This window comes from Corynebacterium sp. HMSC074C04 (assembly GCF_001838295.1).
In the GTDB taxonomy this organism is placed as follows: Bacteria; Actinomycetota; Actinomycetes; order Mycobacteriales; family Mycobacteriaceae; genus Corynebacterium; species Corynebacterium amycolatum.
In genome coordinates, this window is the sequence record NZ_KV836272.1 from 787,818 (window position 1) to 845,488 (window position 57,671).

General features: G+C 57.6%; 50 protein-coding genes and 2 tRNA genes (1 of these 52 only partly in view). 17 read left to right on the plus strand and 35 right to left on the minus strand.

Annotation, left to right across the window (positions count from 1 at the left end; genetic code table 11):
• The 5 genes from nrdE to HMPREF3011_RS07860 all read right to left on the minus strand — a co-directional run.
• On the minus strand, window positions 1-1,843 hold a 1,843-nt coding region (nrdE, locus tag HMPREF3011_RS07840; protein ID WP_070841361.1), incomplete at its 3' end, for a class 1b ribonucleoside-diphosphate reductase subunit alpha.
• A gap of 174 nt (window positions 1,844-2,017) precedes the next feature.
• A complete protein-coding gene (gene nrdI, locus HMPREF3011_RS07845) occupies window positions 2,018-2,440 on the minus strand; it encodes a class Ib ribonucleoside-diphosphate reductase assembly flavoprotein NrdI (RefSeq protein ID WP_038627981.1) in 423 nt (140 codons plus the stop codon).
• An 85-nt stretch (window positions 2,441-2,525) separates the two neighbouring features.
• Window positions 2,526-2,750, minus strand: coding sequence for a glutaredoxin-like protein NrdH (gene nrdH / locus HMPREF3011_RS07850; RefSeq protein WP_005511161.1), 225 nt, complete (start codon window positions 2,748-2,750; stop codon window positions 2,526-2,528).
• Between the two features lie 739 nt (window positions 2,751-3,489).
• A complete protein-coding gene (ykgO, locus tag HMPREF3011_RS07855) occupies window positions 3,490-3,612 on the minus strand; it encodes a type B 50S ribosomal protein L36 (protein ID WP_005511141.1) in 123 nt (40 codons plus the stop codon).
• A 251-nt stretch (window positions 3,613-3,863) separates the two neighbouring features.
• Window positions 3,864-5,345 carry a sugar porter family MFS transporter gene (locus tag HMPREF3011_RS07860; RefSeq protein WP_141737475.1) on the minus strand — a complete coding sequence of 494 codons (1,482 nt, stop codon included), beginning with the start codon at window positions 5,343-5,345 and terminating at the stop codon, window positions 3,864-3,866.
• Window positions 5,346-5,383: 38 nt separating this feature from the next.
• Between HMPREF3011_RS07860 and nadE the strand changes: the two genes are divergently transcribed.
• A complete protein-coding gene (gene nadE / locus HMPREF3011_RS07865) occupies window positions 5,384-6,235 on the plus strand; it encodes an ammonia-dependent NAD(+) synthetase (protein WP_049181988.1) in 852 nt (283 codons plus the stop codon).
• A 40-nt stretch (window positions 6,236-6,275) separates the two neighbouring features.
• Here nadE and HMPREF3011_RS07870 read toward each other — a convergent pair whose 3' ends face one another.
• From HMPREF3011_RS07870 to pgm, 6 genes are all read right to left on the minus strand, one after another.
• Window positions 6,276-6,872, minus strand: coding sequence for a TetR/AcrR family transcriptional regulator (locus HMPREF3011_RS07870; RefSeq protein ID WP_246821471.1), 597 nt, complete (start codon window positions 6,870-6,872; stop codon window positions 6,276-6,278).
• Between the two features lie 178 nt (window positions 6,873-7,050).
• Window positions 7,051-7,485 carry a pyridoxamine 5'-phosphate oxidase family protein gene (locus HMPREF3011_RS07875; RefSeq protein ID WP_070439561.1) on the minus strand — a complete coding sequence of 145 codons (435 nt, stop codon included), beginning with the start codon at window positions 7,483-7,485 and terminating at the stop codon, window positions 7,051-7,053.
• A gap of 134 nt (window positions 7,486-7,619) precedes the next feature.
• A tRNA-Ala gene (locus tag HMPREF3011_RS07880) sits at window positions 7,620-7,695 on the minus strand.
• A gap of 175 nt (window positions 7,696-7,870) precedes the next feature.
• Window positions 7,871-8,602 carry a DsbA family protein gene (locus HMPREF3011_RS07885; RefSeq protein WP_070841363.1) on the minus strand — a complete coding sequence of 244 codons (732 nt, stop codon included), beginning with the start codon at window positions 8,600-8,602 and terminating at the stop codon, window positions 7,871-7,873.
• A gap of 150 nt (window positions 8,603-8,752) precedes the next feature.
• Window positions 8,753-9,193 carry a MauE/DoxX family redox-associated membrane protein gene (locus tag HMPREF3011_RS07890; protein WP_070841364.1) on the minus strand — a complete coding sequence of 147 codons (441 nt, stop codon included), beginning with the start codon at window positions 9,191-9,193 and terminating at the stop codon, window positions 8,753-8,755.
• A gap of 54 nt (window positions 9,194-9,247) precedes the next feature.
• The gene (gene pgm, locus HMPREF3011_RS07895) at window positions 9,248-10,903 is read right to left on the minus strand and encodes a phosphoglucomutase (alpha-D-glucose-1,6-bisphosphate-dependent) (RefSeq protein ID WP_070841365.1); all 1,656 of its coding nucleotides are present in this window, start codon (window positions 10,901-10,903) and stop codon (window positions 9,248-9,250) included.
• Between the two features lie 291 nt (window positions 10,904-11,194).
• On the opposite strand from pgm, the gene HMPREF3011_RS07900 reads away from it, so the two are divergent.
• From HMPREF3011_RS07900 to HMPREF3011_RS07910, 3 genes are all read left to right on the plus strand, one after another.
• The gene (locus HMPREF3011_RS07900) at window positions 11,195-11,614 is read left to right on the plus strand and encodes a fluoride efflux transporter FluC (RefSeq protein ID WP_224792265.1); all 420 of its coding nucleotides are present in this window, start codon (window positions 11,195-11,197) and stop codon (window positions 11,612-11,614) included.
• A complete protein-coding gene (locus HMPREF3011_RS07905; RefSeq protein WP_038627971.1) occupies window positions 11,611-12,036 on the plus strand; it encodes a fluoride efflux transporter FluC in 426 nt (141 codons plus the stop codon). Before HMPREF3011_RS07900 ends, HMPREF3011_RS07905 begins: the two co-directional genes overlap by 4 nt.
• Before the next feature lie 69 nt (window positions 12,037-12,105).
• Entirely contained in the window at window positions 12,106-13,533 is a 1,428-nt protein-coding gene (locus HMPREF3011_RS07910; protein ID WP_038627968.1) for an alanine/glycine:cation symporter family protein, read from the plus strand.
• Window positions 13,534-13,570: 37 nt separating this feature from the next.
• Here the strand turns inward: HMPREF3011_RS07910 and HMPREF3011_RS07915 are convergent, their stop codons facing one another.
• A complete protein-coding gene (locus tag HMPREF3011_RS07915; RefSeq protein ID WP_038627965.1) occupies window positions 13,571-14,644 on the minus strand; it encodes a YlbL family protein in 1,074 nt (357 codons plus the stop codon).
• A gap of 139 nt (window positions 14,645-14,783) precedes the next feature.
• On the opposite strand from HMPREF3011_RS07915, the gene HMPREF3011_RS07920 reads away from it, so the two are divergent.
• Window positions 14,784-16,286, plus strand: a complete 1,503-nt coding sequence (locus HMPREF3011_RS07920) for a zinc-dependent metalloprotease (protein WP_038627963.1) — start codon at window positions 14,784-14,786, stop codon at window positions 16,284-16,286.
• 4 nt (window positions 16,287-16,290) lie between these two features.
• Here the strand turns inward: HMPREF3011_RS07920 and HMPREF3011_RS07925 are convergent, their stop codons facing one another.
• The gene (locus HMPREF3011_RS07925) at window positions 16,291-16,821 is read right to left on the minus strand and encodes a YgjP-like metallopeptidase domain-containing protein (protein WP_016422236.1); all 531 of its coding nucleotides are present in this window, start codon (window positions 16,819-16,821) and stop codon (window positions 16,291-16,293) included.
• Between the two features lie 248 nt (window positions 16,822-17,069).
• Here HMPREF3011_RS07925 and HMPREF3011_RS07930 point away from each other — a divergent pair, with 248 nt between their 5' ends.
• Window positions 17,070-17,825 carry a TOMM precursor leader peptide-binding protein gene (locus HMPREF3011_RS07930; RefSeq protein ID WP_246821473.1) on the plus strand — a complete coding sequence of 252 codons (756 nt, stop codon included), beginning with the start codon at window positions 17,070-17,072 and terminating at the stop codon, window positions 17,823-17,825.
• 26 nt (window positions 17,826-17,851) lie between these two features.
• Here HMPREF3011_RS07930 and HMPREF3011_RS07935 read toward each other — a convergent pair whose 3' ends face one another.
• The 7 genes from HMPREF3011_RS07935 to HMPREF3011_RS07965 all read right to left on the minus strand — a co-directional run bounded on the left by HMPREF3011_RS07935 (window position 17,852) and on the right by HMPREF3011_RS07965 (window position 30,168).
• Window positions 17,852-19,921: an ATP-dependent DNA helicase UvrD2 gene (locus tag HMPREF3011_RS07935; RefSeq protein WP_070841541.1), complete on the minus strand. Its 2,070-nt coding sequence runs from the start codon at window positions 19,919-19,921 to the stop codon at window positions 17,852-17,854.
• A 119-nt stretch (window positions 19,922-20,040) separates the two neighbouring features.
• On the minus strand, window positions 20,041-21,108 hold the full coding sequence (locus tag HMPREF3011_RS07940) for a potassium channel family protein (RefSeq protein ID WP_049182182.1): 1,068 nt from the start codon (window positions 21,106-21,108) through the stop codon (window positions 20,041-20,043).
• A gap of 115 nt (window positions 21,109-21,223) precedes the next feature.
• Window positions 21,224-24,718, minus strand: coding sequence for an ATP-dependent helicase (locus HMPREF3011_RS07945; protein WP_070841366.1), 3,495 nt, complete (start codon window positions 24,716-24,718; stop codon window positions 21,224-21,226).
• Window positions 24,719-24,720: 2 nt separating this feature from the next.
• A complete protein-coding gene (locus HMPREF3011_RS07950) occupies window positions 24,721-28,071 on the minus strand; it encodes an ATP-dependent helicase (RefSeq protein ID WP_246821475.1) in 3,351 nt (1,116 codons plus the stop codon).
• A gap of 103 nt (window positions 28,072-28,174) precedes the next feature.
• Entirely contained in the window at window positions 28,175-29,026 is an 852-nt protein-coding gene (locus HMPREF3011_RS07955; protein ID WP_049182185.1) for a TIGR02569 family protein, read from the minus strand.
• Between the two features lie 9 nt (window positions 29,027-29,035).
• Window positions 29,036-29,944 (minus strand): DUF3152 domain-containing protein, encoded by a 909-nt coding sequence (locus tag HMPREF3011_RS07960; RefSeq protein ID WP_070841368.1) that lies wholly within the window; start codon window positions 29,942-29,944, stop codon window positions 29,036-29,038.
• Window positions 29,944-30,168, minus strand: coding sequence for a DUF3107 domain-containing protein (locus HMPREF3011_RS07965; protein WP_065423001.1), 225 nt, complete (start codon window positions 30,166-30,168; stop codon window positions 29,944-29,946). The genes HMPREF3011_RS07960 and HMPREF3011_RS07965 overlap by 1 nt, the downstream gene beginning before the upstream one ends.
• 94 nt (window positions 30,169-30,262) lie before the next feature.
• Between HMPREF3011_RS07965 and HMPREF3011_RS07970 the strand changes: the two genes are divergently transcribed.
• Window positions 30,263-31,627 (plus strand): DEAD/DEAH box helicase, encoded by a 1,365-nt coding sequence (locus HMPREF3011_RS07970; RefSeq protein WP_049182189.1) that lies wholly within the window; start codon window positions 30,263-30,265, stop codon window positions 31,625-31,627.
• Window positions 31,628-31,696: 69 nt separating this feature from the next.
• Window positions 31,697-33,028 (plus strand): Rv3212 family protein, encoded by a 1,332-nt coding sequence (locus HMPREF3011_RS07975; RefSeq protein ID WP_070841369.1) that lies wholly within the window; start codon window positions 31,697-31,699, stop codon window positions 33,026-33,028.
• On the opposite strand, the gene HMPREF3011_RS07980 is transcribed toward HMPREF3011_RS07975, so the two are convergent.
• On the minus strand, window positions 33,025-33,483 hold the full coding sequence (locus tag HMPREF3011_RS07980) for a hypothetical protein (RefSeq protein ID WP_224786648.1): 459 nt from the start codon (window positions 33,481-33,483) through the stop codon (window positions 33,025-33,027). The two genes, HMPREF3011_RS07975 and HMPREF3011_RS07980, sit on opposite strands and share 4 nt — an antisense overlap.
• A gap of 100 nt (window positions 33,484-33,583) precedes the next feature.
• On the opposite strand from HMPREF3011_RS07980, the gene HMPREF3011_RS07985 reads away from it, so the two are divergent.
• The 4 genes from HMPREF3011_RS07985 to HMPREF3011_RS07995 all read left to right on the plus strand — a co-directional run bounded on the left by HMPREF3011_RS07985 (window position 33,584) and on the right by HMPREF3011_RS07995 (window position 36,034).
• The gene (locus HMPREF3011_RS07985) at window positions 33,584-34,690 is read left to right on the plus strand and encodes a diacylglycerol/lipid kinase family protein (RefSeq protein ID WP_246821476.1); all 1,107 of its coding nucleotides are present in this window, start codon (window positions 33,584-33,586) and stop codon (window positions 34,688-34,690) included.
• Between the two features lie 485 nt (window positions 34,691-35,175).
• On the plus strand, window positions 35,176-35,445 hold the full coding sequence (locus tag HMPREF3011_RS07990) for a WhiB family transcriptional regulator (protein WP_005511107.1): 270 nt from the start codon (window positions 35,176-35,178) through the stop codon (window positions 35,443-35,445).
• A gap of 75 nt (window positions 35,446-35,520) precedes the next feature.
• Window positions 35,521-35,595 carry a 50S ribosomal protein bL37 gene (locus HMPREF3011_RS11655; protein ID WP_014300525.1) on the plus strand — a complete coding sequence of 25 codons (75 nt, stop codon included), beginning with the start codon at window positions 35,521-35,523 and terminating at the stop codon, window positions 35,593-35,595.
• A 366-nt stretch (window positions 35,596-35,961) separates the two neighbouring features.
• A tRNA-Ala gene (locus tag HMPREF3011_RS07995) sits at window positions 35,962-36,034 on the plus strand.
• A gap of 130 nt (window positions 36,035-36,164) precedes the next feature.
• Here HMPREF3011_RS07995 and rsrA read toward each other — a convergent pair.
• Window positions 36,165-36,473 carry a mycothiol system anti-sigma-R factor gene (gene rsrA, locus HMPREF3011_RS11660; protein WP_016422222.1) on the minus strand — a complete coding sequence of 103 codons (309 nt, stop codon included), beginning with the start codon at window positions 36,471-36,473 and terminating at the stop codon, window positions 36,165-36,167.
• Entirely contained in the window at window positions 36,470-37,099 is a 630-nt protein-coding gene (locus HMPREF3011_RS08005) for a sigma-70 family RNA polymerase sigma factor (protein WP_016422221.1), read from the minus strand. The genes rsrA and HMPREF3011_RS08005 overlap by 4 nt, the downstream gene beginning before the upstream one ends.
• A gap of 97 nt (window positions 37,100-37,196) precedes the next feature.
• Here HMPREF3011_RS08005 and ybaK point away from each other — a divergent pair, with 97 nt between their 5' ends.
• Window positions 37,197-37,709 carry a Cys-tRNA(Pro) deacylase gene (gene ybaK / locus HMPREF3011_RS08010; protein ID WP_038627936.1) on the plus strand — a complete coding sequence of 171 codons (513 nt, stop codon included), beginning with the start codon at window positions 37,197-37,199 and terminating at the stop codon, window positions 37,707-37,709.
• A 39-nt stretch (window positions 37,710-37,748) separates the two neighbouring features.
• Here ybaK and HMPREF3011_RS08015 read toward each other — a convergent pair whose 3' ends face one another.
• Window positions 37,749-38,444, minus strand: coding sequence for an SOS response-associated peptidase (locus tag HMPREF3011_RS08015; RefSeq protein WP_038627934.1), 696 nt, complete (start codon window positions 38,442-38,444; stop codon window positions 37,749-37,751).
• A gap of 70 nt (window positions 38,445-38,514) precedes the next feature.
• Here HMPREF3011_RS08015 and aroA point away from each other — a divergent pair, with 70 nt between their 5' ends.
• The 3 genes from aroA to HMPREF3011_RS08030 are packed head-to-tail and all read left to right on the plus strand — an operon-like array spanning window position 38,515 to window position 42,414.
• Window positions 38,515-39,993, plus strand: a complete 1,479-nt coding sequence (gene aroA, locus HMPREF3011_RS08020; RefSeq protein WP_080972919.1) for a 3-phosphoshikimate 1-carboxyvinyltransferase — start codon at window positions 38,515-38,517, stop codon at window positions 39,991-39,993.
• A 2-nt stretch (window positions 39,994-39,995) separates the two neighbouring features.
• Window positions 39,996-41,042 carry a ribosome small subunit-dependent GTPase A gene (rsgA, locus tag HMPREF3011_RS08025; protein ID WP_038627929.1) on the plus strand — a complete coding sequence of 349 codons (1,047 nt, stop codon included), beginning with the start codon at window positions 39,996-39,998 and terminating at the stop codon, window positions 41,040-41,042.
• Window positions 41,029-42,414: a chloride channel protein gene (locus HMPREF3011_RS08030; protein WP_038627927.1), complete on the plus strand. Its 1,386-nt coding sequence runs from the start codon at window positions 41,029-41,031 to the stop codon at window positions 42,412-42,414. Before rsgA ends, HMPREF3011_RS08030 begins: the two co-directional genes overlap by 14 nt.
• Here HMPREF3011_RS08030 and HMPREF3011_RS08035 read toward each other — a convergent pair.
• From HMPREF3011_RS08035 to HMPREF3011_RS08050, 4 genes are all read right to left on the minus strand, one after another.
• A complete protein-coding gene (locus tag HMPREF3011_RS08035) occupies window positions 42,411-43,751 on the minus strand; it encodes a fatty acid desaturase family protein (protein ID WP_038627925.1) in 1,341 nt (446 codons plus the stop codon). The two genes, HMPREF3011_RS08030 and HMPREF3011_RS08035, sit on opposite strands and share 4 nt — an antisense overlap.
• 69 nt (window positions 43,752-43,820) lie before the next feature.
• Window positions 43,821-44,885, minus strand: coding sequence for a flavin reductase family protein (locus HMPREF3011_RS08040; protein ID WP_038627922.1), 1,065 nt, complete (start codon window positions 44,883-44,885; stop codon window positions 43,821-43,823).
• Between the two features lie 327 nt (window positions 44,886-45,212).
• Window positions 45,213-45,704, minus strand: coding sequence for a DUF6912 family protein (locus HMPREF3011_RS08045; protein ID WP_038627920.1), 492 nt, complete (start codon window positions 45,702-45,704; stop codon window positions 45,213-45,215).
• Complete coding sequence (locus HMPREF3011_RS08050) at window positions 45,704-46,114, minus strand: HAD-IA family hydrolase (RefSeq protein WP_038627918.1); 411 nt, start codon at window positions 46,112-46,114, stop codon at window positions 45,704-45,706. Before HMPREF3011_RS08050 ends, HMPREF3011_RS08045 begins: the two co-directional genes overlap by 1 nt.
• Window positions 46,115-46,399: 285 nt before the next feature.
• On the opposite strand from HMPREF3011_RS08050, the gene HMPREF3011_RS08055 reads away from it, so the two are divergent.
• Window positions 46,400-47,023, plus strand: coding sequence for a hypothetical protein (locus tag HMPREF3011_RS08055; RefSeq protein ID WP_052155585.1), 624 nt, complete (start codon window positions 46,400-46,402; stop codon window positions 47,021-47,023).
• A 3-nt stretch (window positions 47,024-47,026) separates the two neighbouring features.
• Here HMPREF3011_RS08055 and secA read toward each other — a convergent pair whose 3' ends face one another.
• The 7 genes from secA to ahcY form a co-directional block, all read right to left on the minus strand.
• Window positions 47,027-49,729 (minus strand): preprotein translocase subunit SecA, encoded by a 2,703-nt coding sequence (gene secA / locus HMPREF3011_RS08060; RefSeq protein WP_038627913.1) that lies wholly within the window; start codon window positions 49,727-49,729, stop codon window positions 47,027-47,029.
• 161 nt (window positions 49,730-49,890) lie between these two features.
• Window positions 49,891-50,550, minus strand: a complete 660-nt coding sequence (hpf, locus tag HMPREF3011_RS08065) for a ribosome hibernation-promoting factor, HPF/YfiA family (RefSeq protein WP_038627911.1) — start codon at window positions 50,548-50,550, stop codon at window positions 49,891-49,893.
• A gap of 912 nt (window positions 50,551-51,462) precedes the next feature.
• The gene (locus HMPREF3011_RS08075) at window positions 51,463-53,304 is read right to left on the minus strand and encodes an LpqB family beta-propeller domain-containing protein (RefSeq protein ID WP_070431947.1); all 1,842 of its coding nucleotides are present in this window, start codon (window positions 53,302-53,304) and stop codon (window positions 51,463-51,465) included.
• Entirely contained in the window at window positions 53,305-54,978 is a 1,674-nt protein-coding gene (gene mtrB, locus HMPREF3011_RS08080; RefSeq protein ID WP_038627906.1) for an MtrAB system histidine kinase MtrB, read from the minus strand.
• Between the two features lie 78 nt (window positions 54,979-55,056).
• Complete coding sequence (mtrA, locus tag HMPREF3011_RS08085; protein ID WP_070431948.1) at window positions 55,057-55,731, minus strand: MtrAB system response regulator MtrA; 675 nt, start codon at window positions 55,729-55,731, stop codon at window positions 55,057-55,059.
• Window positions 55,732-55,785: 54 nt separating this feature from the next.
• Window positions 55,786-56,415: a dTMP kinase gene (locus HMPREF3011_RS08090; RefSeq protein ID WP_038629425.1), complete on the minus strand. Its 630-nt coding sequence runs from the start codon at window positions 56,413-56,415 to the stop codon at window positions 55,786-55,788.
• Window positions 56,416-56,460: 45 nt separating this feature from the next.
• Window positions 56,461-57,671, minus strand: partial view of an adenosylhomocysteinase gene (ahcY, locus tag HMPREF3011_RS08095; protein WP_070841371.1) — the 3' portion only. The gene runs 244 nt beyond the window's last position; 1,211 of the gene's 1,455 nt are visible here — the last part of the coding sequence; its start codon lies off the right edge, out of view — the gene reads right to left on this strand; it ends in the stop codon at window positions 56,461-56,463.

The following is a 57,671-nucleotide window of genomic DNA, read 5'->3' on the forward strand; positions in this document are numbered from 1 at the left end:
CCTCCTTGCGGATCTCAATCTGAGACGCAATCGGGTGAATCGACGAAGTCGAGTTGTTGATGTAGGAAATCGAACCGGTCGGCGGCACTGCCTGCAGGTTGCGGTTGAACAGGCCGTACTCCATGACGTCGGCCTTCAGCTGCGCCCAGTCCTCAGCGTCCGGAATGTGTGCGGTGGAGTTCGCGAAGATCTCCTTTACGTGCTGAGTCTTCGGCTGAAACTCTGCCGGATCGAATTTATCGAAGTACTTGCCGCTGGCGTAGTCGGAGTTCTCAAAGTTGACGAACCTCTGACCGCGCTCACGAGCAATCTTGTTAGAAGCGCGCAGGACAGCGTAGAGCACTGCTGCGAAGTAGGCATTGGTGAAGTCCAGGCCCTCTTCCGAGCCGTACACAATCTTCTCGCGACCAAGGTAACCGTGCAGGTTCATCTGCCCCAGGCCGATCGCGTGAGATCCGTCGTTGCCCTTGCGAATCGATGGCACCGAGTCAATAGAAGTCTGCTCACTGACCGCAGTCAGGCCACGGATGGCAGTCTCGACAGTGCGACCGAAGTCCGGCGAGTCCATGGTCATCGCAATGTTCAGCGAGCCAAGGTTGCAGGAAATGTCCTCACCCACATGCTCGTAGGACAGGTCCGCATTGTAGGTCGATGGGGTGTTGACCTGCAGGATCTCCGAGCAGAGGTTCGACATGTTAATGCGACCCTCAATCGGGTTCGCGCGGTTAACCGTATCCTCGAACATGATGTACGGGTAGCCGGACTCAAACTGAATCTCAGCGATGGTCTGGAAGAACTGACGCGCGTTGATTTTCTGCTTACGAATACGCGGGTCCTCAACCATATCCGCATAGTTCTCGGTGATGTTAATGTCCGCGAACGGCTTACCGTAGACACGCTCGACATCGTACGGGCTGAAGAGGTACATGTCGTCGTTACGCTTGGCCAGCTCAAACGTGATGTCCGGAATGACAACGCCGAGCGACAGCGACTTGATGCGAATCTTCTCGTCCGCGTTCTCACGCTTGGTATCCAAGAAGCGCATGATGTCCGGGTGGTGCGCGTGCAGGTAGACAGCGCCAGCACCCTGACGAGCACCCAGCTGGTTAGCGTAGGAGAAGGAGTCCTCCAGCAGCTTCATAACCGGGATGACACCAGAAGACTGATTCTCGATGTGCTTAATCGGAGCACCCTGTTCACGCAGGTTGCTCAGCAGCAGTGCCACACCACCGCCGCGCTTGGACAGCTGCAACGAGGAGTTGATGGCGCGGCCAATGGACTCCATATTGTCCTCGATACGCAGCAGGAAGCAGCTCACCGGTTCGCCGCGCTGGGCCTTACCGGAGTTGAGGAATGTAGGAGTAGCAGGCTGGAAGCGTCCGGTGATGATCTCATCAACCAGGTGCTGCGCGAGCCCCAAGTCGCCGTCGGCAAGCGTGAGAGCAACCATGCAGACACGGTCTTCGTAGCGCTCCAAGTAACGCTTGCCGTCGAAGGTCTTCAGTGTGTACGAGGTGTAGTATTTGTAAGCACCCAGGAAAGTCTGAAAACGGAACTTGTGGGCATAGGCCTGCTTGAACAGTGCCTTGACGTCCTCAAATTCGTAATTCTCCAGAACTTCGGCCTCGTAGTATTGATTTTCTACCAGGTAATCGAGCTTCTCCCGCAAGTTGTGGAAGAACACAGTGTTCTGATTGACATGCTGCAAGAAGAACTGGCGCGCAGCCATGCGGTCTTTATCGAACTGAATCTTGCCGTCTTCACCGTACAGATTCAGCAGCGCATTGAGCGCGTGGTAATCCAGCTTGTCCTCACCCACCGGCTCCGCGACCTGCTTGCCCATTTCCGACACGTTGACTCCTTTAATATTCATTTGCCTGCACAGGGTCTGTTCAAACACTGCCCAGAGCAATCCAATCTAGCTATTTTCCTCGCACACCGCTTTACGACGGCTTCCGCGAGCGTATCCATTCGGTTGTCCTCAGTGCCCCTTCCCTCGACACTGAGGCTTGCCAACTTAGGCGCTGACTCTACCGTGGAAGAACTCCTCTAGCCCTTCTCGGACTCGCCGCACATCGTGGTCGGTTCCCATCAGCTCGAAGCGATATAGATATGGAACCTTGCACTTGTAGGAGATGACATCCCCTGCTTTACAGAAGTCCTCACCGAAGTTGAGATTGCCGGCAGCAATCACACCTCGGATGAAAGAGCGGTTGTGCTCATTATTAAGAAATTTGATGACCTGCGGAGGAACTGGCCTTGAGTTACCACCGCTGATGGAAACGCCACCACCATAAGTCGGACAAATGAGGACATAGGGCTCATCGACGATAAGCTCCGGCTCATTACGACGGATGGGAATGCGGGCATTTTTGATACCTAGCTTTTCAACAAACTTGTGTGTATTCCCCGTCGCCGAGGAGAAATACACCACCAGCATGAGAGCTTCACCCTTTACATCGCAAAACCCCCGCAATCTCCGTTTCCTGTGCGGTTAACGAAATCTGCGGGGAGGTGTGTGATTCTTAAGCTGCCTGGAGAGCCTTGATGCGGTCCGGGCGGAAACCCGACCAGGTCTCAGTGCCAGTGTCAACGACCGGCGCCTGGAGGTGACCGAGAGCCATGACGTAGTCCCGAGCCTCATCGTCCATGGTGATGTCGACGATATCGTAGGCAATTCCAGCCTTATCGAGGGCACGAGTGGTAGCGCGGCACTGGACACATGCAGGCTTGCTGTAAACGGTAACCATGACTCTCACAAACTTTCTGGCTTTGGGTAAGACCAATGAATCGGATCGACTTCGTACAAACAACGGAAGCGGCCGAGGAATCAGCGGATTGGTTGAATGACCGAAAGCTCCCAGGGTTCATGAGAAACCGAGTACGGGTGGCAGACAGGTCCTTTTAGCTCTCCTTGGCTCGACATCGAAAACACTACACTTGGCGCCTAGAAAACTCTAGTCATACTAGATGTAGTACTCACAACCATGGTATTCCCTGTTCGGAGATCTCTGGCGCACAAGATGTTGTACACAGACGCACCACAACCTTGTAATTTCACGCTAAAAATTCTAGAAAATCGTAGAAAAACAACTATCGGTCCATTTTGGTTAAACCAATTACTGCAAGACGGCTCGAGGCCAATCACACCAATACCAGGTGCCGCAGTGTCCCTGCTCTGCCCTATCCCTCCCCTACCCAACTTCGGATTCCGCAGCGATTTCAAAAATTACAGGCTGCACATGTGAAACTGTCCGAGTTTATGACACTTTCAGGCCATTTTTCGGGCCAATTTTGACATAAACGCAGTCAGTAACTTCCATCGCCCCATCGCTCCACCGCCCCCAGCCATAAACGCTGTCACCGCCTGAACCTGTCCCTCCAAAACCCAAAAACCGCAACCTTCAGCCACAGTAAAACTGCGACTTCAGATTGCGGTTTTGGCAATAAATGAGGAAGCTATTTGCTTCGCGCTAGCCTAAATAAGGCTTAGCCCTGGCGGGCCTTGAAGCGCGGCTCCTTCTTGTTGATCACGTAGACCTTGCCACGACGGCGCACGACCTGAGCGCCCGGCTTGTTCTTCAGCGACCGAAGGGACTTGCGGACCTTCATTCGGGCGCTCCTTTCTACTCGGCTCCGAAACGGGGATGTGCACACTGCACTCTCCCCGGACAATCACCCCAGTGACTGCCTGGCAACGCACCTTTCCTGATAATCCGAAGAAATATCAAAGAGTATGCGTTACGACACGAGTTGCCATACTACCTAATAAGCGGAATAACTCCAAAAATCCGGGGGAAACATGTTCTTTCACAGTCAACCCCAAGATCGTGACTCCCCACGTTGCAACTGCTTCCACTTCTCTACTTGGCAGCGGCAATCATGTACTCGCGGACCTCGGCAAGCGTCTTACCTGAGGTCTCCGGCACCGCCTTGATGGTGAATACCAGCGCAATTGCGCCCGTAATGGCAAAGAAGAAGAACGACCACGCACCACCGACAGCATCCACCATCGGAAGAAAAGCCTGTGCCACAAACCAGTTCGCAACCCATAGCGCGAGCCCTGCCAGCCCCATACCCAGGCCACGGGCCTCTGTCGGGATGATCTCGGAAATCAGGAGCCAGGTCGCCACCGACACAGCCGCCTGCTGGAACACGATAAATACGGTCATCAGCAGAAGCGACATCATGGCACCCGTCGAAGAGTTACTCGACAAACCATAGACGGGCGCCAGCACGAGCAGCGAGCTTGCACAGCCCACCAGACCGATAATCAGCATTCGCCGACGACCAACGCGGTCAATGATGCTCATACCAATTGCACACGAAATCACCGAAGCGATACCGATGATGATGGAGGTATAGACAGAGCTTTCCGTCGACAAGCCAACCTTGTTCATCATCGTCGGCGCGAAATACATAATCGCGTTCGCGCCCGTGACCTGTTGCGTCACGCCAATCAGCATCGCGATGATGACGGTGCGTCGCACCCACGGGGTTTTCACGGCCAGGCGCTCGGCTGCACGCTGATCGGCGCTTGACGACGCCTCACCAACGGCAACCTCAGCCAGGGTCGCCTCATCTCCCTGTATCTGACGCAGCACGGCCAGCGCCTTGCCCTCCTGTCCTCGACGGACGAGGTAGGCCGGAGTGTCCGGCAGAACCAGCATGCCGATGAGCAGCACGATGCCGGGGACAGCGCCTAATCCAAGCATGAGTCGCCAGTTACCGGAGGAGGCTAGGGCGGAGTTGGTGAGGAACGCCACCAGCTGACCAATCACGATCATCAGCGAGTTCAGGCTGACCAGGCGTCCACGCACATGCGGTGGTGCCATTTCGGAGATGTACATCGGTACGACGATGGAAACACCACCGATACAGACGCCGAGCAAAGTACGCGCAGTACCCAGCGAAAACGCACTAGTAGCGAAAGCACACCAGATACTGCCGATGATGAAGCCGACCGCTCCGAGCAGGATGGTGCCACGGCGCCCCAGAGAGTCCGCTACGCGACCACCCAGGAACGCACCGATAGCCGCACCGACCAAGAGCATGGCGGTGACAGTGGACTCCTGTCCTGGAGTCAGCTCAAAAGAGCGCTGGATATACAGCAGCGCGCCTGAGATGACACCGGTGTCGTAACCAAAGAGGAGGCCGCCCAGAGCGGCGATGATAGCCACGGCTATCGACCGAGTTGTGGTGGTTTCCCGGTTCGGTCCAGTCTTATTCTGTTCGGTTGTACTCACGCTGGAAATCTTGCCACCCTCCGGCCAAAGACCCCCTATCCGAACAGCACTTACTCGATAAAGATGAGAGCTTTGGCACTCTTCTGGCAGGAAAATCATCCCTTTTCCCGTCCTGAACTAGCGGTAGAGTGAGGCTCATGACACCAGTAGGCACACAGGATTTCCCACATCCCCTCCAGTCGGAGATTATTAACGACCTCCACGTCCAGCCCACCATCAATGCCGCCGAGGAAATCAGCCGCCGAGTCGATTTTCTCTGCGATTATTTCCGCGCCGCGCACGCCAAGGGATTCGTGCTCGGAATTTCCGGCGGTCAAGATTCCACGCTGGCCGGACGTCTAGCGCAGTTGGCCGTCGAAAAGCTTCGCAACGGCGGCGAGGACGCCACCTTCATTGCCATTCGCCTCCCCCACGGCGTGCAGGCCGATGAGGACGACGCACAGGTGGCACTGCAATTCATTCAACCTGACCAAAGGCTAACTATCGATATCGAACCGGCCACCGCCGCGATGACCGCCCAGGTCACCGATGCCCTGGCCGGCAGCGCTATCAGCGACTTCAACAAGGGAAATATTAAGGCCCGCATGCGCATGATTGCCCAGTACGCAGTGGCGGGTGTTGACGGCGCTTTGGTCATCGGAACAGATCACGCCGCGGAGGCTGTCACCGGCTTCTACACCAAGCACGGCGACGGCGCCTGCGACCTCGTCCCGCTGCAGGGGCTGAGCAAGCGCCAGGGCGCGGCCTTACTCCGTCACCTCGGCGCACCATCCAGTACGTGGGAGAAGGTGCCGACGGCCGACCTGGAAGAAGATCGCCCTGCGCTTCCCGACGAAGTTGCGCTCGGGGTGACCTATACCGCCATCGACGACTACCTCGAAGGCAAGGCCGTCTCAGATGAGGATGCCGCGCGAATCGAGCACCTCTACTCCATTTCCCGGCACAAGCGAGCCGTCCCTCCTGGACCGGCCGATTCCTGGTGGCGCTAAGCTACTGCCCCGGGTCGGCCCAGCAGTGAGCCCCCCCCCCTTAAGAGAAGGCCTCCGCGCCAGCGTCCCAAATAGCTCCAACTGCGGCCAAGCTGTCTGCCGCACCGGCTTCGGCACTTGGTTCCAGCGCAGGTGAACCATCCTGGACGAGTTCGGCGGTCACCAAACCGTGCGCGAACGCCCACATGGCCAATCCCTTAGGCTCATCGCCGGCAACCTTAATGAATGCATCGCGAATCCAGGCATCCAATGACGAAGGCGAGACGACATTCACGAAATTAGTGCGACTCATCAGCCGGTAGCCATGCGGATCGTCGAGAACTGCCTGGCGGGACGCCTGCAGCAGAGACGCCGAAGGGCATTCCTCATCAATGGCAGCATGAATACGCTTGCCCAGATTCTCGAGACTCTCGGTCAGCAGCAGCTGGAGGAGCTCTTCTTTGCCGCTGATGTGCTTATACAGCGATGGCGCCTTCGCATCGAGTCGCGCCGCTAGACGGCGCATACTGATTGCGCTCCAACCCGATTCGCGCAGCATCGCGCGCGCTTCATCTACGATCTTCTGCATACGTGGGGACTGCCTGCGCACATCGGGCTGCGCTGGCACCCCATCGGTCGATTCTATGGTGCACGTCACATTTGTGACTGTAACGCGTTGAATCTCACTTAGGGCGCTTTTGGGTAATTTAACCCAACAATTTTTAAAAAACAGCTAACGGCGGTGCTCAGTCACTAAATGCTGCCTTTGCACGCTGCTAGCTTTGCTTTACGACGGAGCCTCCACCGTCGTAAAGCAAAAGCACCGTATGCCGCCGCTACACTTCGTAGCGATTCGGCTCCTCACCGAGGTGGAAATGGCGACCGGAAACATTGTTCGGGGTAATGCGCACGTAGTTGTACTTCAACGTCGGCAGCCAGGGCTTCAGTGACAGCTCGTCTGCAGCGTTAATATCAGCGCGGGAGGTGAGAACCTCTGCGTCACCCTTTACGATGACCGACCATGCCTTCTGGGCATCCTTGTCAACAAAGTCGGCCTCAAAAAGAACATCGTGGTTCAGAGAAACAGTAAAAAGCTTCGACCCCTCGGCAGTGCGGAAGTAAATGCTCCCCTCATGAACGACGTAGTTCAGCGGGAAAAGATCCATATCATCTTTACGACGAACAACCAGGCGCCCAAAAGTCTGCGTAGCCAGCAGCTCGAGGGATTCTTCGGTGGACAGTTTCTGGATAACGGAGTCGTTGTGTGCCATACCCCCAGTATTCCACCGTTTAGACAAAGTTGCTACAGCCATACGGATTACCAATCACTGAGGTAAACGGCGAGCACACTACCCAGGGCAGATACAAGAAATCCCTCGGTCATTTCGACCGAGGGATTTCATACTGGTGGAGCTAACGGGACTCGAACCCGTGACCCCCACACTGCCAGTGTGATGCGCTACCAGCTGCGCCATAGCCCCAGAATCAACATCGAAGTGGCTTTCACCCTCCGCTGTGGACTCCTCAAAGGCTACATGGCACTGTCATGTATCACCAAATCCGCATGTAGAACACTCTTTTACGCATTCGCCGAGTACCCCAAAGCGGATCTGCCGAACATGAACTGAAGATGAATCGTGTGAGCGTGCACGGATCCTAGCGCAGGGCCACCTTGACCCACTGCCCCAGTCCGCCATTACCGGAAATGTTCTCCAGAATATCCTTGCCATCGACAAAGACATGCGGCGAGGAAACCTTGCCCAAGCGCTTCTCAAGGTCATCGAAGTTAGCGTCTGCGCTTGCCTTGGCCTCGGTGGTGTCGATGCCGGAGCGGACTTTGCTGACAACTTCGTCAGCGACACCGAGCTGCTCCAGACGGTCAGCCAGCTCGTCATTGCTCCACGTGACGGAGTTCTGCTGGTCAGCCATCATCATTGTGTGGAAGTTCCAATATGCGCGAGCATCACCGGTCTCAGCAATCTTGCGGGCAATCGCGTAGACGCGAGTGGAGTGACCGTCACGCTGCTCCTTCTCCTGACCATCCAGGAAGTTCAGCGTGCGGTATTCCGCGACAAGCTTGCCGTCGTTTAGCGCCTTGAGCTCATCATCGTGGCCCTCTTCGCTCATCTGAGCGCAGTAGTGGCACGAGAAGTCCTCAAAAATTGTGGCCGTCTTAGCCCCTTCGGCGCCATCCTTGCTTAGCCGGATGACATCACCGTCGAGTGCGACGGAGAAGTCGACGTCCTCATCTGGAAGTCCCTCAATCGGCTGCGACCGGCCGATGTAGATAACTCCGCCGATAACAACAACAACGACAGCAAGAAGGGCAATCAGGCCAACGACGAAGCCACTGCCCTTTTCATTTGGGTTCTTAATCTTCTGACTCACACCGCTTACGATAGCGGTGTTTTCTTGCCAATGACACAATTCCGCCTGAGAAAACGGAAATGGTTACTAGGCCCATCACTAGGCCCACCGCCTTGACCCCAGCCCCCCCCCCTTGTCCTTTCCCTCAGACTTCAACCTCTAGCCAGCGGGCTAGGCGTAAATGGCAAACTTCTTCCACGGCCATACGTACACAAATACAGCCAACGCCAAAAAACCTATGTCTCGGGCAATTGACTTGAGATATGAAACTGCGTCAGCGTTCTCGTCGTAGCCACCGCCACCAAAGCAACCGCAGTCAATCTGCAGTCCGCGCGCCCACGCCGAGATAATGCCTCCGACGAACACCAGCAAGAGCGCTCCTGACAATACTGCTACCGGACGCAGGAAAAGCCCCAATACCAGTAAGAGTCCAAGGATGACTTCGAAGGCGGGCAGCGCAACCGCTACCATCGGCACCAAGTCGCTCGGCAGCAGTTCATAAGCTTGCACTGCCTGACGCGATTCCAGCGGGTTCAGCAGTTTGATAAAACCCGAGTACAACCAAACTGCAGCTAGGCCGAATCGGGCCACCACGCCTACGAAATTCTTCATGCATAGAAATATTAGTACAGGCTAACTGTTTACAGCTAGCCCAACGGATACCGTTTACCCGTTCAGAACTGCCGAGACCACGTCCTGCGCCTCAGCCTGAACCTGTGCCAGGTGATCCGCGCCCTTGAAAGACTCCGCGTAGATCTTGTACTTATCTTCAGTGCCCGACGGACGCGCCGCGAACCATGCGTTTTCCGTAACCACCTTGAGGCCACCAATCGCAGCGCCGTTACCCGGCGCTTCGGTCAGTTTGGCTGTGATGGTCTCCCCAGCCAGGGTGTCGGCCTTGACCTGCTCCGGCGAGAGCTTCTTCAGGATTGCCTTCTGCTCACGGGTTGCGTCCGCATCGGTGCGGGCGTAAGCCGGGGCACCGTACTTATTGGCGAGCTCTGCGTAGAGCTGCGATGGAGTCTTCTCGGTCACGGCCTTGATCTCGCTGGCCAGGAGGTCCAGGATGATGCCGTCCTTATCGGTAGACCACACAGTGCCGTCGTGACGCAGGAACGATGCGCCGGCGGATTCTTCACCACCGAAACCGATGGTGCCGCCGAGCAAACCCGGGACGAACCACTTAAAGCCGACTGGAACTTCCACTAGCTTGCGACCCAAATTGGCGACGACGCGGTCAATCATCGACGAAGACACCAGCGTCTTACCGACCGCGGTGTCCTGCGACCAGCCCGGGCGGTGTGCGAAGAGGTAATCAATGGCAACGGCCAGGTAGTGGTTCGGGTTCATCAAGCCTGCGTCCGGTGTCACAATTCCGTGACGGTCCGAGTCCGCGTCATTGCCGGTGGAGATGTCGAACTTATCGCGGTTACCAATCAACGACGCCATCGCATTCGGTGAGGAGCAGTCCATACGAATCTTGCCGTCTGTATCCAGCGTCATAAAACGCCAGGTCGCATCAACCAGCGGATTGACCACAGTCAGATTTAGGTTATGCGCATCGCCAATTGCACCCCAGTAATCCACCGACGCACCACCCATTGGGTCAGCGCCGATACGCACGCCGGCATCACGGATGGCGTCGAGGTTGACAACATTCGGCAGGTCCGACACGTATGCGTTGAGGTAGTCGTGCTTTACGACGAGGTCAACGGCCTTATCCACCAGCTGGCGCTTAACCCCATCCAGGCCCTTAGCCAGGTATTCATTGGCACGAGCTGCAATCCAGTCCGTCGCATCCGCGTCCGCCGGACCACCGGTCGGCGGGTTGTACTTAAAACCACCATCTCGTGGCGGATTGTGGGAAGGGGTAATCACGATGCCGTCGGCACGCGCGGAGCTACTACCCGTCGGACCGCCCTCCACGTCGCGGTTATACGTCAGAATCGCGTGACTGACGGCCGGGGTCGGCGTGTAGCGATCCTGAGCGTCAACCATCACGGTAATGCCGTTGGCCGTGAGCACCTCGAGGGCGGAAATCATTGCCGGCTCGGACAGGCCGTGGGTATCGCGGCCAACGTACAGTGGGCCTTCAATGCCCTGGCCCTTGCGGTAATCCACGATGGCCTGAGTAGTGGCGTGAATGTGGTCTTCGTTGAAAGCGCCGTCGAGGGAGGAACCGCGGTGACCGGAAGTACCGAAGACGACCTTCTGGTCGGGGTTATTCGGGTCCGGGTGCTTTGTGTAGTAGGCAGTGACCAGTTCCGCGACATCGATAAGGTCGGATGGCTGGGCCAATTGCCCGGCGCGCTCATGAGCCATTGTGGGTATCCTCCTGCTAAATCGGCGAACTGCGCAACCGCCGATTTCATTGCCGACCAACCGGCCGAGACAAAGAAACCGAACTTAGATGCGCTTCCTCCTCTCCAGTGTCCCCGTTTTAGGGACAGCGCGCATGGCAAGAACCACTCGGTAAGGCAAACTCGCCCCTGCAATAGGGTGCATCAGATAGATTGCCGCGTGCCGACGGGAGCACCTTCTCGAAAGGATTCCGGGCTGCCGGCACCTGTCTCCTGTCCCCCCCCCTTTAGCCGCTGTGCTAGCGTTTTCACCGTGAATGAGGAATCTGTTGCTCCGAAGCTGCCATCAGCAGGACGAGCGCAGGGTCTGACAGCTCTGGCCGTGGCCGGCGGCGCCGCTGTTGGCGCAGTAGGTCGCTTTCTGTTCGGAGCGGCGATCGATGCAATCGTTGGCTCGGGAATTAGCGCAATCTCGACGACTGTCATCAACTTACTGGGCTGCCTTCTCTTCGGCCTGGTCAGCAGTATCGCGTTTGCTAATCCTCGGCTTTCCGCTTTCTGCGGTACTGGCTTTTGTGGCGGCTTCACCACTTTCTCCGCCTTTGTCATTCTCCTATTGGCACAGGCGGACACGTCAGTCGTGCTGATTGTGAGCGTTGGGCTTATTCACCTGCTGTGTTGTCCCCTCGCCTACTGGTTGGGAACCAAGTGTGCGCGGGAGGTTGCGGAATGACCGGCGATCTCCTCAGTTCTTTTCCCTCGGCGCTCTCTGCCATTCTCGCTATCGCAGTTGGCGCCGCAGTAGGGGGAGCGCTGCGCTATACGCTGGCCGAACTTGCGGTGAAGTGGGCTGATTCCAAACTGCCCGGAACGTGGACCGCGAATATGATTGCCTGCTTCGTCGCCGGTGCCGCTGCTGTGGTGTGGTCGCGGGGAACGTCGACAAGCGACGGCATGACCCCTGCCCTGGCCTATGCGACGGTGATGATTGGCTTCGCCGGCGGCCTGTCGACGTGGTCCACACTCGCCGGAGAGATCACACGCCTTAAAAACCAACACTTTTGGAGGGCATGTGGGTACGTTGCTCTCACACTGATTGGCGGAATGATCTTTGTTTTCGCCGGAATGCGTTTACCCCCACTTGTGGCGAATTAGTAGCGCAATAATCATTTTCTGAGAATTTAATGATTGGGTTTAGGCTTTCTACCAGTAAAGTTCCACAGCATGGAAAGCTTCAGCGATTTTGTCTCAGCGGCGGATAGTTTTATTTGGAGTCCGTACCTCCTCATCCCCGCGCTGATCGGCACCGGAATCATCTTGACCATTCGCCTGGGCGCAATTCACCTGGTCAAACTCGGCTCGGCACTGCGCCTCGGACTCATCGACCGTAACGACGACGACGCCGAGGGAGATATCACCAACTACCAGGCGCTGGCGACGGCTCTCGCGGCAACTGTCGGTGTCGGCAACATTGTCGGTGTCGCTACCGCAATCGGCTTAGGTGGACCCGGTGCGCTGTTCTGGATGTGGGTAACCGGCCTGCTAGGTATGGCATCGAAGTACTCCGAGGCATTCCTGGGCGTGAAGTACCGCCAGACCGATGCAGCTGGCGAACAGTCCGGTGGTCCGCAGTACTACCTGCGCAAGGCCATCCCGAATGGTTTTGGTAAGACGCTGGGCATTCTCTTCGCCGTCTTCGCTGCGCTGGCGGCGTTTGGTATCGGCAACCTAACCCAGGGCAATGCCGTGGCCTCGAACCTGGAAAACAGCTTCGACATCGATCCGACGCTCTCCGGCATGATTATGTTCATCCTGGTAGGTGCAGCTCTGATGGGTGGCATTAAGTCGATTGGCCGCATCACCGCCAGCTTTGTGCCGATGATGATTGTGCTCTACATCGGTGCGGCCGTGTGGGTGCTCGTCGCCAATGTCTCGGCGCTGCCCGAAACCTTCAAGCTCATCTTCACCGATGCTTTCACCGGCACCGCGGCCGTTGGTGGGTTCGCAGGATCCACGCTCATTCTCGCCCTGCAGATGGGTGTTGCCCGCGGTCTGTTCTCCAACGAGTCGGGCCTGGGTTCCGGTGCTATCGCCGCTGCCGCCGCATCGACGACTCACCCAGTTCGTCAGGGTTTGGTCTCCATGACTCAGACCTTCATTGACACCATCATCGTCGTGTCCTTCACCGGCCTGGTTATCATCAGCACCGGTGTTTGGCAGGATGGCAACGTCGACACTGGCGCTCTGACCGCTGAGGCATTCTCCCGCGGTCTGCCGGGTCACTGGGGTGGCACCATCGTCACGCTGTCGGTTGTCTTCTTCGCATTCTCCACCATGCTGGGCTGGTCCTACTACGGTGAGCGCGCCTTCGAGTCCCTGGTCGGTCGCCGCGGCACCGGCCTCTACCGTGCGGTCTTCACCTGCGTGGTCTTCGTCGGCGCGGTAACTCAGCTGGAAACCGTCTGGTCCGTCGCCTCGGCCCTCAACGGCCTGATGGCGCTGCCGAACCTCATCGGTCTAATTGTCCTGTCCGGGCTCATCGCGCGTGAGACAAAGGCATACCTCGAATTTGACCCTCAACTTCGAGCAACGGCTGCGGAAATCGACAAGTGGCAGTCTCAGCAAGACTTCGAGGCTTTCAGCAAGAACTAACTGAAACTACCTGCTGCCCGTAAGGGCTACGGCAAAACTACGAGCAGGTCTGCGCGGTCTCCGGCTTTTCGATTGCCGCAAGCGCGTCGTCAAGCACAGAGACCTTTACCAACTTCATATCGCCTCGGTCGGCAGTCACAGCTTCTGCGCAATTGCCTTCCGGCACGAAGAACATTTCGGCGCCCTCATCTCGGGCAGCCGAGATTTTGTGTGTAATGCCACCGATTTCGCCCACGTTGCCGGCAGCGTCAATAGTGCCAGTGCCAGCGAGGTGCTGCCCCTCGGTCAGATCGCCTGGACTCAGCTTGTCAATCACTCCAAGCGTCATCATGAGACCCGCCGACGGACCTCCAATGCCGCTGAGCTGGTACTCAACTTTGGTGTCGTCCGCGGATTGCGCCCCCATCCCCACGCCGAGCAGCGCGGCATTCTTTTGATGCGGGTTTTCCGCCAGTGTCACAGAAATATCGACGGCTTTCTCGGGGGCAGAGTCCTCGCCCTTAGCAGCCTTCTGCTTATCGACGGTCGCAGGCTTGACCCTCAACGTGACAGTATCGCCCGGGTTGCGTCCGGCAATAATCGCCTTGACTTGCTCGGGCTTGCTTACTGCCACCCCATCCACTGCGAGAATCACATCGTCTTCATGCAGTCGCCCATCGACGGGACTATCCGGCACTGTGTAGGCGACGGTGACTTCCATCGGCAACCCGAGATGTGCCAGTGCAGCGGAGGTGGCGTTGGCCTCCGACTCGGTGAATGCAGCCTTGTTCTCCTCTTCCACCTCGTCCTGGCTCTGGCCCGGAGGGAAGACCGCCTCAATGGGGACGATATCGTTGTCACGATCAAACCACAGGCCAATGACCTGCGGCAATGTCAGGTTATGCCTGACTGCGACGGTTGTCATATCCAGCGTGCCCTTAGAGCGTTCGGAGTCCGCAGCACTGCCGCTGACCGAGATAATGCTCTTTCCCTCGACATCGCTGAGGACGTCGAAGACCGGGCCAGGCCCCTGCGCGGCATAGGGAACTGTCAGCGTTGGCAGCGAAAGCACAGTTGCCAACGCGGCGATGGGCACAGCGCCCGCAACAAGAGTTTGGGTACGACGATTCACAAATAACACCCTACATTCTCGCTATCTGCCTACTGGACACCTGATGAATGTTGTTCGTGTCTGTTCGCTGGGCGCGAAGTTGCCAATAAAGTGGTGCTTTTAAGTACTCACGCGGGTCATTGCCCGGTACGGTGGGAGCATGAGTTCTAACGGATTTGGCTTTGGTCCGAACGACAATGATGACGATCGTGACGACGCTGGCAACAATGACTCCGGCCAGGGCGGTCAGGGCGGCCAGGGCGGTCCTTTCGGTTTCTTCGGGTTCCCCTTCGGTGGCATGGGCGGCGCCGGTGGCTTCGGTTTCGGCGGCCCCGGGCAGCCCGGCAGCGGCGCCTCTGGCAAAGGAGAACAGCCGAACTTGGGCGATATTCTCAACCAGTTCGGCGAGATGTTCTCCGGCATGGGGCAGCGATTCCAGGAGTCTAACTCTGGCCCTGTCAACTACGACGCGGCCGAGCGCGTTGCGCGGACCCGTCTTGGTAACCCAGCTCCGGTGAAGGACTCGGCCCGCGAGGCGCTGGCTGATTCCTTGCGCCTGGCCGAACTGTGGCTAGATGACGTCACCTCCCTTCCCGCTGGTGTCAACCGCGTAGAAGCGTGGAATAGCCTGCAGTGGTTGGAGAACACCAAGTCGACATGGACTCGCCTTGTCGATCCCGTCGCCAGCCGCATGAGTGATGCCTCCCTCGAGGGCGTTCCAGAAGAAGCTCGCGAGATGATGGGCCCGATGCTGGGCATCATGCGTCAGATGAACTCGATGAGTTTCGGTACTCAGCTGGGCAATGCGCTGGCTGAATTGGCACAGACGAGCCTGACTGGTTCTGACCTCGGGCTGCCGCTACACACCACTGGTGCGGCGGTACTGCTGCCAACACATCTAGTTACTCTCGCAGAGGAACTCGAGGTTCCAGCGCGCGATCTGTTTATCTACGCCACTGCCCGCGAAGCTGCACACCAACGTCTTTACGACCGCGTGCCATGGCTGGCTGAACGCATGATTTCCTCTGTCGAGGAGTACGCCGCTGGCATCGTCATCGACTACTCCGCGATCGAAGAGGCCGCCCGCGGTCTGGATATTGAGAACATGCAGGATCCGCAGCGTATGCAGGAGGCTATGAGTCAGCTGCAAAATATGGATCTGAGTCCGAAGATTCGTTCTCGTAACGAGAATGCTCGTACTCGTTTCCAGACGCTGCTAGCACTGGTCGAAGGGTGGGTGGACATGGTTGTCACCGATGCCCTCGGTGAGCGTCTACCGGGTGCCGCACAATTGGATGAAGCCTGGCGTCGTCGCCGCGCCACCGAAGGTGCTGAGCAGGCGCTGGAGAAGGCCACCGGCATTGACCTCGGCTCCCCCAAGGTGCGTGAGGCAACCAACTTGTGGCACCGCCTGACCACCGCTGTGGGCATCGAGCAACGTGACAAGGTCTGGGATCACCCGGACTTCCTGCCCGTAGCAGAAGATTTGGATGAACCCGCGGCCTTTATTGACTCGGTTCTTGGCGGTTCGGACAACGATGACTTCGACCCGATCGCAGAGCTTGAAGAGCAGCTGCGCAAAGAAGCCGAAAAACGCGCGGCTGAGGGCAAGGACAGTGACACCGACGAGGACAATTCTGGCGACACCGATGACGATAAGTAGCTAGTTAGCTCTGGGTTCCCCAGCGCTGATACGCCTCTAAATAGCCCCGTGCCCGTTCGTGGTACGGGGCTTTTGCCGCCCAATACCAGAACTCTTCGGTATGACCCCCGTCGACGAAAGTGTGCACCAGTTCGTGCACAATGACATCGTCGAGGACGTACCCCGGGACGTCGGCAAGCCTGTGCGAAATGCGAATACGTCCCGGACTATCAACGCCGCCGGTGACCGATGCCCACCTGCGCGACATGTTCTTGACCCATTTGATTGACTCAAACCGCGGGCGATCTTCCAGCACCGTACGCGAGAGCAGCCGTGCGCGGCGCTCCAGCTCGGAATTATCCAGGTTGCTGCCAACTTTCTTCCGCACTCGCGCCACAATTTCATTGACCTGCTGTTTTTCCGCAGCGGCGCTGAGGTCGTCCGGAACCATGACAATGATTCGGTTTCCCTCCGCGCGGGCGGACACAGTACGGCGGCGGCGCTTCGAGCGCCGAACCTCAACATCCGGGCCGTACTCAGGTCGCTTGGTGCTCATGCTTTTTAAGCGTATATGCTCTGCCCTGCGATTGCGTAAAAGCTGGCCCCGGGGTAAAAGATATTTTTATGGGGGAATACAGGGATACGTCTCGGGGGCGGGATGGTACGGCTGGCGTAATAGGTTCGGACGCACCCGCAGCACAAACGCTTGCCGCGCCTACCACGGACTACGCACTGCGCCCGGAGATACCGATTATCATGCGCCCAGGCGCGCGGATTCAGTTCGGCGTGGAACCGGAGCGCAGCATGATTCTGCCGCTTTCCGACGGCACCCCGCCGGGGCCTGTCTTCTCGGCACTTCTTGCAGCTCATAGAGGTAGCACCTTAAGCGAGGCCTTTGCTGACAGTCACGACAAACTGTCACCGCAGTTCATTACAGCACTTATCTCCGACCTTCACCGAGCAGCACTGATCCAAAAACCACCGACACGACGGAGGATTACGCTGATCGGTCGGGACAGTTTGCGCACTGGACTTTTAAAAGAGCTTCGTCGCACGGGTTGCGGTAGTTGGACGAAGGCAATGTCGCCCACTCGCAATGCGACGCTGAAAATATCTCAATCCACGCCGGAAGACATCGGGCTCGCGGTGGTCACGGGCATGGAAGTACCGAGCATGCCCTTGGTTCGCGCTCTGTTTCATCGTGGAATTGAGCATCTGCACACGCATTTCCGCGATGGAGCACTGATTCTTGGGCCGCTTGTTCAGCCAGGTCAAGGGCCCTGCTCGATGTGTTTCGAAGCTTATCGACGAGACCGCGACCCCGTCCGGGCACTGATTGCGCTGCAGCTTCGCACTTTTACGCCCGTGACCGCACCGGAATGGCTGAACACAGCGGTGCCGCTGTTGGTTGGGCAGCTGCGGCGACCGGACCTCTCAGATCTATGTGCGACAGAGGTGCGCATAGATTTGGAAAGCCTCGATATCACCCGCACTACGGTTGCTCCCCACCCGCAGTGCCCAGTGTGTGGTCATGGCAACTCGCAGATGCAGTTCATGTAATTCGAAGTGCCTTGAGCAGAATCTGACTAGGAATTCACAAAAGAATTGACGATTCCCAAGATGTCTTCGCCGAAATGATTGAGCTTCGCTTCTCCAATTCCGGGAATTTGCAGAAGTTCCTCCGGCGTAGTCGGTTGCTGCTCACCGATGGCCAGAAGGGTCGCATCGGAGAAGATCACGAATGCGGGGACAGTCATTTCTCTCGACATTTCCAGGCGCCATGCACGCAATGCTTCCAGTAGCGCAGGATCCGCACTGACCGGGCACTCTTCACAGCGCCCTGAGATCCGCTCCGCGTCGGTGTGCAATGGCTTAGTGCAGCCCTTGCACTGTTTGGACTGCTGACGCTTACCACGGGAACTAGAGCTCCTTGAGCTTCGCTGTGCCTCCGCCGAGTAGTCAGAGACATCAATGTCGAGTTCATCGAGGAATCGTGTGCGGCGACGTGACCTGCGGCCGCCTTCTGTCCTCGACAATGACCAAGATAGCTCCAGATGTTCACGGGCTCGAGTAATGCCGACATAGAACAGACGGCGCTCTTCTTCGATGGCTTCCGCTCCCTGTGCAGGAGATCGGTCGAATTTATTCAGCGAATGTTGGATAGGCAGCGATCCGTCGGTAAGCCCAACGAGGAACACCGCATCCCACTCCAGCCCCTTGGCTGCATGCAGGCTAGCCAACGTCACGCCATCCAGCGTCGGCGGATGCTTGGCCTGCTGCCGAGTGTGCAATTGGCCGAGGAGCGCCTGGATATTGACCTCGGTGTTGGCATGAACGATGTCCTTACACAGGTCGAATAGGGCGCGCAGTGACTGCCAACGTTCCCTGGCACCAGTGCCTTCCGGCTCTTGGTCAGTCATGCCAAGGCCCGCGAAAACCTGCTTGACCAAATCCAACAGATTCGTGCCCTGCAATGTCGGAACAGTCCGTGAGGAACGGGAAACTCGCACAAGTGCTGCGATGGCATCGCGGATCTCGGGACGCTGGTAGAAACCGTCCCCGCCACGAACCTGGTAGGCGACTCCTACCTCGGACAAAGCCTGCTCAAAAACTGCGGACTGTGCGTTGATGCGGTACAAAACGGCAATCTCCGATGCCGGCGTACCCGCGTCGATAAGTCGCTTGATGCTGCGCGCGGTCGCGCGAGCTTCCATCGGCTCATCGTCGTACTGATTGAAAGTCGGCTCCGGGCCGTCTTCACGCTGCCCAATCAGCTTCAGCCGCGAGCCGGCGATACGTCCCTGCGCACGGCCGATGACATTGTTGGCCAGCTCGACGACCTGTGGGGTCGATCGGTAGTCCCGCTGCAGGCGGACCACTGTGGCTTCCGGGTAGTCCCGAGAAAAGTTCATCAGGTATTGCGGAGTCGCGCCTGTGAAAGAGTAAATCGTCTGGTTGGCGTCCCCGACAACTGTCAGGTTGTCACGGTCTCCCAGCCAGGCGTTGAGAACTCGCTGCTGTAACGGGGTGACATCCTGGTACTCATCGACGACGAAGCACCGATACTGGTTGCGGAATTCCTCCGCCACTGCACGGGAATTCTCCATCGCACCGGCGGTGTGAATGAGTAGGTCGTCGAAGTCGAGCAATAGCCCGTCAGGGGTGGTTTTTATGTCCTCGTAAGCGCGATAGCAATCGACAATTTTCTCCGCAGACAGAGGCGCCGTGCGCCCATGCTCCCGCAGCGCGGCTTGGTACTGATCCGCACCGGCCAGAGTGGCCTTAGCCCACTCAATCTCGCCCATGACATCTCGGATTGTTTCCTTAGAGGTGTCCAAGCCCACTCGACGTACTGCTTGGGCGACAACACGGAATTTCTTGTCATCCAACAGCTGCCAGGGCATATCACCGGCGACTTGGGGCCAGAAGTAGCGCAGCTGGCGAAGTGATGCCGAGTGGAAAGTGCGCGCCTGGACTCCAGGCGTTCCCATCTTTGCCAGGCGGTCGCGCATCTCCCCTGCGGCACGCGAGGTAAATGTCACCGCTAATACCTTTTGCGGCTGCACAAACCCCTGGTCAATGAGGTACTTGATGCGATGAGTAATTGTTCGGGTCTTACCTGTACCGGCTCCGGCAAGAATGCACACCGGCCCCATCGGAGCCGTGGCTGCCTCGCGCTGATCTGGATCCAGCCCAGCTAGATATTCCGGCTCGTTCACATCCGCCTCTGAGTAAGTCAAAAGTTGTTAGACCCCATTTTTAAACTTGTCGAGTGCTATTCGTCATTGCTGTAGACACGGCGGACGTACAGCAGCCGGTCGCCTGGCTCCACCGATTCACACTCCGGTGAATCAATTCGGTACAGCTCACCCGAGCGCACCACACCGAGTGCAATATCCGCGAGGTGCCGTGGGCTGGCACCGATTTCCTCTTCGGTGACGAGCCTCTCTGCAACAGAGAATCCTTCATCCGGGCTCAGGAGGTCTTCCATCATCTCCACCACCGAAGGAGTCACCGTGGCCAGCCCCAGCATTCGGCCGGCGGTTTCAGAAGAAATGACCACTTGGTCTGCACCTGACTGCGTCAACAAGTGGCGGTTTTCTGATTCACGCACTGAAGCCACAATTGAGGCACCCGGTGCCAACTCGCGGACAGACAACGTGACCAGCACCGCTGTGTCATCTTTGTTCGGTGCAACGACTATAGAGCGGGCACGCTGAATACCAGCTAACTTCAGCACATCAGATTTAGTAGCCGACCCATGCACCGTCGCCAAGCCTTGATTCGAAGCGTGGTCGAGTGCTTCCTTGTCCGTATCAATAACAACGATTTCTGCCGGATCTACGCCGTCCGCGAGAAGAGCTGCAATGGCAGAACGACCCTTGGTGCCGTATCCGATAACGACGGTGTGGTTGCGCAACTGTCTCCTCCAGCGCTGAATTTGCAGGGTTTTCCGAGACTCTTGGGTCAAAACGGTCAGAGTAGTACCGACCAAGAGAGCAAGGAAGGCCACACGCAGTGGCGTAATGATCAAAATATTGAGTAATCGAGCCCTCTGTGTGACCGGCGTGATGTCACCGTAGCCCGTCGTCGACAGGCTGACAGCCGAGTAATACACCGCATCGATGAAGGTGAGAGGCTCCGTGTATCCGTCGTGATCGTAGTAGACCACGACGGATGCAATCAGCAGCAAAAACACGGCGTAGTTCAAACGACGTATGATTAGCCGCCAAGGATTCTTCGGCGCGGACTCAGGCAGACCAATGACTCCCAGCAGTGCATGCCCGGGAAGATCATTGAGCCCGGTTTCGTATCCCGAAGATTTCCGAATTGGATTACGCAACCGCTCCTCGCCTGCCTTTCATGAAAACTCCTCCCGGTGAAAAATAGCGCATACAAACTGCTGCTTTCACCTGGATAACTGGCCACGGCCACGCGGCAGTTACATACGTAGATGATTATCCAATCAGCTCGCGCATTTTCCTGTCCAACTCTATCCTGCTTGGCAGTAGCGCTTCATCTGGTATTAGCGTTCGTCCTGCCGAAACATAGAAGAACCCGGCTTCAATGTCTTCGGGGGCCGTTTCCACTCCCATCTCACGCAGCCTATCCGACCACGCCAAGCGGTAAATCGCCAGCTGTAGCGCCGCTACTTCCCTTTCCTTTCCGCGCGGCATCTGGCCTGTCTTCCAGTCAATGACGCTCCACTTCCCGTTGTCCTTAAACACCGCGTCGATTCGGCCGACGACCCGCCGTTGCCCAATGGCAATTTCAAACGGCACTTCCACATGCACTGGCGTGCGGTCAGCCCACTCGGATGCCTCGAAATTCGCCTTCAACTTCTCAAGTTCGCGTTCGGACGCGACTTGTTCTGTGCCGAGGAAGTCATCCAGTTGATTCCCGAAGAGATCCTCATCGTCCAGCAGGCTGTGTGCACCGAAGCGATTCTCCAACCAAGCGTGGAATGCCGTACCTCGGCGCGCGAATCGGTTTGGCTTAAACGGCACCGAGCGTGCTTTCCGACGAGCAAACGCGACCGGATCCGCAATCATGGCTTGGTATTCGCTAGTGGACATGCTTGTCGGCATTGGTAGATGAATCTCCGCGGCCTTAGCTCGACGGATTTCATCCACGAGAATGGTCGTTTCCGTTTCCCATACCTCAGACAGGTCACCTGCAATGGGGCGCTCATCCTGGTCTTCGCCCATGTAGCGCATGACGCTTTCGGCTGCTCGCTGCACACTATCTCGGCGGTTGCCCAGGGTATCGACGGGCCAGACCACCCCATCAACCGCAGTGTCGCAGTCCAGATCGACTTCGGTGTCCTCTACCTCAGGGTCCTCCCCATCTGTCCACGACACCACATAGTCGCTGAATTGCGTGGCGATGGCTGCGAAGTCCGCCGACACGTCGGTGGGTTTCTTCAAGCTCGGATTAGGCCGCCTGCTTGCAGTGACAATGAGCTTTTTCGCGGAGCGAGTCATGGCAACGTAGAAGAGGCGCTGTTTTTCTTCCCTCTCCACTTCTCGCAGCTCTTCCTTGTAGGCTTTGATTACCTTGTTGAGGTCGGTTTGGTTATCTGCGCCTGATATGTCCAGTTCGGGGGCATTGCTATCGACAGAATCAGCGACGGGAGCCCAATCGCCTGCTGCAAGCTGTGTTGCATCCCCTGTTGTTTCTGCACTAGCCGTTAGCGGATCCACTTGGGTAATTGCACCAGGAGGAAGCTGAACTGAATTGGTGAGCCACGATGACAAATCAACTCTGTCGAACTTGCTGGTGGTGATGCCCGGGACAGCAACCGTTTCCCACTCCAACCCCTTTGACTTGTGCATAGTCATGATTTGGACGCAGTTTTCCGGCATGTTCATAGGTGCCCGTTCCAAACCATCATCGTGTTCGACAGCGAACTCCAAATAGTTCAAAAACCCTGTCACATCGTCCGAGATATTTTGCGAATACGTCGCAGCGATATCGACAAACCTATCCAGATGCGCAGTCGTCGGCCTGGTTATCGCGGTAGCGGAACCGTACTGTCCAGCCGCTGCTTCTACGCGAATTCCAAACTCAGTAGCGATGTCCTCGACCAGTTCCGGTAGAGGCTTATTCAGCGAGAACCGACGTAGTTTTCGTAGGCTTGCACCCAACTGTGCGATGCGCGCCATTGCTTCATCTGTGTAGTTCAGTGACTCGCTGCAGACCAACCGCCCATTTTTTCCCACACTGCCGCGCGCTAGCGGGGTGCCGTCGTAAAAACGAATATCCGGGTCGGCGATGGCGTGCCCCAGCCCCACCGCGGACGATGCTGCTTCGGCATCTTCCACGAGCTTGTCATACTGGCGAGCGAGCTGGGAAAGCGGTGAGGAGTCTGAAGTCTCTTCGAGGTTGCCCTTCTTTCGGGCCAACTCGTCCTTGCCTGCCATTGCCAGCTGGTCTACACGAGTGCGAAGTGCCTCCACGTCTGCGGCACCCAAATTGACCTGTGGGCTGAGCAGCAGACGCAGAGCATCCTGGTCTGAACTGGGGTCGACCAATATCTTCATCACCGAGGTGATATCCATGACCTCGGGCAAATGCAGCAATCCAGCGAGTCCCACGATGATTGCAGGCACACCCCGCTCAGACAGTGCATCTAAATAGACAGCCGATTCAGCATTTGTCCGAACCAGGATGGCGGCATCGAGCTTGTTGCCAGCTGCTTCACATTCGCGTAATTGCGCCTCCATGCAATCTGCGATGTATGCAACTTCTTCCTCACCGGTTGCGGTGAAAGCAAGCTGCACTTCGCCCTGACCTGCTTTTGGACCGGCATCCAGTGCCTCTACTGTACGAGCCTGCCCCGCGAAAGCACGGTCGGAGACTGCGTTAGCAAGCTGCAGCACTGACTGCGGATTTCGCCAAGAAATGGTCAGTTGCTTTTTCTCCGCTGGCTTCCCATCCGACCGCGGAAAATCATTGACAAACTGCACAAGGTTTTCGGCAGTTGCTCCTCGCCAGCCATAAATTGCCTGCATCGGATCGCCGACAGCGGTGACACAACCACCGGAGAACAGCGCACGCAGGAACAGCCGCTGTGTGTGCGACGTGTCCTGGTACTCGTCGAGCATGATGATCTTAAAGCGACGCCGCTCCTCCTCTCCGACTTCCGCGAAGTCGGTGGCTAGTCGGGCCGCACGAGCCATCTGCATACCGAAAGTGGCGACATTTTCTTCATTGCACCGAGCTCGAACCTGTTCTACCAGCGGCAAAATCTCTAATCTCTCTCGCTGCTTATCGACGATGCCCTGTAGATCGCCAATTAGCCCCTCACGTTTACCCTTCTGCGGAGTCTGCTCAATATTGCTGATGAATGCTTCGGTTTCCTCGCGAATCGCCTGCGGTGAAGAAAGGTTTGAGTCGATGTTCGCCCCCAGCTCAATAATGCGACTGGCCAGAGTCGATGGCGCAATATCGACATCAATTTCCTTCACATTACGAGCGGTTTCCCAGGCCAACTGCCACTGCGTCGCGCCATCCATAATGGTGACCCCCGGCTCCGTCGGCAGCAAAAGACCATAATTGCTAACGACTTCAGAGGCATAGGCATCGTAAGTAAGCGTGGTTGGGGCAATGACCTCGAGGCTTGCTAGTACCTTTGGTGAAGCCTGTGCACGAAATGCGGCAGAGGAAGCAAGCGCATTGAGCTGTTGTCGGATACGGACGCCGAGCTCGCGCGCTGCCTTCCTGGTGAAGGTCAAACCTAGAACTTCTTCTGGGCGGATAAAGCCATTGGCGACCAACCACACGACACGGGAAGCCATTGTCGCTGTTTTACCAGCACCGGCACCGGCGACAACAAGCATTGGTTCCATCGGTGCACCGATTACCGCCGCTTGTTGCGGGGTGGGCGGAAAGTCCTGGCCCATCATCTCCGACAGGATGACGGGATCAATGATGGTTCGTTCCTCCGACATGGCTACCGATTCCCTTCTGCTGCCGGGCACGCCTTCGAAAGGGTGCAGAACTTGCAATGATCACCAGCGAGCGCCAAGGCACGCGGGCCAGACGTCGCACGTGCTACCTGCTCCACACGACGCTCCCAGTCAGCCAACTTGTCTTCCGTGAGCTTTGACTGTTCTCGACTAGTGATAATGGTCTTATTGTGTGACTTTCGCGGAAATACCAGGTATGCCCCTGATTGTTCAATGCCTTCGCCGTTGTCCACAGCAAGCCCATCTCCGCTTTCAACGAGCTTCCCCTTCGACAACGCCAGCTGATATGTAGCTAGCTGTGCATGTTCTTCTACGTCTTTACCGGAGGGCGCTGTCTTACCGGTTTTAATATCGACGATTTGAACTGCACCATCAGCGTCTTCAATCAATCGGTCGATTCGTCCGACAATCACGATGTCATCGTTGATGGTGACTTTTACCGGAACCTCGGTCCCGATATCTTTCTTAGTCTCAATCCACCGCTGCCAATCCTCCAGCGCTGTCAACCAGGTGTCTTCCTCAGTACGCTTACGCCACTCCGGATCATCGGACAGGTCACCAAAAACACGCCGGATTTCGGACTGCGCCTCAGGTACAGTCACTCCCTTGGCTACGGCTTCTACCGCCTGATGAAGTAGAGAGCCTAAATACATGGCCGATGTCGGTGCTGATTTATCCAGCATGGCCTTCAGCGGGCAACTCAGGGCTGCTTCCACCTTGGAAGGGTTGATTCTCATCGGCTTCTTGTCATTTACCGGCTTCGAGGTCGACGGTGCACGGAGCCCCCACCAGGTGTCTGGATGTGCGCCAGCAACCTCAACCTGCGCCAATCGCGCGAGTTGACGTGCAGCTTGTCGACGCCGCGTCTCAGTCTCCGCATCGTCTACAACGGCTGCACGCAGTTCTGCCAGCAGTGACTCCACAGAGAGCACCCGTGGCAGGCCTTCACCGGCCCATTTGGATTCTTCTGCCTCTGCAACATCCGGATTGCCGGTGTTTGCTTCATTAGCCGTAGCCCCGACTCCGTTCGCAGCCGAAGAGGCTTCCGACTGCTTCGCCAGCTCCGTCCCCGAATTACCGAGCTTTTCAACGAGCTCGATAACAAACGGACTGGGAACTCCAACATCATCAGGAGAATCGACTGCGGTCAGCAGTACCCTGTCGCTAGCCCGTGATACCGCGACGTGCAGCAAACGACGTTCCTCCGCTAGCGCATCCGCCATGGAATTGATGTACTCCCGCGGTGCAATCCCGTGGTCGACGAGACCGATGAACTCGTTCTGCTTCATCACCGAGCCAGTTACACCGAGGCTGGGCCACTGGCCTTCCTGTACTCCGACAACTGCTACTGCCTTCCACTGCCTGCCCAGAGCCGCATGCGCTGAGAGAATGCGCACGGCGTCGCGCTCTACCCCGCTACGGTCACGTGCGCCGATGGGCAGCTCCTGTTCTTCCACAGAAGCGATAAAACCGTCAACCGTCAGCTTTGGATTCAGCTCCACACGGTCACCAGCAAAGTCGAACAGTGCCATCACAGCATCCAGGTCGCGGTCAGCCGATGCTCCAGCTGTACCGCCGCGCAACGATGCCGCCACCAGATGGTCTGCCAAACCAGTGGACTGCCAAATTGCCCACAAAGTTGCTTCCACACCATCACGCAACGCTTCACGCGCTGCGCTCAATAGATCCAGCGGCACCTGCAGCGCCTGACGTTCACGCTGCGACAGAGACTCAATAAGTTCCAGCTGCTCTGTTGTGAGTCCATCTGCTTTCAAGATTCCGATGAGCTGAGTCATCGCGGCCCCGCCGAACAGGTCGGCCTTTCGGATTCCGCGCAGCAGACGCTCTTTGACAATCGGATCTATGTTGACCAGTGGGCCGGAGAGGAACTCGTCCCACTCCACGTCATCGAGCTGGTTCATAGTTGCCCGCAACGCCACCATCAGCGCTCGCACCAATCGCTGATGACTTAGCACGATGTCCGTTGGGTCAATCTGCACAGGCACACCCGCACGCGACAATGCACGGAACAGAGAGGACTCCCCTGCACCGGACCGGACAATGACCGCCATATCCTTCCATGCCACCCCCTCGTCAATATGAAGGCGCCGGAAGTAGTCCGCGACTGTGGCTCGCTGTGCACGTTCAGAGGGATGAATAGCTATTTTTACTGCACTTTTCGCTGCGTACGAGTTTTCCGCTGCGACGGTCTCACTGTTGTTTCCAACGTCGGATTCACTAGCTTCTTGTGTTCCAACTGAACCAACAATGCCGCGGTATGCAGGAGCCTTAGGCAAGCGCTGAGAAACTGCGTTGACTAAATCCGCGATATCAGCGTTACAGCGGTAAGACTGCTGCAAGTGGATTGCCTTGTACTCGACCTCACCAATCCCCCGGAGATAGTCATTATTAGCACCGCGGAAGTGAAATACCGATTGATCTTCATCACCAGTAATGACGGCCACCGCCGCCTGCGACACAAACCGATCCACAAGACGCGCAGCCGCCGGCGATAGGTGTTCGGCATCATCGACCAGCACCACCGACTTTCCCCACCGAGCCAGTGCTTGCGCGTCTGTATCCTGCTCCATCAATGCCGCAGAGACAATCTCTGCAGCGTTCAAGCTGGGCTCCCACGCCAACCGCATAGTCTGCTGATACTCCGCCATAAACTTGCCAGCCGCACACCACGACTCAATGCCATAGTCCACGCCGAGCTGCTGAAGCCTCGGGGCATCAATCCCCCGCTCAGCTGCACGCAGCAGAAAGTCACGAACCGCACGGGAAAAACCGACTAATGGAAGAGCCGGGCGCAACCGCTCTGGCCAATACGCACCACCATCTTCCGCATGACCGGCCAAAAGCTGCCGCACGACAGCATCTTGGCGTGCACCAGTGGTCAACGATGGTTCAGGCTCTCCCCGACTGACGGCGGCATCACGTACTACTGCATAGGCAAGTGAATGCACGGCACGCACCATGCCACCTTGACCTGCCCCGAACGAACCGCCTTCCCCCAGTTCAGAGGAAAAACGCCTGTCAATATTCCGCCTCAATTCCGCGGCGGCCTCTTTTGACTGTGACACCACCAAAATGCTGTCCGCCGGAATGCCCGAGTGCATGTAGTCCACCGCGAGATCTGCCAGCAGCGAACTCTTGCCAGTCCCTGGGCCGCCTAAAACGCGCACAACAGGCTGGTTTACAAGCTTGTTCGCTACCACGAGCGCCCGATTATGGGAAGGGAAAAGCGCCTCTACCGCAGTACCCAACCACTGCCGACGACAAGGCGGTTCCTCCTGGACGAACCGAACCTTCGGCATTCCATCTACGTTCATGTGCACCATTGTGGCACAACCTCCGGACAGACACTCGAACACCCATTCGAAATAGAGGTAAAAATACCCCCGCCCCAAAAACTCCCGTGAATACTGCCAGGCGTTACTTAGACACAAACGCGCGGACTAGCGAAGCCGCACGGAACAGGCCACGATACGCACCCGGCTGCGATTCTGGACTAACAGCGTGGACAAAAAGTCGATAGCACATCGCACGAACGAGCAACTGACCGAAATCCGGCAAATGATCGAAGCGTCGCAGTAGCTCTTCATCAGCACCCATCATGGACAGACAATCCACTGCCGCTAAGGCAGCTGTCCAACCACGGACACGCCATGCTGGCACGATATCGGTGAGAACTGGGGCGGCCGTGCCGTCGTAAAGCAGCGTGCCGACGAGGTCTGCGTGACAGACCTGCAGAAGCTCCGTTGGCACAACCATCTCTGCCCGCAACTGGAGAAGATCACCGGAGATTGTGAGAGCCTCGGCGCAATCGGCGCGGGGGACGCTATCCGCGTCGAGAAGCTGCTCGAGGATGCCGATTGGGTCAGATTCCCAAGCTGCGCGATTACACATGACAAAGTAATCGGGCTCCTTATCAAGGAGGAACTGCGGCCGTTCAATACTGGCAAGCGACTCTTCCACGCGACCAGCGGCAACAATGGTTTCATCGGCACGTGGCGCGAATCCCCCCGGGATGAAATGACGGGCCTGCCACCCAGCAATGACCAAGCGGCCGTCACTAGTACGCACGGATTTCGCTACTCGGACGCCATCGACATCTAGCGCGCTGCGAACCTTTGCAGACCACAGCGCTTGCGCCGAATTATGTACCGGCGAAAGGACAATGGAATCATCGTAGACCCAGCCATTGTCCCAAGCTCGCTCGGCACGATGCGGCTCACCCTCGGCACCAAAGGCCTCTAAAACACGGTCGGGAGGAGTGGCAATCATAATCTGCTACTACCTTGCTTTCTGAGTCGGTGCGGCCGTATCGTCGTCCGCCCCAAATGGATACGGCCAGCCGTTGGCAGAACACGTCTTGCCATCGACCTGATAGACCTCGCTGCTGTCGATTTCGTGCAGTTCATCGTTCGACACACTCAGGGTCTGCTGCATCATGATTGGCGCGACACCGCCGTCCCTCGGGCAGGGCTCGTGAACCGCGTACCCAAGTCCGTGACCAACCTCGTGATTAATAAGGTATTGGCGATACAACCCCAGGTCCCCCTCAAAAGGCAGGGCACCTCGAACCCACCGGGCGATACTGACGACCACGCGCCCAGGCTCACCTTCCCGCTGCCCAGACAGGTAACAGGAGGTCTCCATTCCCAAGGTGTTTCCGCACAGCTGATGTGCGGTTCCAGTCGCGGAAAGCTGCACGACAATCGTCGGATCCTGATCGCGAGGCACTGCCTCGAAAGAAAAATCTGGATTAGCTGTCCAGCCACGTGGATCGGCTAGAATCGAGTTCACCGTCTCCGCAAAGGCGCGCTCGCCACCAATTGAAGGAACATCAATGTTGTCTTCAATTTCCACGGAATACCTGATCGCATTGCGGCGCCCCTCCCCGACACGGGGATGCGCCACGGTGACATCTTTAAAATTTCCCGAGGGTTCCGTGGCAAAGGCCGGACCAGGTGGCAACTGCCCTCCCTCGTAGCCATCACCGTACCCCTCACCGGGCACCGGACCAGGGCGACTGTTGCCACTCTGCGAGGCAACAGTGCCATTGCCGGAACCTGAAGAATCATCTTCAGCAGTGAAGATGTCGAAGAGAATGATGACTGTGAGCACCACAAGTACGGGGATGGCATAGGCTCGCCACCCCCAACTCCTTGCAATGCGTACGAGAAAGGGTTCTTGCGTCATTAGGCGAAGAAGCCAACCTTACGGTCTGCGTTATTACCGGTACGGACGTAGGCAACCTTGTCAGCATTAATCAGGTACTCCTGACCAGCGCCGTCACTGAGCTCAATCACACCTTCGCCAGCAGCCAGCTTCTGGGAGATCGCAGCCTTGACCTCCTCGCCACCAGCGACGTTTTCAATGCTCAGCTCACGCGTATTGTCTGCAAATCCAATAGTGATGTCCATAGGTGACATCATAACCATTCCCAAAGCGGCTAGGATTAGAGAGACCGATTAAGCCGTCGTGTCACGTGAGGTTACAAACAGCAAAGGAGTCGCCGTGGCAGAGTCCCAGTCCCCGACATTCGTCGAATTGGGGGTCGCCGCGGAAATCTGCGACGCACTCGCCGACGAAGGAATCAACCGCACATTTGCCATCCAGGAACTGACGCTGCCCTTGGCGCTCGACGGCACGGACATCATCGGCCAAGCCCGTACTGGCATGGGAAAAACTCTTGGTTTTGGTGTCCCCCTCATTGACCGCGTCTTTGATGACGCCCGCATTCCAGAACCGGATGGCACTGCCCGCGCAATCATCGTCGTCCCCACCCGTGAGCTATGCGTGCAGGTCGGCGAGGACTTAGCCCGCGCTGCGCACTCAACCAATCTGCGTGTATGCACCATTTACGGTGGCCGCCCCTATGAGGAACAGATTGAACAGCTAGACCGTGGCGTGGACATCATCGTCGGCACTCCGGGTCGCCTCATCGATCTTTACCAGCGCAATAATCTAGAGCTGTCAGGCGTAAAAATTTTGGTTCTCGACGAGGCCGACGAAATGCTCGACTTGGGTTTCCTGCCGGACATCGAGAAGATTCTGGCTGCGGTGCCGGATGAACGTCAGACCATGCTCTTCTCGGCAACAATGCCGGGCCCAATTCTGACTCTCGCACGTACCTTTATGAATCGTCCGGTGCACATCCGCGCTGAATCAGGCGAGGAAGAGGCCACAGTCCATGAGACCACTAAGCAGATTGTTTTCCAATCGCACCAAATGGATAAGGTTTCAGTCATTGCCCGCATCCTGCAAGCCAACGGTCGTGGTCGCACCATCATTTTTGCTCGTACAAAGCGTGGTGCCGCTTCCGTTGCTGAGCAGCTCGGCGAGCGGGGCTTCCTGGTCACCGCCGTCCACGGCGATATGGGCCAGCCTGCACGTGAGCGCTCACTGACGGCGTTCCGCAATGGCGATGTCGACGTTCTGGTCGCAACCGATGTCGCGGCTCGCGGTATCGACATCGACGATGTCACCCACGTCATCAACCACCAGGTGCCCGATGACGAAATGACCTATGTCCACCGCATCGGCCGCACCGGACGCGCGGGACACAGCGGTGTCGCCGTTACGCTCGTCGGCTGGGATGAGACCGCAAAGTGGAAGGCTATTTCAGATGCTCTCGACCTGGACATGGCCGAGATTCCGACGTGGTTTTCCACCTCCCCCGAGCTCGCCGAAGCTCTTGACATCCCCGAGGGAATCGATGAGAAGGTCGGGCCAGCCCGCCCGGTGTTGGGTTCCCGACCACCTCGCGGGCGTGGTGGAAGAGGTCCGCGAAACAACCGCTCACAGCCTCATCATCGCAATCGCGGCCAAGGACGAAACTCACGGCGGGACGGCCACTCCAATTCTCATCGTCGCCGCTAAACTGCTGCGCGTGCCAACTCCCCCGCCTCACTTCTCTCCACGACCACTCGTCGACAGGACATTCCAACCGTGCTGCAGTCACCACAAGCCAACGCTGAGCCCACTACTGCAGAGACCCGACTGCGTCGAAATCGAATCGCATCAGTCATTCTCATCATCGCCGTAGTGCTAGTCATCGGTTGGACATGGTTCGCTTCCCCAGCCCGCAAGGTCGATCACACTGAAACGACGGCTTCTGCCGGCTCGGCAATGCAAGCCCCGGCTGCGAACGATCCGGAGGCAATGCCACATACTCTCCGGCCGGTGTGGTCCACCGAATCGTCGGCAAGCGCAAGCACGCACACCATCTCCCCGGCGCCACTGGTGATGGACAACTCCCTCATCGTTGCTGAGGACCGGGGCGTGCATGCTATCTCGCTTAACGACGGCACGGAGCGCTGGCACTATCGACGAGATATTCCGCTGTGTGCGCTCTCGGGCAGTGATGGCCAAGTTTTCGCGACTTTTCGTGGGGCAGCTGGCTGCGGTGAGACCGTTGCACTCAAACCCGATTCGGGGCAGTATGTCGCGACCCGAAAATCGATTGCGGCTGACAGCCCTGCCGCCGTGCGCTCGAATTCATACGCGGGTGTCTACGACTCTGGATTCCTGGAGCTGTGGCGTTCTGACTTGGTCCGAGTAGTCGAGTACGGCAAGATTCCAGCATCCCCGGAACCGAAGATGCAGCCACATCCAGAGTGTTCGATTATCAGTGCGCTCACACGCGTGGAGCTGCTGGCCGTTGTAAACAATTGCGATGGTCACGGACGCCTGGTCATGCAGGTGGCAAATCCGGAGGAATCGCGGAAACCAGAAGTCAAGAGCGATATTGACCTTGGTCCAGTAACTGCAGATATGTCGCTGGTATCGATTGGCCAGGACACGGCAGCGGTACTGGCAGACAATCGCATCCGCGTTTTTCGTATGGACGGCACGATGCTAACTGAATTGGCGCTGGGTGAGACTACCCTGCGTCCAGCACCGGCTGAAGCTAACTCCGACGGCGATGCCCCGCGTGCGCCTTTTACAACGGATCTCCCCCATCACATGACGTGGTGGTCGCCACGTGGATTACTTGGCTTCCGTCCGAGCACCCTGGCACCGGATTTCGAGTTTCCTGAGGCCACAGGGACCCCAGCTCCATGGGGTGAGCATGTTTTCATGCCAGTCGCTGACGGAGTCGCGGTATTGAATGCCTCAACTCTCGAAATTATCGGCACACTCCCGTTGCCTGCAGCTGCGAAGTCCACTCATGCAAATGATGCGGACAAGCCGGAACTGCCCGTGCGTCTTGCAGTTGTCGGTGACACGCTACTGGTTCAGCGCGGTGAGTCAGTCGACGCGTTCGTCATCGAAATTTAAAAAGAGCGGGCAGCCCAGTCAATCGCCTTCGGACTAAACATACAGACCAGCGCCGCAATTGAAGCTGCCGCCGTCGGCAGAGCCAGCAGAAAAGCGCTCGAGCGGAACATGTAATAGGCCACACCCAGCAAGCAGAGGTTGAGCATAATAATCGGCCCGCGCCCCCAACGGGCGCCACGCAGCAACATAATCGCACCAGCGAGAACAGAGCCAAAAATGAGAAGGAACCACAGCGCGGTACCCCAACCGGAAATGACCGCGACCTCGTCGCGGTACCCCATCAAATCACGAATCAGAAGGAAGACTCCGTAGCCCAGACCGAGGGTACATTCGGCGACACCGATCCACGCACCGACCACGACAACCTGAGGTGCGGCCATCGGCCCGTCAGTTACCGCAAGCTGGTCAGTAGTACGCGATTTGGACGCATTGCTGCTGTTTTTCTGGTTACTCACGCCCTACATGTTAGCCCGGTGAGAACCGATGAATACACTCTGGAGGCAAGTCGACCAATGCACCCATCACAGGTCTATTCATGCACTACTCTTGGTGCCTGTGCGTGCGTTGCTAATCTCCAATCCGAATTCGACCAGTAACTCTGCTCGACGCATGCCCAGCATTGTGCGGGCGCTTCGCTCAGTCGATGGGATCCGCTTGACATCCATGTTCACCGCTTACCCCGGCCATGCTGAGGAAATGGTCGCGGGAATAACGGTTCGCGATTACGACGTCATTATTTCCCTCGGCGGCGACGGAACCATTAACGAGATTGTCAATGGGCTCATGTACTCCAACCCATTCTCCGCACTGCCTGCCACTGACCTGCCTGCCATCGCAACAATTCCCACAGGCAGCGCCAACGTCTTGGCAGGTGCGGTGGGCATTCCCCGCGACCCCGTAGATGCCGCGTGGTACATCGCAAGCCTGCTGCGCTCCCGAACCCGCAGCGCTATTAGCGTTGGACATGCAGCAGAGCGATGCTTCGTCGTCAATGCCGGTATCGGCATCGATGCGGAAGTCATTTCCACCATGGAACAGCTCCGACATAACGGCACCCGCGCCAAAGCCGTGCGCTATTTGCCGGCAATTTTCACCGCATGGAACGAGTTGCGCAAAAGCCCGCCACAAATCACCGCAACTATCGACGGCAAGGAATTTGGCCGCGATCTCGCAATGGCTGTGGTGTCCAACTCCAATCCATGGACATTCCTCGGCGACCTCCCCATCGTCACCAACCCCACTGTGTCACTGCGCAGGGGCCTGGGGTTTTATGGCTTCACTTCTTTAAAGGGAGTGACGGGGCTTGTCGCCGCAGCCAATTTGGCCGGTTTCTTCACCCGACTGCGCTCCCCCTTCCACATAGAAGCCCGCGAACGACGCGTTGACAACGCTCAGCACATCCAGCTCACCGCTACTGCTCCACTTCGTCTCCAATTGGACGGCGAGTACATCAATCAGCGCGATTCCCTCAACATCCGCGTTAAGCAAGGCGCAATCAATTTTGTGGCGCGTGCCGACGATTACACCGAGGACCAGTTCACCAAGAAGGTCGCTACCCGCCCCGTGGACGAGCGCTTGCTCGTTGTGGTGACCAAAAAGGCCATGGATCGCACACGCCGCCTGTTCAGTACAAGCCAAAAGACCGAGGCAAACCCGGCTTAAGCTGTAACTGTTTACTGACAAGCCAACAAAAACGCGCCATACACCCTCACTACTGCAATTACCAAAACTAAAATCACCCCCACAAGAGGCTAGTTTTGACCTGGCGTTTTAACCAAAACTTCACTTTTCTGTGAGGTTTGGCACTTTTATTCATTTTGCTCTTTACGAACCGCTCCAGTCGTGAAAACATGTAAACCGTCAGCGAGACAGGCCCGCAGTTCACTGGATGTGCAACTATGCAAGTCTCGCCTTTTTAGGCGCAAACTCTTTGGTGAGTCCCCACTACCTTTCACGTCGCATAGGTGATGCAACAGGTAGCCCCTCCCAAGATGCCTAATACCCCTGGGCAACCGGGAATGAACCCCAACCCTCGTTGAGATACGGCGATTTGTCGTGTCTGACGAAATCCATTTCCGGAGCTGCCTTCCCGCAAGGAAATTTAACCCTGCCCTCACCCGGGGCTCGTAATGTTTTAGGAGTTTGTCATGGATTGGCGTCACAAGGCCGTTTGTCGTGAAGAGGATCCGGAGCTGTTCTTCCCAGTCGGTAACTCCGGCCCGGCTCTCGCCCAGATTGCTAAGGCCAAGGTCGTTTGCAACCGCTGCCCCGTTACCGCTCAGTGCCTGGCTTGGGCACTTGAGACCGGCCAGGATGCAGGTGTCTGGGGCGGCATGAGCGAGGACGAGCGTCGCGCACTGAAGCGCCGTCGCAACCGCGGCCGCACTCGTCGCACTCGCACCAGCACCGCAGTCTAATTAAAAGACTTACCCCTTACCGTGTAATCTATACCGGTTGATACCTGTTTAACCCGATAGAAAGAGAGCCCAGCTATGAGCAAGCGTGGCCGTAAGCGCAAGGACCGCCGTAAGAACAAGGCTAACCACGGCAAGCGTCCGAACAGCTAAGTTGCCCTTAGTTACAGCAGCCTTAGCCATCACTGGCTAAGACATCTCACTCCACCCCCGACACAACTCGGTATTGCATCGAAGGACGAGGTGGAGTTTTTGTGTCTCCAATGGAGAGCTCAACGGGTAGCAGGTCTGAAACTGACTAGGTTTATGACACGTGAATTGAATTCACCCGCGGTTTTTTGTCATAAACCTAGTCACTTTCTGCACCTTTTCGATACCTCTTCGATACCCCATCCTCGCTTTTCAGGATTAACCATCCGCCAGATCACTACCAGCGAGTTTGGAGCCCAAACCCCACCGGGAGTAACGTCTAAAAATAGAGCTTTTACAGGAGCTCCAGCTAGGTTGCTCGAAAGTAATGGGGCTATAGCTCAGTTGGTAGAGCGTCGCGTTCGCAATGCGAAGGTCAGGGGTTCGATTCCCCTTAGCTCCACAAATAATTCCACAAAAATATCCCAGGCCACATCTCCATGACCTGGGATTTTCCGTATTTCGCACTACCGCATTACGAAACATCGCATTAAGCATCAAAGGAATACACGCCAAAACCTAGCCGCCAGCAACTACCTGCGGTACTCCACCCGCGTATAGGACACGCGTATGCGGGTGGTAATGCGCTGGCGGAGGTCCTCAGGGGCAGGTTGCTGGCAGCACCGGCGCAGCAGCCGTCGGATAGCTTGCTCGGAACCGAACTCTTCTAAGCACTGAGGGCATTTGTGAATGTGTTCCTCGAGAAAGCGGCGCTCCTCCGAATCACACTCGCCATCCAAAAATGCGTGTAGGCGCGAGTGGACATCCTGACAGAAAGCATCTTCACAGGCGTGCCCGCGCTCTGGCGTCTGCTCCATATCTTGGCTCGACTCTCGGCTCATCGCGGAGAATCTCCCTTCTCTTCTTTCAAGAATCCACGTTCCACGGCTACGTTGTGCAACGCGTCTCGGAGCTGTTTTCTTCCACGGTGGAGCCGACTCATCACAGTTCCGATGGGTGTGCCCATGATTTCGGCGATTTCCTTGTAGGGCAATCCCTCGACATCGGCGTAGTAGACCACCATCCGGTAATCCTCTTTGAGACTCATCAAAGCGTCACGAATTTCCTCGTCAGGAAGCTTTTCCAGCGCTTCAACCTCAGCAGAGCGCAGCCCTATCGAAGTGTGCGACGCGGTTTCCGCGATCTGTGAATCGGTGATGTCATCGGTGGCGTACTCGGCAGGACGACGCTGCGCCTTGCGGTAGTTGTTGATGTACGCATTCGTCAGAATGCGGTAGAGCCATGCTTTCAGATTCGTGCCCGGCTTGTAGGAGCGGAAGCCCTGAAAAGCCTTTATATAGGTCTCCTGCACCAGGTCTTCGGCATCGGCGGGGTTGCGTGTCATCCGCAGCGCCGCTCCATAGAGCTGATCCAAAAGCGGCATGGCATCACGCTCAAAGCGCTGCGCAAGCTCCTCATCCGACTCATCAGTCCGGATGGCCGATGTTCCTGTCTGATCACCTGACATGCTACCTATCCTAAAACATCCGCACCCACGAGTCGGCAGACCCCCGTCACCAGGCATTTCGTAGCGTAATTGCGCTGATGTGCAACGATGGGAAATTATGTCGAAGAAGTCCGCCAAAAAATCCGCTGCCGCCACCCCGGCCATCGCCTTCTGTCAGAACGCCGGAATCGACTTCCACGTTCACCAATTCCCCCACGGCAGCGACAACTTCGGCGAAGAGGCCGCCTCTTGGCTGCTAGAGCACCTCGGCATCGAGCCCGAACGCATCTTCAAAACTCTCATTATCGAGCTATCCGGCAAACGCACTGGGCTGGCCATCGCCGTCGTTCCCGCCACCGGAATGCTCAACCTCAAGGCCGCCGCCGCGGCTATCGGGGCTTCCAAGGCCACGATGGCCGACCCCCATGACGCGTCACTTGCCACCGGCTACATTCCCGGCGGCATCTCCCCGCTTGGCGGTCGCCGCAAGCTCCCCACCGTCATTGATGAGACAGCCACTCTCTCCGACACTGTGTTCGTCTCCGGTGGTCGCCGCGGGTGGGACATCGAACTGTCACCCGCTGATTTGGTTTCGCTTTGCGACGCCACGGTCGCCGACATCGCCCGCTAATCCTGCGGCTACTCCTGCAACCTCCCCGCTGATACGGCCTTAAAACAGCTCCTCGTTGTGGCCGGGTACCGCGCCATCGGGCTCATCCAACAGGTGCGGCCCTTCATTCGCAACATTGCCGACGGCGCGGTTGACCGGTCGGATGGTCAGTTTGTCCACCACCTCGGCGCTGGTCACGCCAACATCTCCGTTTGCTGCCCAGGCCGAGAGATCCAGCCAATCGCTGACTTCGTCGTCGGCAAGCACGCGCGGCATACGATGATGCAGATCCGCGAGCTGTCCCACGGCGTCGGTGGTGAGAATTGTGGCGGAGACTATATCTCCCCAGCGTGCCCACAGACCCGCGACGGTGAAAAGCGGTGCATCATCACCGAAGCTGACGAAGTAGGGCTGGCGATTTTTCCATTCATACCAACCGTTCATGGGGATTGCGCAGGGAAGGCCGTCCCGGAAAGTCGGTTTGGACTGCCAGGTTTCCGCACGGGCGTTGAAGAAAGGTGTCGTTGGCACTTCGCGGGCCCACTGCGGAATTAAACCCCAGCGCACGGCGGCTGCAATGGTTCCTGTGCGGCCGGGATGCTCGCGGGCAAGAGCAACTATTGGCATGGTCGGGCCGATGTTGTAGCGGGAGGTGGGCAACGGGCCGTCGGCACGCACGGGCGCCAAACCGGGAATTTCAGCCGTGGTGCTGAGCAGCTTTTCGGCGACTGCGAAATTGACGAAACGACCACACATACCAACTGATTGTGCCGATGACTCCCCCTCTAGTCGAGGTATGGAGTGAAAGTGTTCCATAATTGGTTGTGTGTGTTCCCAAAATCAGAATTGGTCCGCCCCTACTGTAAGTGTCGACGGTGCCGAATCCGGTCGACAGCCTTTTAGCGCCACGGTGCAGATTGCCGGCTCGAAGTCGATTACGAACCGTGCTCTTGTCATCGCGGCGCTATCTTCGACCCCATCGGTTATCCATGGTGCTCTGCGCTCTCGCGATACCGATCTTATGATTCGCGCACTGCAGGCCTTGGGAACTGACATCAGTGCCGACTCGACATATTCGGGTGCCCCGAACCACACGCTCCGTGTCACTCCACGCATGCTCCGCGGTGGTGTCGTGGAATGTGGCCTTGCAGGTACGGTTATGCGCTTCGTGCCGCCTATCGCAGCTCTTGCGCAGGGGTCGGTGTTCTTCGAGGGCGACGTAGAGGCCAAGGCTCGCCCGATGTCGGCCGTGCTGGATGCCCTGCGCGGCCTCGGTGTGAACATCACTGGAAATGGGCTTCCTTTCACGGTCAATCCACAGGGTCCGAACCAGGGCAACCGCCTCGGTGACTCGGTCCAAGAGCAAGATCTGCCGGACATCGGCGGCGAAGTGGAAATTGACGCTTCGGCCTCAAGCCAGTTCGTCTCTGGCCTGTTGCTGTCAGCGCCGCGCTATGGCCGTGGCCTCGTACTTCACCCGACCGGTGAGATTCCATCCCGCCCGCACATTGACATGACCCTGGACATGCTTCGCGAGGCCGGTGTGCAGATCGAGGAGACCACGGCCGACGCACCTGAGGGATCACGCACAACGTTCACCATTCGCCCCACCGAAATGATGGGTCGTACTTGGCAAATCGAGCCCGACCTGTCCAACGCTGCCGCCTTCCTGGCCGCTGCGGCTGTCACTGGTGGCAGCGTCACCGTGCCCGACTGGCCAGAGCACACCACGCAGCCGGGCAACCGCATCCGCGAGATCCTCACCGCTATGGGCGCTACTGTGACGTTCAACCGTCACGAGGGCGGCCGCACCAGCCTCACCGTCGTGGGTCCAAAGCCGTCGGAGCTGCGCGGAATCACGATGGACATGTCCGAGATTGGCGAGCTGACCCCAACGGTCGCTGCCATCGCCACCCTGGCCACCACCCGCACCGAGCTGACGGGTATTGCACACTTGCGCGGTCACGAAACCAACCGTCTTGCCGCGCTCACCACGGAAATCAACCGCCTCGGCGGTCGCGCTACGGAGCTTGACGACGGCATTGCGATTGACCCCGTTCCGCTCCACGGTGGCCTCTGGCACAGCTACGCCGACCATCGAATGGCCACCGCTGGTGCCATTGTTGGCCTGCGCACGGAGGACGTGGAAGTCGAAAACATCAGTACCACCGCTAAGACCATGCCTGGATTCGACCTGCGCTGGCTGGAGATGCTCGGACTGGCCTCCCCCAGCCCTAGCTCGTTGGAAAAGTCGGTCGACACTCGACTTGATGGCATGGAGAACGGAACCGAGGCAGGGAAATAACAGTGGCGGCACGCAGGCGTGGACGGCAATGGGACGAGTCCGATGTACGCATCCGCCCCGGTAGAGGGTCTCGGCCACGGACGAAGGATCGCCCCAGCCACGCCGATGCCCACTGGGGCATGGTGGTGACCAAGGATCGTGGTCGTTGGGGTGTAGTCCTCGATAACAACGCTGATGTTGCAGTGACATGCATGCGTGCCCGCGAGCTCGGCCGCACCAATATCGTTGTCGGTGACCGTGTCGGTGTCGTCGGCGATGTCAGCGGCCGTGAGGGCACACTGGCCCGCATCGTCAAGCTGGCAGAGCGCAGCACGGTTTTGCGTCGCACCGCCGATGACAATGACCCGTATGAGCGCATTGTCGTGGCCAATGCCAGCCTGCTGCTCATTGTGTGTGCAGTCGCCGATCCTGAACCCCGCACCGGTTTTGTCGAACGCGCGCTGGTCGCGGCCTACGCCGGCGGTGTCCGTCCCGTGCTCTGTCTGACTAAGTCTGATCTGGCTGACCCAGAGGAATTTGCCGGGGAGTTTTCCGCACTCGGAGTGGATGTCGTTGTCTGCGGTATTAACGATAACTTGGCTCCTTTGTCAGAGCTCATCGATGTTCCAGGACGAGTGACAGCTTTGGTTGGGCATTCCGGTGTTGGGAAATCAACCCTCGTCAACCGGATTGTTCCCGAAGCCAACCGTGAGACCGGCGAAGTCAGTGGTGTGGGTAAGGGCCGCCATACCTCCACGCAGTCGGTGGCGCTGATGTTGCCGTCGGAAAGCGAAAACAGCGCGCCCTCGTGGATCATTGATACCCCGGGCATTCGTTCCTTTGGCCTGGCTCATGTGACACCGGAGACGCTACTGGCGGCGTTTCCAGATATCCAGGCGGCAACAGATGAATGCCCACGTGGTTGCACCCATTTGGGACCACCCGCGGATCCAGAGTGCGCCCTGGACAAGTTGGAGGGAGTTCAGCACCGTCGAGCGATGGCAGTGCGTCGTCTATTGATCGCTATCAGCGACAACGAGGACTGGGAGCTGGACATTGAAAGAGACTAGCCACACCAATTCTGCGGAGTCGTCCTCTGAAGCCTCGGCAAGTGCTGAGTCGAACAAAGAGGACTCCGGTCTCTACCCCGCTCCCGGCAGCTGGATTCGACTGTGCATCTACACACTTATCGTGGGTCTTGCGACGGGGCTCGGAGCAGCCGGGCTCGCGCTGATTATGCACGGAATCGAGTACGCGGTCTACGGGCAGCACGAGGGTGACGTAGCGGTCGTGACCGATGGCACCACCGGCCTACAGCGCTTTGTCGGGATCGTGTTGGCGGGGCTGATTGCAGGACCAATGTGGGCTGCTTTGCGCACAAAGGCGAAGCCCATTGAAAGCGTTGAGGCGGGCATGCACGGCCGTCTCATGCCTGTGTGGTCGACTCTTGTCAATGTGTTTTTACAGATGGCGACCGTAGCCGCAGGTGCATCCATGGGACGCGAGAATGCCCCGCGTGAGCTAGGTGCAATGGTGGCCTCGCAGATGTCGCATCGACTACGCATCGATCCGCTACACCGCCGTATTCTGGTCGCAGCAGCGGCCGGTTCCGGCCTGGGGGCGATTTATCACATCCCGCTGGCCGGAGCGGTTTTCTCGTTGGAGATTCTGCTGGGCTCACTGAGCATTACCGCGGTGATGGTGGTACTGGCGTGTTCAGCCATTGCCACGGTGACGTCGGGCATCGTGGTCGGCAGTAGCCCGCTCTACAGCCCAATCAATCTCTCAGACGGCTGGGGCAACCTCGGTGCGGCACTGCTCCTCGGCGTTATCTGCGGCGCCATTGGCTACGCATTTCGCATTCTCAGCTCGCGGGTGTTAGACAAGGCACCGACTGGCTGGCATTCTGCCTGGGCCATCCCCCTCGCGTTCACGCTAGTTGGTGTGATCTCGCTATGGATTCCAGAAGTATTGGGCAACGGCCGCATCGCTGCGACCACAGTTCTCATGGATCGCCCACTGCTGGGGTTTGCGGTCATGCTGCTGATCGCGAAAACTGTCGCGGTTCTAGTTACTTTTCGTTCGGGTGCCGTCGGTGGTCTGTTAACTCCCGGCTTTGCCCTTGGCGCGCTCAGCGGTTTCATCATCGGCTGCTTCGTACAACCATTGATGCCCTCAATTCCGCTGAGCGACTTTGCAATTCTCGGCGCGGCGGCCTTCCTGTCGGCGTCCATGGCAGCTCCACTTTTCGCACTGATCGTGACCGTGGAGTTTACCGGCCAGAATTCCTCGGCTTACTTAGCGCTCTTCCTCGCTGGTGCAACTGCGACACTAACTGTGACCATAATTCGCGCCTGGCTACGGCTCCCCCACAAACAATCAATGCCATGGAACCGCGAACCGGCAGCCGCAGCTGCAGTCCGCAAGCGGGTCGAGGGCTAACCGCGCCCAGCAGTGTGCGTTGAGCGACCTGTATAGGCTCGGACAATTTCCCGGACGCCTGGGCGAAGACGGCGGAGCATTCGCAGGCCCGTCGCTAAGCCCTTGCGTTGCGGGGAACTGGACTGGAGCTCCGCTTCAACCTGCGGATACTTCTTGAACGCCGCCTCCGAACGCACCTCTGGGGCGTTGTCCGGGTCAGCGACTAAGAAGCGATCCGGCAGCGACAACTTTAGTAGTGTGCGCTGGACCTGGAAGAACTGCTTCGGGAACGACCCCGTGTTGTATGGCAGGTCGTATTCTCGGCAAATCTGCTGAACCTGCTTCGAAATCTGCGCGAGCCTGTTGGATGGCATGTCTGGGAAGAGGTGGTGCTCAATCTGGTAATTCAGATTTCCCGAGAGCACCGACAACGCCAGCCCACCGTGGAAGTTCGCCGAGCCCAGCATTTGGCGCAAATACCACTCACTCTTGTCCTCGGTGTTGTACTGCTCCTTGGTGAAAGTCTCGGCATCATCCGGGAAGTGTCCGCAGAAGATGACAGCGTAGGCCCACAGATTACGGGCGAGGTTGGCCATCATATTCGCAAATGCCACTTCGCGGTAACGCGGACCCGCCATCGCCGGGAAGAGAACGTAGTCCTTGATCACCTGGCGCCCCGACTTGTTGAGAACCTCCATGAGCTGCGGCCGGGCCTCATCCCAGGATTTCTTGCCTGCAAACACACGCCCGAGCTCAACGTCGTAGAAAGCCACTGCCCATTGAAAAAGGCTGGCCAAGACCACGTTTGTCACCGGCTGCAACAGCGTCGATGGCTTCCAACGGCGGTCACGAGTCACCCGGAGAATGCCGTATCCCACATCGTTGTCCATACCTAACACGTTGGTGTACTTGTGGTGGACAAAGTTGTGGGAGTGCTTCCACCCGCTCGATGGGCAGGAATTGTCCCACTCCCAGGTGGCCGAGTGAATCTCGGGGTCATTCATCCAGTCCCACTGACCGTGCATGGTGTTGTGGCCGATTTCGAGGTTTTCCAAAATCTTTGCCAGCCCCAGCGCTGAGATGCCCGCCCATTTGAAACCCCAGTGTGCGGTGTTCTTCCACGACCTCGGCAGCAGCCCCAATTTGTTCAGGGCCATGCCTGCGGTCGGTACCATCAGCAGACCTCGACCAGTCACCTCAAGGGTGCGTTGAATGCGGATGAGCGTGCGGATGTAGCGAGCATCCTTCTGCCCCAGCGAATCGCGGTGTTGCTTTTCGATTTCCGCAAACCGACGCCCAATCTCTGCGACGTCTTCTTCGCTCAAGTGCGCATACGATGCGATATCGGAAATTGCCATGGGAAGGGTCCCAACTCCTTTAGGTAGTTTCTCCTGGTTAATGCAGGTTGAGATAGATGTGGGGCGAACTTACAGTTCGATACGCGCGTGCCCCGCCGGCGCACAGACGCACGTTCGGACCCGCTCGCCCGCCACAAACGTCGCACCGGTGCGGATGTCCCGCGCTGCGCCGTCGGAGAGTTGCTGCACGCAGGTCGCACAAATTCCCATCCGACAGCCGTACGGCAGGTCGACCCCGACGCGCTCGGCCGCCTCCAGGATGGTGGTTGCACCGTCTACGTCGACATCTCCTCGGCTGCCGAAACTCACCGTGCCACCGGCCTCCTCCGCCGCCGAGCGGTCAACGGTGAAACGTTCCGTCCGCAGCTCGGGGAACTCCGACTCAAGGCTTTTCAGCAGTTCAACCGGACCACAGGCATAGGCGCTTGCCGACGATGCCAGCGCTCCAAAGTCAGCAATGATGTCGGTAACCGCAGCAGCGTCAATCCGCGGCTGCGTCTCCGTATTCCAGGCATGCAGGCGATACTTCAACGCGCTAATAGCGCTGCGCTGTTCCAGCTCCCGGAGTTCGTTGACAAACACAGCTTCTGCCTCGCCGCGGTAGGAGTGAATGTGTTCGACTTCCACTGATGCATTGCGAGCTGAAAGATCACGCAGCATGGAAATCACAGGAGTTACGCCGGAGCCTGCGGTAACAAACGCAATACGGGCTGGGAGTGGCTCCGGAAGATGGAAATCCCCAGCCGGGGCAGCCAGGCGGACGACAGTACCCGGTTTTACATTGGCGACGAGATGTTGGGACACGTAGCCGTCGTTAAGTGCACGAATGTTGATAGTCAGCAGCCCATCATGAGGCCGCGGTGCATTTGTCAGTGAGTAGGAACGCCACAGGTATTTCCCCTTGACCTCTACGCCGAGTCCAATGAACTGACCTGACTTGAAGTCTGTTGGCATCCCCCAACCCGGACGGATTATCAACTCTGCTGAAGTAGGAGATGTGGGATTAATGGCCTCAATCTGACCGCGCAGCTCGCGACTTGACCACAGCGGATTTAGCAACTGCGTGTAGTCATCGGGCAAAAGTGGCGTGGATAAATGCTTGAATACCCGGGAAACTTTGGTCTTAAGTCCCATTCTTGACCCTCCTGACTGTCACGGGAGAACAAGTAATAACACTGTTCATCAGCGGGCAATCCCCGCCCAATCCATTATTACGTGCCCGTAGGTTACTTAGACGTAGACTACGGAGTGGTAAGTTATTGGTCAAGAGAAGCAAATGATTTTGACACAAATAGCGAAATTGTCATTACCCCCGCTTTCCTGCGAAGCGCCCCCTTTGACATGGAGCTTATCCACACAAAACAATCCCGCCTTATATACCCCCGCAGAAAAAACTTGTGCCATACAAAAAGGGACTGGGTTCCAAACCCAGTCCCCTTCTTCAACACCAAGCACGCGCTACTACAGGAAGTCGACCACCATGCCGAGCTCAGCTACGTCATACCACGCCAGCGGAATCTCCAGCGCATCGCCGACAGTGAGCTCCGCATCCTCGTCACCGAGATCTGCCTTATCGACGGCTTCAATTGCAGCCTCAACCTTGCTTTCCGCCTCTTCCACATCAATGTGGAGCGCTGCAACGTCGGCAAGCGAAATTGGGCCGCCGACCTTAACGACAGCATCGCCCATATCCGACTGCGGTTCCGCCTCCACATCGACGGAAATGACTACTCGGCGGTGCGGGAACTTCTCTTCTGCAGCATCGAGCAGACGGAGCGACGCACGCGCAGCCTCATCAAAGGCCACATCTGCCAGTTCCTCATCATCGCCCTCAGTAAAGAAATCGCGCAGCGCCTCAGTGACAGCAAAGCCCCAACCACCGCGGGCGTGGAAGAGCTCATCCTCCTTCAGCGCCTCAAGCATGGAGAAAGTCGCTGGGATATAGACACGCATTAGAACTCGCCCTCGAGCCCCAGTAGACCGGCAATCTCGACCACTGCGCGGTCGAACTGCTGATAGAAGACTCCCACCATGCCGTTAGAGACGGCAGCATGGATGTTCTCAATCGAATCATCCACCAACACACAGTCCCGTGCCGGCAGTTCAATAGCCGCAGCAGCTGCATTAAAAGCCTCTGCCGAAGGCTTCTCATGGCCAATTTCACCAGAGAGCACAACTGCGTCTACCAGGCCCTCATCTTCGAGCTTGCGAATCGGATCCGCTGATGGGCCACCTGGGTCATTCGACAGGACTGCCAGGCCAACACCATTTGCACGCGCCTCTACCAGCAAATTACGCCAACGTGCCTGGTCTTCATCCGTACCGTCGAGGACACCACAGTAATCGATAATCATTCCGCGCATGGCCTGTAGTTTATCGCATGACCTGCACGTTTGCCTTTTTTCCAGTTCAGCGTGTTAATTGGCTGTTCGTTACGCCAATTTATAGACGACCAGAACGGCTTTGACGGAAACCTATAGGGCTATTAACAGCGAGACACTCAGCCCACTTCGCGGCTGCATCTTCTCCCCACCCCCATGCCAGCCGTGAATTCCCCTTCACAAGCTGCACACTTAAAGCACTTGTAGGACAATGGTCTTCAGCAAGGGGGGAACTTGCCAATGGAGAGTTTTTAGGGGGATTAATCCATGGCACCTACGTCTCACGTACCAACATCGCAGGCGCCGATGCCTTACGCGCTGTCGCACGCCGCTGAGAACCGATCCAGTGACAGGGAATTCATCGAACCAGCAACGGGCTTTTCGCTTCTCCACACAATTCAACTTGGCCAGTCAGCTAATGCCGCCACTTCTCCAACCGCAAAAGTGGCACCGACCTATAGCGGATGTTCCGTTGCTTCCGGGACCGCTGTCATGACGGCATTACCGCCCGCCGTGGCCACTCCTGCGGCAAAAAAGACGCCGCAAACACCGCACGTCGTCCAGCACTGTGAGCAGAATCTGAGACAGGAGCTTGGCACGATTACTCGCCGCGTCTTCGACATTATCGCGGGTCGCCGGCGAGTCAACGATTTGCGTCGTATCAACATCGACCCGATTATTCACGCTGCGATACTCACGCTGTCGAAAAACACCAGCCTCAAAGGTGTCGCGTTGCAATCCTTCCACGCCAGCGCTTCAGCGGACGGCAAAAAGGTCGAATTCCTGGGTAGTTGCCGTGTCGGTCCGCGCGTTCGCGCGTTCACGGGCACGTTCCGCCGCGGAACAGCAAAAACGCGGCCATGGATCATGACCGCGTTTCGTGTGCTTTAGTGCTTAGCGACGGCGCTTGCGAGCCGCCTTCCGACGCTGCGCCCGGTTGCCCTCACGCTCTTGATCCATGCGCTGCTGCTCTGCACTGCCGTCCTCGCTGGGGCCGGAGTAGGTCATCTGCTGATTTTTCTCAGCAGCTTCCGTTGGCAGAGCCGGAGCCTGGTTTTCCTGCCCCTCAGTGTTTTCCACTGCGGGCATAACCTGCTTACGGATTAGGAACAGCTGACGAACCGATTCTTCCTTGATGCCGTCCATCATCGCGGTGAACATGTCGTAGCCCTCACGCTGGTACTCCACCAGCGGGTCAGCCTGGGCCATGGCGCGCAAGCCAATGCCCTCCTTGAGGTAGTCCATCTCGTAGAGGTGCTCGCGCCACTTCTGGTCCATGACGTTCAGGATGGTGAAGCGCTCAATGTTGCGCATCTGGTCGTCGCCACCAATTGCGGAAACCGCATCCTCAAGCTGGTCGTAGCTGGCGGAGATATCCGTGTGCAGAGCCTTGGACAGCTCATCGGCCGAGAGGTCACCCGGGGTACCGAAGTCAGAGCCATCGATGAGCTCCTGCGCCGTAAACGTCGGGCTGTAGAGCTGCTCAAGGGCATTCCACAGCTCGTCGAGGTCCCAATCCTCCACGTAACCGTCAGCGGTGGCACCGTTGACATACGCGTCGACGACATCGTCCTGCATGTCGCGAACCTGAGTCTTCAAATCCTCACCTTCGAGGATGCGACGGCGCTCAGCGTAGATGACCTTACGCTGCTGGTTCATAACCTCGTCATACTTCAGAACATTCTTACGGATTTCGAAGTTCTGGCTTTCCACCTGAGCCTGAACGCTCTTAATGGAGTTGGAGACAACCTTGGAGTCAATAGGAACGTCATCCGGGACATTCAGAGTGTTCATCAGCGCTTCCATGCGCTGGCCGTTGAAGCGAACCATGAGATCATCGCGCATGGACAGGTAGAAGCGGGTAACACCCGGGTCACCCTGACGACCGGTACGACCACGCAACTGGTTGTCAATGCGGCGCGACTCATGGCGCTCAGTGCCCAGGACGTAGAGTCCACCGGCCTCACGTACCTTGTCAGCTTCTTCCTTCGACTGCTGACGAACGCGCTCAATCTCAGCGTCCCACGCCTCTTCGTACTCTTCCGGAGTTTCCACCGGGTCCAGACCACGAGAGCGCAGATTCAGGTCAGCGATGATGTCCGGGTTACCGCCCAGCACGATGTCAGTACCACGACCGGCCATGTTAGTTGCCACGGTAACGCCTCCGAGACGACCCGCCACCGCAACAATCTCAGCTTCCTTCTCGTGGTGCTTTGCATTCAGCACAGAATGAGGAATACCTTCGCGCTGCAGGAGCTTGGAAAGGTACTCGGATTTCTCGACTGATGTCGTACCAACGAGAACTGGCTGGCCCTTTTCATGGCATTCGCGGATGTCCTCGACAACAGCGGCGAACTTTGCCTCCTGCGTCTTGTAAATCAGGTCGGGCAGATCCTCGCGCTGCTTCGGGCGATTCGGCGGGATCGCCATGACGTTCAGCTTGTAAATCTGGTGCAGCTCAGCCGCTTCAGTCTCAGCCGTACCGGTCATACCGGACAGCTTGTCGTAGAGGCGGAAGTAGTTCTGGAGCGTGACGGTTGCCAGCGTCTGGTTCTCGTTTTTAATCTCCACCCCTTCCTTGGCCTCAATTGCCTGGTGCATACCCTCGTTATAGCGACGGCCTGCCAGCACACGACCGGTGAACTCATCGACAATGAGAATCTCACCATTACGGATAATGTAATCCTTGTCGCGGGTGAACAGCTCCTTGGCCTTCAGGGCATTGTTCAGGTAGCTGACCAGCGAGGAATTTTCCGGAGCATACAGGTTTGAAATACCCAGCTGATCCTCAACGAATTCAACACCCTCTTCACGAATACCGATGGTGCGCTTACGCTCATCGACTTCGTAGTGAATGTCGCGCTTCATACGCGGCACAATCTTGGAGAACGCCAGGTACCAGTGCGGATCGCCATCCGCCGGACCGGAAATAATTAACGGGGTACGGGCCTCGTCAATCAGAATCGAGTCAACCTCATCGACGATGGCGAAGTGGTGCCCACGCTGCACCAAATCGTCGAGCGAATGCGCCATATTGTCGCGCAGGTAATCAAAGCCGAACTCATTGTTCGTGCCGTAGGTGATGTCGGCAGCATAGGCCTTGCGGCGCTGGTCCGGGCTGAGCTCAGAGAGAATCACCGAGGTCTCAAGCCCCAGGAAGCGGTGGACTCGACCCATCCACTCCGCGTCACGCTTAGCCAGGTAGTCATTAACCGTAACGACATGAACGCCCTTGCCTGCCAACGCATTGAGGTATGCGGGCAACACACAGGTCAGGGTCTTACCTTCACCAGTACCCATTTCGGCAACGTTGCCGAAGTGCAGTGCCGCACCGCCCATAACCTGGACGCGGTAGTGCTTCTGACCCAGCACGCGCCAGGATGCCTCACGCGCCGTGGCGAAAGCATCCAGCAGCAGATCGTCTACATCGGCACCGTCAGCCAGCTGCTTCTTAAACTCCTCGGTCTTGGCGCGGAGTTCATCGTCTGAAAGAGCTGCGTACTCGTCTTCCTTGGCGATGACCTGATCTGCAATATTGCCAAGCCTCTTGACAGCGCGGCCTTCACCAATGCGGAGCAACTTGCTGAGCGAAAACACTAAATTGGGACCTTTCCGGCCGATTCACGTCGAACTTTAATGTGCAACGGTTGATTATACGACGAACCCGCCTTCCCTTCTAAGAGAAGACGGGCTCATGTGAGCAATTACTTACCAATACACAGCTCTGTGCGGCATTGCGTGCTCTTTTTGATGAAGACTTACTTCTCGTCTTCCTCTGCCAGCTCAATCAGACCGTAGTCGTATGCGTGACGACGGTAGACCACGGACGGACGAGAGGTTGCCTCGTTAACGAAGAGGTAGAAGTCGTGACCGACGAGCTCCATCTCAGACAGAGCATCTTCGACCGTCATCGGAGTTGCGGAGTGCTGCTTGGTACGCACAACCTGGCCCGGACGTACGTCCTCAACCAGATCCTCGTACGGATCAGCCTTTTCCGGAGCCGCTGCCTCAGCCTCTGCAACCAGCGAAGCAGTTGCCTCGCCGACGGACATCGGTGCACGGTGGCCAGAACGGCTAATCTTGCGGCGAGCCTTCACCTTACGCAGGGAGCGCTCCATCTTGCCCAGAGCAGACTCCAGTGCAGCGTAGAAGCTATCTTCCTTCGCCTCCGCACGAGCCAGGTGCCCCTTGCCAGTAGCGGTGATCTGAATACGGTCAGAGCGGTCTGCACGGCGCGGATTCGGCTCGTGCTGGAGCTCCACGTGGAAGAAGGTCAAAGTCGGGTCGAGGCGCTCAATCTTCGCCAGCTTCGCCTTAACACGATCTGCGAAGTGCTCTGGAACCTCAACATTGCGCCCGGTGATGGTCACCTGAGCGTTCGGGCTGAGTACCTCGTTGTTGTCAGCAGGTGTGGACACTTGCTACCTACCTCCCGGTATGGCCACCGCCCTTCCGTGAGCGGGATTACTCACGGCGTCTACGGTGACGAGTCTTTCTGCACCCCCAGGATACAGTTCCGGGGGTAACCAATGCCACGTTCCCCTCGTTTATTTTTCGCTTGCCGACGACACCCCTGCGTCTACGCCCGGGCGAGTACCAACACCATGTCGATGCGAATCCCCAATGACGCTGCCACCAACTCGGTTTCCGCTGCAGTGGCACCAGTGGTGGCCACATCATCAACCAGAATCACTGTCACCTGGGCACACCGTTGTCGCAGCTTGCCACTAATTCCGTGCTTGAATTGCGTCAGCGGCACAATGTGGCCAGAAAGGTTTCGTCTGCGTTGAGAAGCCCCAAGCTCCGCGGAATCCCGCGTGCGCTCAGCAATGCGCACCAGGGGCAATACCGAACTAGAGGGGAGCTGACTGCAGGCAAAGTCGCAGGCAATTGTTACCGGATCCCCACCCCGTTGTCGACGGGATGACAATCTTGTCGGCGCGGGAATCAAAATGACGGGGGTAATTTCCGGGGGCATTATATGGCCGTCTGAGGCCAGCCTTCGTACCGCAGCGGCGAACACGGCCCCCATGATTCGTCTGGCTTCACCACTGCCCCGTTCTTTGGCCGACAAAATGAGATGTCTCCTCGCACCGGAGTACGGACCGCAGGTCCACGCTGCTGCGCGTAACGCAGCCCGCGGTGAAAACCGCACTGGAGGTTGCTGAAGATCGTCCTTGCAATCACGACACAGCGTCCCGGAGCAGCCGCACACCGGGCAGGTTTCCGGTATCACGAGGCCAATCGCATCGCGAGTGACGTCGTAAAGCACGCGTAGTACATCCTGCGATGATTTCCCCTGCGCCATTGATCCCCTCCCCGATTTGCGCTTACTCCACAGACACCGGAGCCATTCGACCACGCGCACCCGGAACCTGGCGCCAGAACTGCTGTTGCCCCTCGCTGGAGATCAGCTCCATAACACCGGTGGCATCCAATGCGTAACGCTTCGACGAGGTCGCGGTAACCACAGGAATTGGCGGTGTCAGGTTGAGCTTCGGCAGAACGGAGCTGGTCGCACCGTCCGGGAAGGCACTCCACATCGGGGTGTCTCCGCTGTAACCGCCCACCGTGACCGTTTGATTCGGCGACCACGTCAGCGACACCGGGGAAACGTTTTCAGGGAGCGGCAGAGCGCGCGGATGCGTCAACTTCCACGGTTTGTCGTCATGCCTTTCGATGGTGGCGATATAGACCTCACCAGCGATAATCATCGCTACCTGCGTGCCTGAAGAATCGACGCGGAATTCAGAAATACCGGCGCTTGGGTGCCCCGTGTCTTCGCCGCCGTCAAGAAGGTGACTGAGCTCAGAGGTATCAACCTCCTCCTGCTGAATCCGGGACGACGTCGACTGCCGAACCAGGCGTACGACGGTTGTACCGTCCTTCACTGTCCAGACCGCCTCGGCATCTGGCGACCATGTCGGACGGGTGAGACTCTCGCCAGTCAGCACAGGAACCGGCTGATCTTGTATTCCGCCGAGCATCAATGTGGACTCCCCAAGGTCATACGAACCGGTACGACCATCCACAGCCGAGCGGAACACGGCGGCAATAAGCTCGCTGCCATTGGGGTTGATGCCCACTGCCGCGGAAAACACCGCAGTGCTGCCGCTGGCAGTCCAGCCGCGTCCCACAGGTGTGGCGTGGCCGCCAGCAATCTCGTAGATACCGCTGCGGTCGACCGTCCGCAACGGCGCGTTATCAGCCGGTAGATGATTCGGGTCGTAGAGCTGGATTGCGTCGGTATCCTTCGTCCACGGCTCGTCGTGGCTGGCAATTAGTGGTTCGCCGTCGGCCATGAGGATCCACGGACCACGGAAATCTGCCGAGTCGAGAGTCCAGATAATCTGTGCCGCGAGCATGACACGCAGTTCCTCGGAAACATCACCCAATCCGGTGATTTCGACCCTGCGACCGTCCGAGTTGGACACAGGTCCTGCTTCCACCGCAATTGAGGCATTGGGCTTGAGCACTGTGGTGACGCCCGGTCGCAGTGGTGCTGATGGTCCGTTCTTCAGCTTTGTCAACAGATTGGTCGCGCCATCGGTGACGCCACGATAGAGCCAACGACGATCTGTGACCAAATGATTACCCGCCGGGTCGAGGAAATAGACATTGCGAGGCACATTGTTTTCCAGGAATGCCTGACGCTCCATGACAACACCGTCGGGCAGCGAGGAAATGCGCCACTGCCCATCCGAACCGAGCTTCATCTCCACGGTTTCCTCATAGTCACCGGACTGGGGCTCATAAGCACCATCAGTACCAAATTGACCAACGCTGCGACCTCGGGCAACGAAGGACTGTCGAGAACCTCCTTCATCCCGTTGAGCGATGAGGTTGACACCGTCGAGAATGCGGGCGCTTTCGTGCGGCTTCCAACTGGCCGCAAGTTCCGGGGTCATGAAGGCACGCATAGCTTGAAAATCATCAACCGGATGCGCGGCCGCGGCGAAAAAGTCGCGCAGGACAATGTCTGCATTGACATTCGGCCGTGGCTGCGGAACCTCAATACGAACTTGGGGCGGCTCAAACGGACGCAGCACCTGGGGGCTGGTGTTCCTCGGAATGGTGGTACATCCTGCGGCCGTGCCCAAAATGATCACTGAGCTAAGCGCCACTGTCTTACGCAGGACGCGACGAGCCTTTGACTGTTGCTGCGCCGTCATTTAAATATCCTCCTCTCGTGCCTGTCGGGATTCGCTATCGCTAGTCCGCTGCCCCTTATCCTGATCCTGGCTCTTGACTTGCGGTGCAATCGAATCCGATTCCAACTCCCGTGCACCAATTTCCTGCTGATGCGGAATCTGATCGGGCAGCGGCGGAACTTCTAGGCCGAGCGGATGCTCACCGAAGCTCGCATCAGGCTCCAGTGGCACAGTCAGGCGGAAACAGCTACCGACCGTCGGCACGCCAAATGCCTCCAGTTCCCCACCATGCAATTGTGCGTCCTCACGCGCGATCGCCAAGCCAAGTCCGGTACCGCCGGTGCGTCGGACACGCGAGGGGTCAGCGCGCCAGAACCGGTTAAACACCAGCTCTTGCTGCTCCGGCTTTAGCCCCACACCGTGGTCAACGACCGTAAACGAGACCGCGGAATCGCTCGCCTGCACTGTGACATCCACCGGATTGCCCTCACTGTGGTCAACAGCGTTGGCCATAAGATTGCGTAGCACGCGCTCGATACGACGCGAGTCGACTGTTGCCATTACCGGTTCATCGGGCAGGTGGAAGCGAATGGGTGTACCGGTCTCCTTAGCCACGACCGTTACCTGCTGATAGGCAGCATCCACGCAGCGACGGACATCGACCTTTTCTGCGGACAGGTCAGCAACGCCGGCATCGTGGCGTGAGATCTCAAGCAGGTCATTGAGAAGCATCTCAAAACGCTCAAGCTCCTCATTCATCAGCTCAGCTGCGCGGCGAGTCGCCGGATCGAGGTCCTCAGCGCCGTCAGCAATAAGATCGGCGGCCATACGCACCGTGGTCAGAGGCGTCCTCAACTCATGCGAAACATCGGAGGTGAACTGTCGCTGCAGACTGCCGTATTCCTCCAGCTGTCTAATCTGCGTCGACAGCGATTCGGCCATCTTGTTAAAGCTCATGGCCAGTCGCGCCATGTCATCTTCACCCTGCACGACCATGCGTTCGCGCAAGTGGCCGTCGGCAAAGCGTTGGGCAATCTGGGCGGCGGAACGCACTGGTGTCGTCACCTGATTGGAGAAGAACCAAGTAATACCGCCGAGAAGCGCCATGATGACTACTGTCGCACCGGCGAGCAGACCACGAACCAACTTAATAGTCGATTCCTCTGCAGCCATAGAGGTGACCAGATAGAGCTCGAGCCCATCAACCGAGGTAGAAGTAGGGCTACCGATAATTAACGCCGAGTACGTATCGCCGCGGTTATCAGTGACTTGACGTACCTGATACGCAATTTGCCCTTGTCGGACTACTTCATGCAATCGTTCTGGGACATCGGCCTTAATCGGCGATGAAGCCAACACCGTGCCTCGTGGCACCGGCGCCACGAGCAGCGGTTCATAACTTGTCAATGGCGCAGCACCGGAACCGGCTGCACGGTTCACAAGGGCATCGCGCCCCACGTTGAGCAGAGCTTGCAGCTCGTTGGACGAAGAGTTCTCAATCGCCTGCTCCACCACCGCGCGAGCACGGTCAATTTCCTCGTCGGCAGCGGTAACCTTTGCGTCGATAAGCCGCTGGGTAACAATAGTCGCCAGCGCGAAACCGAGTACCGCAATCACCATCGCGCTCAGTACCACGACAGAGGTCAGAATGCGCGCTTGGATAGACGTACGCCAGAGCGTAACCGCCCAGGTCACTCCCCTATTGGTGAAGTCTCGAAGCTTCGTTATTAATCGACGCAAGAATCGGCTCCCACTAAAGCTGACTGACCTTGATTAGTCACCCGTCTTGTACCCGACACCGCGGACGGTCAGCACAATCTGGGGGTTTTCCGGATCCAGTTCAATCTTCGAGCGCAGACGCTGAACGTGAACGTTGACGAGTCGAGTATCCGAGGTGTGCTGATATCCCCAGACCTTTTCCAACAACTCATCACGGGAAAAGACCTGCTTCGGACGGGATGCAAGAGTGTGCAATAGGTCAAACTCCAACGGGGTCAGAGAAATCTCCTTGCCATCGCGGAACACGGCGTGACCGGGCACGTCGATAGTCAGGTCGCCGACCTCGAGGGTCTCACTCGGGCTGTCCTCTTGACGACGCAGCCGAGCGCGCACACGCGCCACGAGCTCCTTCGGCTTAAAGGGCTTCGTGACATAGTCATCCGCACCGGATTCCAGGCCGAGGACCACATCGACCGTGTCGGTCTTCGCAGTCAACATGATGATCGGCACCGCCGATGTCTCTCGCACAGTGCGACAGACATCGACACCACCCATGCCCGGCAACATGAGATCCAGCAGAATCAAATCTGGATTCTCCCGCTCTGCTGCCTTGACAGCTTCGATGCCATCGTCGACTACTACTGTGTCGAAGCCCTCGCGCTCCATCACCATCGTGAGCATTTCGGCGATGGCCGGATCATCATCAACAACCAGGATTTTTGAGCTCATGCGTCATATTCTAAACGTAAAGCTATCTAGTTCTGTAGTTTCCAGTTGAGGTGGCTAGCGCAGGCGTGCACTGATCCATTCCACAAGACGGTCCGCCCCATCATCCCCCGTAAGCATCAACCATGGTGACTGCCACGAGCCCCCCGCGAACTTCTGGTACGCCGCCAGCGTGCGCTCCTGCAAACCCGAGTCCTTTTCGTAGGTATCCCTAGTTCGCTGCGCATCAGAGGCTTCCCGATTGCGTGCGCGGTCGGCTGCCACTCCCACCGACGTGGCCAGACAGACCTGAACGTCGGGAAGCGGAAGCTGGAAATCTCCGAATTCGGTCTTCTCAATCCACTCGACGATCGCCGGATCCTGCGTGCGAGCCAGGGAGTAGGCCGCGTTGGACGCGACGTAGCGGTCGATGATCAGAACATCGTTTTCGCGCGCTGCATCAACAATCGCTTCACGACGTTCTTTGCGGTCCAGAGCGAACAGGAGTGCCATTGCCCAAGCGGAGTCCGCAGTGTCGCCGAGCTGACCGTGCAAAGCTTGATCGGCGAAATCAGCGAAGATCGTCTGCCGGTACGCCGGAAAGGTCATCGATGAAACGGAGTGCCCTTGACTTCGGAGTTGATTGGTAACAGCTGTGACAAGCGTGTTCTTGCCAGCACCGTCGATTCCTTCGACTGCGATAATCAAATTTTTCTCCTCGCACACATGGCTACGACCAAGCCTTGGCTAGAACTAGTAGCGGTAGTGCTCTGGCTTATACGGACCCTCGACATCAACGCCGATGTATTCGGCCTGTTCCTTGGACAGCCGGGTGAGCTCGCCGCCAAGTGCCTCGACGTGAATGCGAGCGACCTTCTCATCCAGAATCTTCGGAAGACGGTGGACAGAGTTGTCGTACTTTTCGCCGTTGCAGTAGAGCTCAATCTGAGCGATTGTCTGGTCGGCGAAGGAGGTCGACATTACGAAGGACGGGTGTCCGGTGGCATTGCCCAGGTTGAGCAAACGCCCCTCGGAAAGCACGATCAGAGAGCGCTCTTCGCCGTCAGCATGCGGGAAGATGTACTCGGTGACCTGCGGCTTGATCTCCACACGACGGACATCATCGCGATGGTGCAGGCTGTGCATGTCAATCTCGTTGTCGAAGTGCCCGATGTTGCCCAGCAGCGCGTGGTTCTTCATCTGCTGCATGTGCTCGAAAGTAATGACGTCCTTGTTGCCTGTGGCGGTGATGACAATGTCGACATCTGCGATGACGCTCTCAGTAGCGACAACGTCGAAACCGTCCATCAATGCCTGCAATGCGTTAATCGGGTCGGCCTCGGTGACCTGAACGCGAGCGCCCTGGCCAACCAGTGCCTCTGCGCACCCCTTACCCACGTCACCGTAGCCACAGACCAGTACGTTCTTGCCCCCAACCAGCATGTCGGTACCGCGGTTGATGCCGTCCAGAAGGCTGTGACGGGTGCCGTACTTGTTATCGAACTTGGACTTGGTGACCGCATCGTTGACGTTCATGGCCGGGAATGGCAGCACTCCCTGCTCTGCGAAGGGGTAGAGGCGGTGGACACCAGTGGTGGTCTCCTCTGTGACACCCTTCACCGACTCTGCAATTCGGTGCCAACGGCCGGCATCCTTCTCCAGGCTGGCGCGAAGCATGTCCTTGAAGGCAATAAACTCATCCGAATCCGACTCTTCTGCAGGCGGCACCAGGCCAGCATCCTCGAATTCCATGCCCTTAATGACAGCCATGGTAGCGTCGCCGCCGTCGTCCAGAATCATGTTGGCATCTTCATCGCCCCAGTCGAAGATGCGGTCGAGGCACCACCAGTACTCTTCCAGTGTCTCGCCCTTCCAAGCGAAAACCGGAACACCCTGCGGGTCCTCCGGAGTGCCGTTTCGCCCAACGACGACTGCCGCAGCGGCCTCATCCTGGGTGGAGAAGA

Bases quoted from the DNA above. Each gene is read 5' to 3' on its own strand.
- HMPREF3011_RS08055 (WP_052155585.1), top strand. From the start codon at position 46,400: ATGGCACCTACGTCTCACGTACCAACATCGCAGGCGCCGATGCCTTAC.
- HMPREF3011_RS07860 (WP_141737475.1), bottom strand. From the start codon at position 5,345: ATGATTTTCCTGCCAGAAGAGTGCCAAAGCTCTCATCTTTATCGAGTA.
- HMPREF3011_RS08035 (WP_038627925.1), bottom strand. From the start codon at position 43,751: ATGGCAATTTCCGATATCGCATCGTATGCGCACTTGAGCGAAGAAGAC.
- nrdH (WP_005511161.1), bottom strand. From the start codon at position 2,750: ATGGTTACCGTTTACAGCAAGCCTGCATGTGTCCAGTGCCGCGCTACC.
- HMPREF3011_RS07910 (WP_038627968.1), top strand. From the start codon at position 12,106: ATGGAAAGCTTCAGCGATTTTGTCTCAGCGGCGGATAGTTTTATTTGG.
- HMPREF3011_RS07960 (WP_070841368.1), bottom strand. From the start codon at position 29,944: ATGACGCAAGAACCCTTTCTCGTACGCATTGCAAGGAGTTGGGGGTGG.
- ykgO (WP_005511141.1), bottom strand. From the start codon at position 3,612: ATGAAGGTCCGCAAGTCCCTTCGGTCGCTGAAGAACAAGCCGGGCGCT.
- HMPREF3011_RS07905 (WP_038627971.1), top strand. From the start codon at position 11,611: ATGACCGGCGATCTCCTCAGTTCTTTTCCCTCGGCGCTCTCTGCCATT.
- HMPREF3011_RS07945 (WP_070841366.1), bottom strand. From the start codon at position 24,718: ATGTCGGAGGAACGAACCATCATTGATCCCGTCATCCTGTCGGAGATG.
- HMPREF3011_RS07875 (WP_070439561.1), bottom strand. From the start codon at position 7,485: ATGGCACACAACGACTCCGTTATCCAGAAACTGTCCACCGAAGAATCC.
- pgm (WP_070841365.1), bottom strand. From the start codon at position 10,903: ATGGCTCATGAGCGCGCCGGGCAATTGGCCCAGCCATCCGACCTTATC.
- HMPREF3011_RS07990 (WP_005511107.1), top strand. From the start codon at position 35,176: ATGGATTGGCGTCACAAGGCCGTTTGTCGTGAAGAGGATCCGGAGCTG.
- HMPREF3011_RS07935 (WP_070841541.1), bottom strand. From the start codon at position 19,921: ATGGGGCCGGTGTGCATTCTTGCCGGAGCCGGTACAGGTAAGACCCGA.
- HMPREF3011_RS08050 (WP_038627918.1), bottom strand. From the start codon at position 46,114: ATGCGCGGAATGATTATCGATTACTGTGGTGTCCTCGACGGTACGGAT.
- rsrA (WP_016422222.1), bottom strand. From the start codon at position 36,473: ATGAGCCGAGAGTCGAGCCAAGATATGGAGCAGACGCCAGAGCGCGGG.
- nadE (WP_049181988.1), top strand. From the start codon at position 5,384: ATGACACCAGTAGGCACACAGGATTTCCCACATCCCCTCCAGTCGGAG.
- HMPREF3011_RS07890 (WP_070841364.1), bottom strand. From the start codon at position 9,193: ATGAAGAATTTCGTAGGCGTGGTGGCCCGATTCGGCCTAGCTGCAGTT.
- mtrA (WP_070431948.1), bottom strand. From the start codon at position 55,731: ATGAGCTCAAAAATCCTGGTTGTTGATGATGATCCGGCCATCGCCGAA.
- HMPREF3011_RS08040 (WP_038627922.1), bottom strand. From the start codon at position 44,885: ATGGGACTTAAGACCAAAGTTTCCCGGGTATTCAAGCATTTATCCACG.
- HMPREF3011_RS08005 (WP_016422221.1), bottom strand. From the start codon at position 37,099: ATGTCAGGTGATCAGACAGGAACATCGGCCATCCGGACTGATGAGTCG.
- HMPREF3011_RS07930 (WP_246821473.1), top strand. From the start codon at position 17,070: ATGATTCTGCCGCTTTCCGACGGCACCCCGCCGGGGCCTGTCTTCTCG.
- HMPREF3011_RS07955 (WP_049182185.1), bottom strand. From the start codon at position 29,026: ATGATTGCCACTCCTCCCGACCGTGTTTTAGAGGCCTTTGGTGCCGAG.
- HMPREF3011_RS07950 (WP_246821475.1), bottom strand. From the start codon at position 28,071: ATGAACGTAGATGGAATGCCGAAGGTTCGGTTCGTCCAGGAGGAACCG.
- nrdI (WP_038627981.1), bottom strand. From the start codon at position 2,440: ATGCTGGTGGTGTATTTCTCCTCGGCGACGGGGAATACACACAAGTTT.
- HMPREF3011_RS08045 (WP_038627920.1), bottom strand. From the start codon at position 45,704: ATGCGTGTCTATATCCCAGCGACTTTCTCCATGCTTGAGGCGCTGAAG.
- HMPREF3011_RS08075 (WP_070431947.1), bottom strand. From the start codon at position 53,304: ATGACGGCGCAGCAACAGTCAAAGGCTCGTCGCGTCCTGCGTAAGACA.
- HMPREF3011_RS07925 (WP_016422236.1), bottom strand. From the start codon at position 16,821: ATGAGCACCAAGCGACCTGAGTACGGCCCGGATGTTGAGGTTCGGCGC.
- ybaK (WP_038627936.1), top strand. From the start codon at position 37,197: ATGTCGAAGAAGTCCGCCAAAAAATCCGCTGCCGCCACCCCGGCCATC.
- HMPREF3011_RS08015 (WP_038627934.1), bottom strand. From the start codon at position 38,444: ATGTGTGGTCGTTTCGTCAATTTCGCAGTCGCCGAAAAGCTGCTCAGC.
- HMPREF3011_RS07965 (WP_065423001.1), bottom strand. From the start codon at position 30,168: ATGGACATCACTATTGGATTTGCAGACAATACGCGTGAGCTGAGCATT.
- HMPREF3011_RS07920 (WP_038627963.1), top strand. From the start codon at position 14,784: ATGAGTTCTAACGGATTTGGCTTTGGTCCGAACGACAATGATGACGAT.